At 64.4% G+C, this 57,671-nt stretch carries 50 protein-coding genes and 1 pseudogene (1 of these 51 running past the window's edge); 20 read left to right on the forward strand and 31 right to left on the reverse strand.

Annotated features, from left to right (window positions below):
• From JMY28_RS16690 to JMY28_RS16705, 4 genes are all read left to right on the forward strand, one after another.
• Positions 1-112: 4Fe-4S dicluster domain-containing protein (locus JMY28_RS16690; RefSeq protein ID WP_143134355.1), on the forward strand; the 112-nt coding region annotated here is incomplete at its 5' end.
• Between the two features lie 135 nt (positions 113-247).
• Entirely contained in the window at positions 248-1,402 is a 1,155-nt protein-coding gene (locus JMY28_RS16695) for a CaiB/BaiF CoA transferase family protein (RefSeq protein ID WP_201697038.1), read from the forward strand.
• Between the two features lie 67 nt (positions 1,403-1,469).
• Complete coding sequence (locus JMY28_RS16700) at positions 1,470-2,219, forward strand: electron transfer flavoprotein subunit beta/FixA family protein (RefSeq protein WP_201697039.1); 750 nt, start codon at positions 1,470-1,472, stop codon at positions 2,217-2,219.
• A 10-nt stretch (positions 2,220-2,229) separates the two neighbouring features.
• Positions 2,230-3,171 carry an electron transfer flavoprotein subunit alpha/FixB family protein gene (locus JMY28_RS16705; protein WP_201697040.1) on the forward strand — a complete coding sequence of 314 codons (942 nt, stop codon included), beginning with the start codon at positions 2,230-2,232 and terminating at the stop codon, positions 3,169-3,171.
• A 133-nt stretch (positions 3,172-3,304) separates the two neighbouring features.
• On the opposite strand, the gene JMY28_RS16710 is transcribed toward JMY28_RS16705, so the two are convergent.
• Complete coding sequence (locus tag JMY28_RS16710; protein ID WP_201697041.1) at positions 3,305-4,384, reverse strand: MBL fold metallo-hydrolase; 1,080 nt, start codon at positions 4,382-4,384, stop codon at positions 3,305-3,307.
• Between the two features lie 330 nt (positions 4,385-4,714).
• On the opposite strand from JMY28_RS16710, the gene JMY28_RS16715 reads away from it, so the two are divergent.
• Positions 4,715-4,939, forward strand: a complete 225-nt coding sequence (locus tag JMY28_RS16715) for a hypothetical protein (protein WP_201697042.1) — start codon at positions 4,715-4,717, stop codon at positions 4,937-4,939.
• Between the two features lie 602 nt (positions 4,940-5,541).
• Here JMY28_RS16715 and JMY28_RS16720 read toward each other — a convergent pair.
• Positions 5,542-5,838, reverse strand: a complete 297-nt coding sequence (locus JMY28_RS16720; protein ID WP_201697043.1) for a hypothetical protein — start codon at positions 5,836-5,838, stop codon at positions 5,542-5,544.
• A gap of 780 nt (positions 5,839-6,618) precedes the next feature.
• Here JMY28_RS16720 and JMY28_RS16725 point away from each other — a divergent pair.
• The 8 genes and pseudogenes from JMY28_RS16725 to JMY28_RS16760 form a co-directional block, all read left to right on the forward strand.
• Positions 6,619-7,161 (forward strand): annotated as a pseudogene (locus JMY28_RS16725) (class I SAM-dependent methyltransferase); the annotation flags it as partial.
• A 279-nt stretch (positions 7,162-7,440) separates the two neighbouring features.
• Entirely contained in the window at positions 7,441-8,787 is a 1,347-nt protein-coding gene (locus tag JMY28_RS16730) for a TolC family protein (protein ID WP_201697045.1), read from the forward strand.
• Between the two features lie 5 nt (positions 8,788-8,792).
• Positions 8,793-9,932 carry an efflux RND transporter periplasmic adaptor subunit gene (locus tag JMY28_RS16735; protein WP_201697046.1) on the forward strand — a complete coding sequence of 380 codons (1,140 nt, stop codon included), beginning with the start codon at positions 8,793-8,795 and terminating at the stop codon, positions 9,930-9,932.
• Positions 9,929-12,982: an efflux RND transporter permease subunit gene (locus JMY28_RS16740; protein WP_201697047.1), complete on the forward strand. Its 3,054-nt coding sequence runs from the start codon at positions 9,929-9,931 to the stop codon at positions 12,980-12,982. Before JMY28_RS16735 ends, JMY28_RS16740 begins: the two co-directional genes overlap by 4 nt.
• Before the next feature lie 436 nt (positions 12,983-13,418).
• Positions 13,419-13,961 (forward strand): hypothetical protein, encoded by a 543-nt coding sequence (locus JMY28_RS16745; protein ID WP_201697048.1) that lies wholly within the window; start codon positions 13,419-13,421, stop codon positions 13,959-13,961.
• Between the two features lie 87 nt (positions 13,962-14,048).
• Positions 14,049-15,140, forward strand: a complete 1,092-nt coding sequence (locus JMY28_RS16750) for a porin (RefSeq protein WP_201697049.1) — start codon at positions 14,049-14,051, stop codon at positions 15,138-15,140.
• Positions 15,141-15,173: 33 nt separating this feature from the next.
• Positions 15,174-15,416 carry a hypothetical protein gene (locus tag JMY28_RS16755; protein ID WP_201697050.1) on the forward strand — a complete coding sequence of 81 codons (243 nt, stop codon included), beginning with the start codon at positions 15,174-15,176 and terminating at the stop codon, positions 15,414-15,416.
• The gene (locus tag JMY28_RS16760; RefSeq protein ID WP_201697051.1) at positions 15,413-16,450 is read left to right on the forward strand and encodes a zinc-dependent alcohol dehydrogenase family protein; all 1,038 of its coding nucleotides are present in this window, start codon (positions 15,413-15,415) and stop codon (positions 16,448-16,450) included. The genes JMY28_RS16755 and JMY28_RS16760 overlap by 4 nt, the downstream gene beginning before the upstream one ends.
• A 169-nt stretch (positions 16,451-16,619) precedes the next feature.
• On the opposite strand, the gene JMY28_RS16765 is transcribed toward JMY28_RS16760, so the two are convergent.
• Positions 16,620-17,672: a DUF2092 domain-containing protein gene (locus JMY28_RS16765; protein ID WP_328809411.1), complete on the reverse strand. Its 1,053-nt coding sequence runs from the start codon at positions 17,670-17,672 to the stop codon at positions 16,620-16,622.
• A 143-nt stretch (positions 17,673-17,815) separates the two neighbouring features.
• Here JMY28_RS16765 and JMY28_RS16770 point away from each other — a divergent pair, with 143 nt between their 5' ends.
• The 3 genes from JMY28_RS16770 to JMY28_RS16780 are packed head-to-tail and all read left to right on the forward strand — an operon-like array spanning position 17,816 to position 21,307.
• Positions 17,816-19,240 carry an MFS transporter gene (locus JMY28_RS16770; protein ID WP_407945514.1) on the forward strand — a complete coding sequence of 475 codons (1,425 nt, stop codon included), beginning with the start codon at positions 17,816-17,818 and terminating at the stop codon, positions 19,238-19,240.
• Between the two features lie 21 nt (positions 19,241-19,261).
• Entirely contained in the window at positions 19,262-20,461 is a 1,200-nt protein-coding gene (locus tag JMY28_RS16775) for a CaiB/BaiF CoA transferase family protein (RefSeq protein WP_201697274.1), read from the forward strand.
• Between the two features lie 3 nt (positions 20,462-20,464).
• Positions 20,465-21,307 carry a citryl-CoA lyase gene (locus tag JMY28_RS16780; RefSeq protein WP_201697054.1) on the forward strand — a complete coding sequence of 281 codons (843 nt, stop codon included), beginning with the start codon at positions 20,465-20,467 and terminating at the stop codon, positions 21,305-21,307.
• 80 nt (positions 21,308-21,387) lie between these two features.
• On the opposite strand, the gene JMY28_RS16785 is transcribed toward JMY28_RS16780, so the two are convergent.
• The 20 genes from JMY28_RS16785 to JMY28_RS16880 form a co-directional block, all read right to left on the reverse strand.
• Positions 21,388-22,158, reverse strand: a complete 771-nt coding sequence (locus tag JMY28_RS16785) for an IclR family transcriptional regulator (protein WP_201697055.1) — start codon at positions 22,156-22,158, stop codon at positions 21,388-21,390.
• A 109-nt stretch (positions 22,159-22,267) separates the two neighbouring features.
• Entirely contained in the window at positions 22,268-23,275 is a 1,008-nt protein-coding gene (locus tag JMY28_RS16790) for a LacI family DNA-binding transcriptional regulator (protein WP_201697056.1), read from the reverse strand.
• Between the two features lie 35 nt (positions 23,276-23,310).
• A complete protein-coding gene (locus tag JMY28_RS16795; RefSeq protein ID WP_201697057.1) occupies positions 23,311-24,408 on the reverse strand; it encodes an ABC transporter ATP-binding protein in 1,098 nt (365 codons plus the stop codon).
• Between the two features lie 9 nt (positions 24,409-24,417).
• Positions 24,418-25,347 carry a carbohydrate ABC transporter permease gene (locus JMY28_RS16800; RefSeq protein ID WP_201697058.1) on the reverse strand — a complete coding sequence of 310 codons (930 nt, stop codon included), beginning with the start codon at positions 25,345-25,347 and terminating at the stop codon, positions 24,418-24,420.
• Positions 25,344-26,288 (reverse strand): carbohydrate ABC transporter permease, encoded by a 945-nt coding sequence (locus tag JMY28_RS16805; RefSeq protein WP_201697059.1) that lies wholly within the window; start codon positions 26,286-26,288, stop codon positions 25,344-25,346. Before JMY28_RS16805 ends, JMY28_RS16800 begins: the two co-directional genes overlap by 4 nt.
• Before the next feature lie 8 nt (positions 26,289-26,296).
• Positions 26,297-27,535 (reverse strand): ABC transporter substrate-binding protein, encoded by a 1,239-nt coding sequence (locus tag JMY28_RS16810; protein ID WP_201697060.1) that lies wholly within the window; start codon positions 27,533-27,535, stop codon positions 26,297-26,299.
• A gap of 217 nt (positions 27,536-27,752) precedes the next feature.
• Positions 27,753-29,156: a GH1 family beta-glucosidase gene (locus JMY28_RS16815; protein ID WP_201697061.1), complete on the reverse strand. Its 1,404-nt coding sequence runs from the start codon at positions 29,154-29,156 to the stop codon at positions 27,753-27,755.
• 208 nt (positions 29,157-29,364) lie between these two features.
• The gene (locus JMY28_RS16820; RefSeq protein WP_201697062.1) at positions 29,365-31,041 is read right to left on the reverse strand and encodes a SulP family inorganic anion transporter; all 1,677 of its coding nucleotides are present in this window, start codon (positions 31,039-31,041) and stop codon (positions 29,365-29,367) included.
• A gap of 195 nt (positions 31,042-31,236) precedes the next feature.
• A complete protein-coding gene (locus tag JMY28_RS16825; protein WP_201697063.1) occupies positions 31,237-32,961 on the reverse strand; it encodes a SpoVR family protein in 1,725 nt (574 codons plus the stop codon).
• Positions 32,958-34,226: a YeaH/YhbH family protein gene (locus tag JMY28_RS16830; RefSeq protein WP_201697064.1), complete on the reverse strand. Its 1,269-nt coding sequence runs from the start codon at positions 34,224-34,226 to the stop codon at positions 32,958-32,960. Before JMY28_RS16830 ends, JMY28_RS16825 begins: the two co-directional genes overlap by 4 nt.
• Positions 34,227-34,401: 175 nt before the next feature.
• Entirely contained in the window at positions 34,402-36,324 is a 1,923-nt protein-coding gene (locus tag JMY28_RS16835; RefSeq protein WP_201697065.1) for a PrkA family serine protein kinase, read from the reverse strand.
• 771 nt (positions 36,325-37,095) lie between these two features.
• The gene (locus tag JMY28_RS16840) at positions 37,096-37,857 is read right to left on the reverse strand and encodes a 2-keto-4-pentenoate hydratase (RefSeq protein WP_201697066.1); all 762 of its coding nucleotides are present in this window, start codon (positions 37,855-37,857) and stop codon (positions 37,096-37,098) included.
• Positions 37,858-38,239: 382 nt separating this feature from the next.
• Positions 38,240-39,991: a methyl-accepting chemotaxis protein gene (locus JMY28_RS16845; protein ID WP_201697067.1), complete on the reverse strand. Its 1,752-nt coding sequence runs from the start codon at positions 39,989-39,991 to the stop codon at positions 38,240-38,242.
• 193 nt (positions 39,992-40,184) lie between these two features.
• Positions 40,185-41,126, reverse strand: coding sequence for a ribokinase (gene rbsK / locus JMY28_RS16850; protein ID WP_268960643.1), 942 nt, complete (start codon positions 41,124-41,126; stop codon positions 40,185-40,187).
• A 49-nt stretch (positions 41,127-41,175) separates the two neighbouring features.
• The gene (locus JMY28_RS16855) at positions 41,176-42,213 is read right to left on the reverse strand and encodes a LacI family DNA-binding transcriptional regulator (protein ID WP_201697068.1); all 1,038 of its coding nucleotides are present in this window, start codon (positions 42,211-42,213) and stop codon (positions 41,176-41,178) included.
• Between the two features lie 138 nt (positions 42,214-42,351).
• Positions 42,352-43,440: an ABC transporter permease gene (locus JMY28_RS16860; RefSeq protein WP_236596900.1), complete on the reverse strand. Its 1,089-nt coding sequence runs from the start codon at positions 43,438-43,440 to the stop codon at positions 42,352-42,354.
• Positions 43,437-45,158, reverse strand: a complete 1,722-nt coding sequence (locus JMY28_RS16865) for a sugar ABC transporter ATP-binding protein (protein ID WP_201697069.1) — start codon at positions 45,156-45,158, stop codon at positions 43,437-43,439. Before JMY28_RS16865 ends, JMY28_RS16860 begins: the two co-directional genes overlap by 4 nt.
• Before the next feature lie 282 nt (positions 45,159-45,440).
• On the reverse strand, positions 45,441-46,403 hold the full coding sequence (locus JMY28_RS16870) for a sugar ABC transporter substrate-binding protein (protein ID WP_201697070.1): 963 nt from the start codon (positions 46,401-46,403) through the stop codon (positions 45,441-45,443).
• A gap of 181 nt (positions 46,404-46,584) precedes the next feature.
• Positions 46,585-47,562, reverse strand: a complete 978-nt coding sequence (gene corA / locus JMY28_RS16875; protein WP_201697071.1) for a magnesium/cobalt transporter CorA — start codon at positions 47,560-47,562, stop codon at positions 46,585-46,587.
• A 205-nt stretch (positions 47,563-47,767) separates the two neighbouring features.
• Positions 47,768-48,211, reverse strand: coding sequence for a hypothetical protein (locus JMY28_RS16880; protein ID WP_201697072.1), 444 nt, complete (start codon positions 48,209-48,211; stop codon positions 47,768-47,770).
• Between the two features lie 168 nt (positions 48,212-48,379).
• Between JMY28_RS16880 and cydX the strand changes: the two genes are divergently transcribed.
• Positions 48,380-48,559: a cytochrome bd-I oxidase subunit CydX gene (cydX, locus tag JMY28_RS16885; RefSeq protein ID WP_201697276.1), complete on the forward strand. Its 180-nt coding sequence runs from the start codon at positions 48,380-48,382 to the stop codon at positions 48,557-48,559.
• Positions 48,556-49,149 carry an AAA family ATPase gene (locus tag JMY28_RS16890; RefSeq protein ID WP_201697073.1) on the forward strand — a complete coding sequence of 198 codons (594 nt, stop codon included), beginning with the start codon at positions 48,556-48,558 and terminating at the stop codon, positions 49,147-49,149. Before cydX ends, JMY28_RS16890 begins: the two co-directional genes overlap by 4 nt.
• 4 nt (positions 49,150-49,153) lie before the next feature.
• Here JMY28_RS16890 and JMY28_RS16895 read toward each other — a convergent pair whose 3' ends face one another.
• Together JMY28_RS16895 and JMY28_RS16900 are read right to left on the reverse strand one after the other, a co-directional pair.
• Complete coding sequence (locus JMY28_RS16895; RefSeq protein ID WP_201697074.1) at positions 49,154-50,257, reverse strand: saccharopine dehydrogenase family protein; 1,104 nt, start codon at positions 50,255-50,257, stop codon at positions 49,154-49,156.
• A 221-nt stretch (positions 50,258-50,478) separates the two neighbouring features.
• On the reverse strand, positions 50,479-50,943 hold the full coding sequence (locus JMY28_RS16900) for an Lrp/AsnC family transcriptional regulator (protein ID WP_028207862.1): 465 nt from the start codon (positions 50,941-50,943) through the stop codon (positions 50,479-50,481).
• 226 nt (positions 50,944-51,169) lie between these two features.
• On the opposite strand from JMY28_RS16900, the gene JMY28_RS16905 reads away from it, so the two are divergent.
• Both JMY28_RS16905 and JMY28_RS16910 read left to right on the forward strand, forming a co-directional pair.
• Positions 51,170-51,715 carry a Spy/CpxP family protein refolding chaperone gene (locus tag JMY28_RS16905; RefSeq protein ID WP_201697075.1) on the forward strand — a complete coding sequence of 182 codons (546 nt, stop codon included), beginning with the start codon at positions 51,170-51,172 and terminating at the stop codon, positions 51,713-51,715.
• Between the two features lie 157 nt (positions 51,716-51,872).
• Entirely contained in the window at positions 51,873-52,307 is a 435-nt protein-coding gene (locus tag JMY28_RS16910; RefSeq protein WP_201697076.1) for a PGDYG domain-containing protein, read from the forward strand.
• A gap of 75 nt (positions 52,308-52,382) precedes the next feature.
• On the opposite strand, the gene JMY28_RS16915 is transcribed toward JMY28_RS16910, so the two are convergent.
• The 6 genes from JMY28_RS16915 to JMY28_RS16940 all read right to left on the reverse strand — a co-directional run.
• Positions 52,383-52,748 (reverse strand): DUF3022 domain-containing protein, encoded by a 366-nt coding sequence (locus tag JMY28_RS16915; protein WP_201697077.1) that lies wholly within the window; start codon positions 52,746-52,748, stop codon positions 52,383-52,385.
• A 33-nt stretch (positions 52,749-52,781) separates the two neighbouring features.
• Entirely contained in the window at positions 52,782-53,591 is an 810-nt protein-coding gene (locus JMY28_RS16920) for a YhfC family intramembrane metalloprotease (RefSeq protein ID WP_201697078.1), read from the reverse strand.
• 197 nt (positions 53,592-53,788) lie between these two features.
• Positions 53,789-54,886: a substrate-binding domain-containing protein gene (locus tag JMY28_RS16925; protein ID WP_201697079.1), complete on the reverse strand. Its 1,098-nt coding sequence runs from the start codon at positions 54,884-54,886 to the stop codon at positions 53,789-53,791.
• Positions 54,883-55,848 carry a 2-hydroxyacid dehydrogenase gene (locus tag JMY28_RS16930; RefSeq protein ID WP_201697080.1) on the reverse strand — a complete coding sequence of 322 codons (966 nt, stop codon included), beginning with the start codon at positions 55,846-55,848 and terminating at the stop codon, positions 54,883-54,885. The genes JMY28_RS16925 and JMY28_RS16930 overlap by 4 nt, the downstream gene beginning before the upstream one ends.
• Before the next feature lie 21 nt (positions 55,849-55,869).
• The gene (locus JMY28_RS16935; protein WP_201697081.1) at positions 55,870-57,153 is read right to left on the reverse strand and encodes an MFS transporter; all 1,284 of its coding nucleotides are present in this window, start codon (positions 57,151-57,153) and stop codon (positions 55,870-55,872) included.
• A gap of 141 nt (positions 57,154-57,294) precedes the next feature.
• Positions 57,295-57,671: the 3' portion of a sugar kinase gene (locus JMY28_RS16940; protein ID WP_201697082.1), read on the reverse strand. It continues 610 nt past the right edge of the window; 377 of the gene's 987 nt are visible here — the last part of the coding sequence; its start codon lies off the right edge, out of view; the stop codon is at positions 57,295-57,297.

Here is a 57,671-nt window from a genome sequence, read left to right on the forward strand (position 1 = left end):
CAACGCGCAGAACTGCGTGCACTGCAAGACGTGCGACATCAAGGACCCGACGCAGAACATCGTGTGGGTCACGCCGGAAGGTGGTGGCGGGCCGAACTATCCGAACATGTAAGCACGGGGCTGCACGTTCGCGCCCCTTGTCGACTCATTCCCTCGCGCCAGCCCCACCCACCGCTACCGGGTGGGTTCAACGGCGACGATTTGCCGTATGTTCATCGTTACGGCAACAAAGGAACGGAGACAAGGAATGGGCGTATTGAGCGGTTTTCGCGTACTGGAGTTCGAGGCAATCGGTCCGGCTCCCTTCGGCACGATGCTGCTGGCTGACATGGGGGCGGACATCATCCGCGTGAATCGGCCCGTCGCTCCTGACGATCTCGGGCCAAAGCGCGAGGGCGCGCAGGTGGATGTGACGGGCCGCGGCCGCCGCTCGATCACGCTCGACCTCAAGCGACCCGAAGCGGCACAGGTCGCACTGGACCTGATCGCCGAGACAGATGTCCTCATCGAGGGCTTTCGCCCCGGCGCGATGGAGCGGCTGGGCCTTGGCCCCGAAGCGGCGCTCGCGCGCAACCCGAAACTCGTCTACGGCCGCATGACCGGCTGGGGGCAGAGCGGGCCGCTCGCGCAGCGCGCCGGGCACGACCTCAACTACATCGCGCTTTCCGGCGTGCTTTCCGGCATCGGGCGCGCGGGAGAGGCGCCGGTGCCGCCGCTGAACCTCGTGGGCGACTATGGCGGCGGCGGCATGCTGCTCGCGCTCGGCGTGGTGGCAGCGCTGTGCAACGTGCAGCGCGGTGGCACGGGGCAGGTGGTGGACGCGGCGATGGTCGAGGGCGCGGCGCAACTCGGCTCGATCGTGTGGGGGCTCATGGCGTCCGGCAACTGGCGCGAAGCGCGAGAAAGCAATCTGCTCGACGGCGGCACGCCCTGGTACGACAGCTACCTCACGAAAGACGGCCACTACATGGCGGTGGGCGCGGTGGAATCGCGCTTCTATGCGCAGTTGCTCGACAAACTCGGGCTCGCCAATGCCGACCTGCCGAAGCAGCACGACCGCAAGGGTTGGCCCGTGCTGCGTCAGCATTTCGAGGCGGCGTTCCTTACGCGTACACGCGACGAATGGTGCGCCGTGTTCGAAGGTAGCGATGCCTGCGTCGCGCCCGTGCTGGGGTTTTCCGAAGCGCCGAGGCATCCGCACAACGTTGCGCGCGCAAGCTTTGTCGAGGCGCACGGCGTCGTGCAGCCGGCGCCCGCGCCGCGCTTCTCGGCCACGCCTTCGGCCATCGGCCGCAAGGCCCCGGCGAGAGGCGAGCACGGTCTGGCCGCGCTGTTCGACTGGGGCTTCGACGAAGGGACGGTTGCGCGCATGCGCGAGCATGGGCTCGGTTATCAGGAGTAAGTGACGTTGTGCGGCGCGGTTGAGCGTATCAAGCAGCGGCATTGAATGTATCGATCTGGAGGAAGACATGAAGGTGTTGGTAGCAATCAAACGCGTGGTGGACGCCAACGTGAAGGTTCGCGTCAAGGCGGACGGCTCGGGCGTCGATCTCGCGAACGTCAAGATGAGCATCAATCCGTTCGACGAGATCGCCGTGGAGGAGGCCGTGCGACTGAAGGAGCAGGGCGTGGCGAGCGAAGTGGTCGCCGTGTCGTGTGGTCCCGCCGCCTGCCAGGAGACGCTGCGCACGGCCATGGCGATCGGCGCCGACCGTGGCGTGCTAATCGAGACGGACGCCGTGCTCGAGCCGCTCGCGGTCGCCAAGCTGCTCAAGGCGCTGATCGACAAGGAAGCGCCGCAGCTCGTGATTCTCGGCAAACAGGCTATCGACGACGACTGCAACCAGACGGGCCAGATGCTGGCCGCGCTCACTGCGCGTCCGCAGGCGACGTTCGCGAGCAAGCTCGAGATTGCAGAGGGCAAAGCGTGTGTGACACGCGAGATCGACGGCGGCCTCGAGACCGTGCAACTCGCGCTGCCGGCCATCGTGACGACCGATCTGCGCCTGAACGAGCCGCGCTACGCGACGCTCCCCAACATCATGAAGGCCAAGAAAAAGCCGCTCGACACGACCACGCCCGCGCAACTCGGCGTGGACGTCGCGCCGCGCCTCACCACGCTCAAGACCGCGGAGCCCGCGGGCCGCGCGGCCGGCGTCAAGGTGCCCGACGTCGCGACGCTGGTCGCGAAGCTGAAGAACGAAGCGAAAGTTATCTGAAGGACTGCAAATGACTGCTGGTAAACCTGTTCTGGTCGTCGCCGAGCACGACCACGTCTCGATCAAGTCGGCCACCCTCAGCACCGTGACGGCCGCGCTCCAATGCGGCGATGAAGTGCACGTGATGGTGGCGGGTCACAACGCGGCAGGCGCAGCGGAGGCGGCGGCGCGCATTGCGGGCGTCGCGAAGGTGCTGCACGCCGATGACGCAGCACTCGCCGACGCGCTCGCCGAAAACGTCGCGGCGCAAGTGCTGGTCGTTGCCGCGAATTATGGGCACATCCTCTTTGCCGCCACGAGTGTCGGCAAGAACGTCGCGCCCCGTGTGGCGGCGCTGCTGGACGTCGCGCAGATCTCCGAAATCACGCGCGTGGTGAGCGCGGACACGTTCGAGCGGCCGATCTACGCGGGCAACGCGATTCAAACCGTGCAAAGCGCCGAAGCGGTGAAGGTCGTCACGGTGCGCATGACGGGCTTCGACGCGGCGGCGCAGGGCGGTGCGGCACAGGTCGAAGGCGTCGCAGCGGTCGCGGACAGCGGCCTGAGCGCGTTCGTCGAACGCGTCGTGACGAAGAGCGAGCGGCCCGAGCTTGCGGACGCACGCATTGTCGTGAGCGGCGGCCGGGCGCTTGGCAGCAGCGAGAAGTTCAACGCCGTGCTCACGCCGCTCGCCGACAAGCTCGGCGCTGCGCTTGGGGCGAGCCGCGCGGCTGTGGACGCAGGCTTCGCGCCGAACGACTGGCAAGTGGGGCAGACCGGCAAGATCGTCGCGCCCCAGGTGTACTTCGCATGCGGCATTTCCGGCGCGATCCAGCATCTCGCGGGCATGAAGGACTCGAAGGTGATCGTGGCGATCAATAAGGATGCCGAAGCACCGATCTTCAGCGTGGCCGATTTCGGCCTCGAAGCGGACCTGTTCGAGGCAGTGCCCGAACTGGTCGCGGCGCTCTAGGCGACGCAGCGCGGCCAGTGCCAGCGCACTGGCCGACCGAACGTTTTCTGGGTTTTCCAGTGCATGCCGTCGATGCGGCTTGTGGCAGGCAGGGCATGGTGCGCCTTCCCTGCCATTTTTTACGTCCGCGATTTTACGATCGCGAATACCAGTACATGCCGTCGTCGCGCAGTTCGCGTTTCACTTCGCCGCGATACGTCAAGTAGTTCAGGCACGCAAGGCTCTCGCCGGTCGCGAGGCTCATCTGCCCCAGATCGTCCTCGCCAATGCGCCGCGCGAACAGCGCACCGAACACATCCACGGCGCGACGCGGTTCGGCGAGCGTTGCGCGCAGACGCGCGAGGCTTTTGTCCTGCCCCTGGCGCAAACGCTCGATGCGCGCGTGCAGCCCGTAAAAGCAGTCGTTATGCGAGGGCAGCACGAGCACATCGTCGGGCACTTCGCGTTGCAGTTTGTCGAACGAGGCGTACCACTGGGCCATTGGGTCCGCTTCGGGCTCGATCGGATAGACCGAAACGTTCGAGGAAATGCGTGGGAGCACCTGGTCGCCGGAAATAAAGAGCTTCAACGCCGGGCAGTAGAAACAGGCGTGTTCCGGCGAATGCCCCATGCCGACGATCACGCGCCAGTCGTGCGCGCCGATGCGCACGACCTCGCCGTCCTGCAGGCGCCGGAAGCTTTCGGGCAGCGCGTGGATATGCTGTCCGAAGCGGCCAAAGCGGGCGCGGTAGACATCGATCGCCGACTCGCCCCAGCCCGCGCGGCGATAGAATTCGAGCGCGTCGGCGGGCGCTTCGCGGCCCGTGTCGGCAGCGGCCACGCGGCAGTTGAAGTACTCGGTGCGCGTCATCCAGAGCCGGCAGTCGAACGCGCGCGTGAGCCAGCCGGCCATGCCCACATGATCCGGGTGCATATGCGTGACCAGCACGCGCGTCACGCGGGACGCCGCTCGCGGCTCGCCGCCTTGCGCAAGGATCGTGCGCCACACAGCTGTGGCGGCGTCCGTGCGAGCGCCTGTATCGATCACGGCGCAACCTTCGCTCTCGTCGATCAGCCACACGTTGATGTGGTCGAGCGCCCACGGCAGCGGCATGCGCAGCCAGCGCACGCCCGGTGCGATCTCGATGGTCGAACCAGGCGCAGGCGGCTCTGCGTAGGGGTAGCGCAGCGCTGATCGCGTGCTGTTGGAGATGTCTTCGGTGCGTTCAGTCATGCGTCGTGGCACATAGGGAAATGGGGCGCGCAAACTTTCGCGCATCGCGCGCAGGATAGCGCGAACGCGGCGTGGCCGCACACCTTCGTTTGGGGGGCAGAATGCATGACGCACGACCCTGCGGCACGATTCTGCGCTGCGCGCACCTGCTTACTTTTGTTTCCGCTTGTTGCTTCTCGTTGCCGCCTGTTTCGTTTTGTTGCCGGATGACGACGCCGAATGGCGTAGGATCGCCCCTCAACGTCGATATTTATTGCGCCGCAACAAAATGATGCCTACACTGACCTGGTCTGCCGACTGCCTCGACGCTTTCGCAAAGGAGGGCGTGACATGACGACTCGATCAAACACATTGCATGCATCTCTGAAGCTGCACGTCTTCGAACAGGAAGGGGGGTGGCATTGGGGCATCACCATTCCTCGCAGCGCGGGTAGCGGCTTCAAGCTCATCGCGTACAGCGAAACAACTTTCAACGGCGAGAGCGAAGCGCTGCGCGATGGCAGCCGTGCGCTCGAAAATCTTCCGGAAGATGCGGCGCTCGCGTTCGCATCCTGAAACGGCGCGTCGGCGATAAGCGCGTTCACGAAGTCTCTTTGCGGCACATGCAGTCAATGAACTTCCGCGTGGCGCCGCCCGGCGTTTGATGCTCCTCGCGTTCCTGTTTCAGCATCAGCGCGGCGGCGTCACGCCCGCGGGCTTGAGCAACACCTTCACGAAATCCAGCGCGTCGTCTTCGACCGGGTAAGTTATCCCGTTTCGTCACGGAAATTCTTCGCCGCGAGGTGATCCTTCTGCGCAAGCGGATGATCGTTCGCGACGAGCGCGATCATCTGGAAACTAAACAGCGGATGAAAGTCGATTGCCGCCCGGCGTACACCCGAGGGGCGCTGATTTGCGCACGAAGAGCGCGCGACACGCTGCCGCTCTCGCGCAAGGCGATGAAACCCGAGCCGACGTGATCGCCGGTTGTCGCGCGTTTCTGGAGCAGCGAGTTTTTATATAAATCAGACACATTGTGATAAGAATAGTTATCTTATCAAAAGGGTTTGTCGGCGCGCATGGAGCGTGTCGCGCGGCCTTGGTGTAAAGCGTCAGGCTTGCACGTCGCGGCCTTCGCGCGACGTGCGTCAGATAGCGTCTATCACACGCTTCGTTCGTCACCCAACCTTATTGGCCTGCTCCTTCGCAAGCAGGCGTTGAGCCTGTCGATCTCCGCGGTTGGCTTCTTGCGCGGTCTGCACCGATGTTTCGGTGGCTTCGGCCAACGCGGTGCGTGCGGCGTTGCTGATCGTGACCGCATACGAAGCTGACGACGTCGAACCCTGTGTCGTCGTATTGGACTGTGGCTGCGTCTTGCTGGCCGGTTGCCCGGCAGCGGCCGCCTGCTGGTTCTGCGCGCCGGTATTCGCTACTGTCGCAGCGGCGGGTTGGCTAGAAACTACCTGGATTGTCATCAGAAGGGCTCCAAAAAAAATGAAAAAAAACCGTGAACAGCGCACGGTTTATCGGAGCACCTTCCAAATACTTAAGAAGTATTTATTTTCTGAAAGCGAATCAACTTAAGGATTGCATAAGCTACGGTTCGATTCGCATTAACGCCGTTCATAATGTCTCGGCGATTTTCCTTCCAAATCTGCTCGGGCCGGGACTCCTTATACTCACGCGCCTTGGCGCGTCTACCCATCGAAGTCATTGACGGTATCTGGAATGAAAGCGACTTTTATTCAGCTTGAATGCGAATAAAACTTTGTCCTCGCGAAAATAAGGATTCCACGTCGAGAATACATCTTCGATAAGGAGTTCATCAGAATGTGAAGCTACCATCCCGCAGATCTTTCAAGTTTCCCCTGGAAATCTATCTTGCTGCCGCTCACGAACAACGTCACTCACGATAACTGGTCCACATGGATCCTCCGGCAGCGTCATGGCGACGATCGCGCCCATGAGCACGACGTCCGTGCTGAGATCACGAGATACGCAGACCGTGTACTGGATTACGTTCGTCTTCGTCCTGGCATGACATTGGCCGACATCGGCACGGGTGATGGTCTTGTCGGGTTTCGCGCGATCGAACGGGCCGGCGCTTCGATCCGGGTGCTCATGAGCGATATTTCGACTCCGTTGCTGCGGCACACGGAAGAGACCGCCCGAAGTCTGGAGGTGAGCGGGCAGTGCACATTCATACGCGGCAGCGCCGAGAATCTGGAAGCCATTGCCAATGAACTGTCGATGCCGCCACGATGCGCGCGGTTCTGGCGTATGTGGAAGACAAGCCCGCTGCAATGCGAGAGATCTACCGCATACTCAAACCGGGCGGTCGCTTCGCCATCGCGGAGCCGATTCTGCGTGACGAAGCGCTTGAGGTTTGCATGCTAAAGCAATTGGTCGATAGCCGTGCATTCAATACGGAAGATCCGTTCTTTCCCCTGCTGCTCCGATGCCGGGCGGCGCAGTTCCCCGACACGGAGGAGAAAGCGCGCGCGTTGCCGATTACGAATTATGGCGAGCGCGACCTTGTCCGCTTCGCGATCGACGCGGGGTTCACAGACATTCATCTGGAATTGCACATCGAAGTGCGAACGGAAGACAGCCTCCCTTGGGAAACGTTTGTCCGTACCTCGCCTCACCCGTTGGCGCCGAGCCTGGAAGAGGTCTTCGAGAAGGAATTTACCCACGACGAGCGCATGTACCTGGAAGTGCGAATGCGCGCGATTTTCGAAAGCGGAGCGCAACTCGGCGCCGAGCGCATTGCGTACCTGACGGCGAAAAAGCCGTAGGTATCAGACGCGAAGGCCTGCTTAAGGATTGCATAAGCGTATACCCTGCAGAATGCGCCGCATGCCTGCCGCTACGCCACGAACGTGTGGCGTTTGCGTTCAGGTCTATGCTCGCGCATTCATGCTGCGCGGGATTGGCTCAAGGAGTGTATTTTGTCCAGCCCGCAGTCTCGCGCGACGTTGCCGCGCGTCTTTCGTCTCTCCATTCCTGCTAGCGCCCGTGCCACGCTCGTTGCCTTTACATCGGGCACCGCATTGCTTGCCGGATGCGCAAGCTACATGGCGCAGCCCTTGGTTACGGGGCCTTCGCTGATTACGCAGGATTCGCTCGTGCGGGTTCAGATCGATCCCGCGAAAATGCCGCTGCCTGAGCTTGCAGCTCATCGCTTCGATCCGTCGGACGGCTTCGACATCGAAGACGTCGCGATGCTGGCCGTTGCCAATAATCCCGACCTGAAACTTGCGCGTGACGATCTCGGCATTGCGCAAGCACAGGCATTTTCAGCAGGACTCCTGCCGGATCCACAGGTGAGCGTATCCAGCGACTATCCCGGCGCTGTGGGGCTCGCGCGCGCATTCAGCTATGGCTTGAGCATGGACGTGATGGCGATTGTCACGCGTGGCGCGAACACGAAGTCCGCCAACGCCACGGTTCGCAAGACCGACCTCGGTCTGCTCTGGCAGGAATGGCAGGTCGTGGCACAGGCGAAGCAACTGTACGTGAGAGCGCGCTTTCAGGACGAGGTGCTGCCGCTGCTCGGGCAGCAGAGGGCATTAGCCCGCACGCGTTACGAACGCATCGCGCGCGCGGCGAGCGAGCACAACGTAACGGCCGACAGCGTCACGGCGTCGCTCACCGCATACGAAGACGCTCGCAAGCAAAACAGCGATATGCAGCGCGCGCGCGAGCAGACGCGCCACGACCTCAACGCGCTGCTCGGCCTCGCGCCCGAGACGACGCTTGCGCTTACAGGCGACACAGCAGTCACGCCGATACCCGATGGCCCACTCGATGCAGCCGTTGCGATGCTGGCGCAGCGCCGTCCCGATCTGATCGCGCTCCGGGCAGGCTACGAAGCACAGGAGCAGAGGTACCGCGCCGCGATCCTCAGCCAGTTTCCGAGCCTCTCGGTGGGCTTTACGCGGCAGCGCGACACTTCGGAGATCTACACAAGTGGCTTCGCAATCAATCTCACATTGCCGGTCTTCAACCGCAATCGCGGCAATATCGCCATCGAGCAAGCAACACGACAGCGTCTAGCGGACGAATACCAGACGCGCCTGAACGCGGCTTACGCGGATATCGCCCACCTGCGTGCAGACAGCGCGATCGCCGCGCATCAGCTCGATCAGGACGACGCTGCGCTGCCGGGGTTTGAGCGTGCTGCCGCGCAGGCGCGCGACGCCTACGCGGCGCACAACATCGTGCTTGGGCAGTATGTCGACGCGCAAGGCGCAGCGCTCGCGCGTCGCATCGATGCCGCCACCGCGCGCGAAGCGCTAGCGGAGCAACGCATTGGTCTCCAGGCGCTGCTCGGCAGCGCGATTCCCGATCCTTATCAGATTCCGCCCGCGCGAGGCGCCACTTCTGAGAGCGCGTCCCCCACCAACATCGTTGCACGTTGATTTCCATGACTGACCACCGCTTCCTTTGCGGCACGCGCACGCGCGTCGCCGTTTGCGCACTCGGCGCTGCGGCCGCGCTAGCCACCAGCGCAGGGTTTTTGGCGCCGCATGCCGCGCGCGCAGACGACATCGGCACGGCGGGCAGCGCCCCTGCGCGATCTGCCGCCGTGCAGGTCGAGCACGTGATGCGCGAGCCGGTTTCTCAAACCGTTGTCGCGTATGGCTCGGTTGCGTCCGCCGCCTCGAACGCAACGACCATCAGCCTTCCGTATCTCGCGCGCGTGACGCGCGTGCTCGTACAGCCGGGACAGACCGTCGTGCGCGGCGCGCCACTCTTCGTCGTGCAAGCCGATCCGAACGCCGTGATCGCCTATACCCAGGCACAAAGCGCGGCGACGCTCGCACGTGGCGAACTCGCGCGCACCGGCTCACTCTCTCAAGACGGTCTCGCCACGCAGTCGCAGCTCGCAGCGGCGCAAAAGGCGCTTGACGACGCACAGCAGGCGCTCGCTGCGCAACGCGCGACGGGCATTGCAGCGGGTTCGAAAACTGTCACGGCGCCTGTAGCTGGCGTCATCGCGCAGCTTGCCGCGGTGCCGGGCGACCAGATCCAGGCGGGCACGGCGCTCGCCCAGCTCGTTGCCGCCAATGGTCCCGTAGGCAATGCCGCGAACATTTCGCTGAGCGTCGAAGCCGCCGATGCGCTCACGCTGCGCGCCGGCGATCGTGTCGTGCTGCGCCCGCTGTCGGCCTCGCTCGGTTCGCGGCGTGCACAAGGGCGTATCGTGCTTGTCGGCGCAGCGATAGACACGCAGAGTCAGCTCGTGAATGTGGGTGCGAACGTACCGCTCGCGGGTACTGTGTTCCTGCCAGGAACGCGCGTGCGGGCCGACATCGACACGCAGACCGGCACGTGGTGGAAGGTGCCGCGCGCCTCGGTGCTTCAGGACGCTAAGGGCAGCTATGTGTATCAAGTCGCGCCGAACAACAAGGCGCACCGCGTCGATGTGACCGTGAAAGTCGAGCATGGCGACGCGTACGGCGTGGATGGCGCGCTCGAAGCCTCGCGGCCGCTCGTCGTCGTCGGCAACTACGAACTCGAAGACGGCATGGCCGTGCGCGTGGCGCAAGGCGGCGCGCGATGACGTTTAGCCAGTGGATGCAGCGCCATCGGCGTTCGCTTCTGTTCGTGATCGCACTTGCAGCGCTTGCCGGTGCGCTCACCGCGCTGCGTCTGCCGATCTCGCTCTTTCCGAACGTGTCCTTTCCGCGTGCCGTGATTTCGCTCGACGCGGGCGATCGTCCCGCCGAACAGATGGCAACGCTCGTCACGATGCCGGTGGAAGAAGCGTTGCGTCGCGTGCCGAACGTACGCGACGTGGAATCTCGCACGAGCCGGGGCGCGGCCGAGATCTCGCTGAATTTCGACTGGGGCACGGACATGGCGCAAGCCACGTTGCAGGCGCAGTCGGCCATCGCCGAAATCCTCGCGACACTGCCGCCCGGCACCACGATGCAGGTCCGCCGTATGGACCCGACGGTGTTTCCAGTCATCGCGTACAGCCTGACGTCGTCGCGATTGTCACTCTCGCAACTCCACGATCTCGCGCAATTCCAGTTGCGTCCGCTGCTTTCCTCCGTTGCGGGCGTGGCGCGCGTCGACGTGACGGGCGGCGCGCAAGACGAGCTCGAGGTTGCCGTCGATCCCGCGCGCCTCGCGACGTACAAGCTTTCGGTCGCCGATGTCTCACGCGCGATCGGCGCGGGCAACGTGTTGATGGCCACCGGCCGCATCGAGGACCACGACAAGCTCTATCTCGTCGTGGCGAATTCGGCTTTCAGCGGGGTCGATACGCTGAAAAGCGTGGTCGTCTCGTCCGCGGGCGCGACGCAGATCCGCCTGAGTGATGTCGCCACCGTCACACAGGGGACCGTGCCGCAATGGATCCGTGTGACCGCCGATGGCGAGGACGCGGTGCTGCTCAACGTCTACCAGCAGCCGGGCGCGAATAGCGTGGCGATGGCGCAGGCGATTCGCGCGCGCATCAAAGACTTTGGCCCGCAGATGCCGCAAGGCGTGAAGCTCGAGAACTGGTACGACCAGAGCGACCTCGTGATCGCCTCGGCAACGAGCGTTCGCGATGCCATCATGATTGGCGTAGTGCTCGCCGCGCTCACGCTCTACGTGTTTCTGCGCAATACGAAGATCACGCTCATTGCCGTGGCGCTCGTGCCCGTCGTAATGGCCGCGACGATTCTGCTGCTCGACGTATTCGGCATGGGTTTCAACATCATGACGCTCGGCGGAATGGCGGCGGCGGTCGGCCTCGTGATCGACGATGCAATCGTGATGATCGAGCACATCGCGCGGCGCATGCGGGAAGCCGGCGCGCATGCGTTCCATGGCCGCGTGATGACCGCGGCGCTCGAATTCACGCGGCCGCTCGCGGGCTCTTCCGCGGCAACGCTGATCATCTTCGTGCCGCTGGCGTTTCTTTCGGGCGTAACGGGGGCATTCTTCAAGGCGCTTTCCGTCACGATGGCGAGCGCGCTCTTTATTTCGTTCCTTGTCACCTGGCTTGCCATTCCGATTCTCTGCGACCGCTGGCTCACGGCGAAAGATGCCGAGGAGCATCGCGAAACACGCTTCGCGACATGGCTTAACCGGACCTACGCTCGGCTCGTCTCACGCGTGAGCGCGCGGCCCATGTGGGTGCTCGCGCTCGTCGTTCCGCTCGCGCTCTTTTCGGCGCTCGCGTTCACGCGCGTGGGGAGCGGGTTCATGCCAACGATGGACGAGGGCGGCTTCGTACTCGACTATCACACGCTGCCGGGAACGTCGATCACGGAAACCGATCGGCTGATGCGACAAATCGAAGCGATCATTCGCGCGAATCCGAATGTGGCCACGTATTCACGGCGCACCGGCGCGGGACTTGGCGGCGACCTGAACGAGCCGAACAAGGGCGACTTCTTCGTGCGGCTAAAGTCGGGCAGCCGCGAGCCGATCGATACGGTGATGGAAGAAATCCGTTCGCAGATCGAAACAACGGTGCCTGGTGTGAGCGTCGAGCTTGCGCAGTTGATGGAAGACCTGATAGGCGATCTCACGGCGGTTCCACAGCCCGTGCAGATCAAGATCTACTCGGACGACCAGAGCGTGCTCGACACGACAGCGCAACGTGTGGCCGCACGCATCGGCAAAATTAGCGGCATCGTCGACGTGAACGACGGCATCAATCCTGCTGGCGACGCCATCGATCTGCGCATACGTCCCGACGCGGCGGCTGCCGAGGGCATGGATCCGCAGGCAATCGCGCAGCAGGTCTCGGATCTTCTGGACGGCAACGTCGCCACGCAGTTCCAGAACGGCCCGAAGACGGTCGGCGTGCGCGTGCGTGCGCAAGGCGCGCTGCAAATGACGGACACCGAACTCGCGCGCCTGCCTTTGCGCGCGCCTGACGGGCACGGGTTCGCGCTGACGCGCGTTGCCGATCCGGTGCACGTGAGCGGCCAGCCCGAGATCAGCCGCGACAACCTCAAGCGCATGGTGGCGGTGACGGCGCGCATCGATGGCCGGGACCTCGGCTCGACCATCGCCGACGTGCAGCGCGCGCTCGCCGATCCCGCGCTCCTGCCAAAGGGCGTCTACTACGAGCTTGGCGGCTTGTACCAGCAACAGCAGATCGCCTTCAAGGGATTGCTCGCGGTGTTCGGCGCGGCCGTCGCGCTGGTGTTCGGCCTGCTTCTATTCCTCTACGAGCGCTTTCGCGTGGCGCTCGCGGTGATGGCAATGCCGCTGCTCGCCACCGGCGCCGTTTTCATCGGACTGTGGGTGACGGGCATCGAACTCAACATCTCCGCGATGATGGGCATGACGATGATCGTCGGCATCGTGACGGAGGTCGCGATCTTCTATGTCTCCGAGTTTCAGGGACTCGTACGCGACGAAGGCATGCCACTCGAGGAGGCGTTGCAGGCCGCGGGCCGCAATCGCCTGCGGCCCATCGCGATGACGACCATCGCAGCCATTCTCGCGCTGCTGCCGCTTGCCTTCGCCATTGGCCGGGGTTCCGCGATGCAGCAACCGCTCGCCGTTGCGATCATCTCGGGTCTGATCGTGCAGATGCCGCTCGTGCTGTTGGTGCTGCCTGTGCTGCTGCGTCTCTTGCTGCGGCTGAAGGAGGGCAGGTGAGTGGCGGCAAAAGATGGCCATTCGCTAAGGCGGGTAGGGCAGGCGTACGCCTGCCCCTTGTCTACGGGGAATACGGCCTCAGTAACGCGTGCCCAGCCGATAACGGATACGCCGTTCCGCACTCCGGATGCAATGCGTTTGCAGACTTGGCGTTGCGAAGTCGTTTCCGGCGTATCGATTTCTCTTATCGGCGACCGGACCTGTGACCCGGTCTACCAGCCTCACGCATTGCACGGATAGTGCGCGCCGAGCCCTGTCCAGCTTGGCGCTGCGCTGTTTATCGTGAGCCACCGGCAGGTCTTGCGCGTGCATTCTTGCGCGAGATACGCCGTTCGCCTGCCGTTAACCCGATGTGGTTTTCCGTTTTCCCCCTTCTTATCGTGACAAAAAACGTGACGAAAAACGATTTCGTGCATCGACAACGGAGGAGACGGCTATGAGCGGAAATGCAAGCGCGGGTGAAGGTCGATATCAAGGGACGAGAACGGCAATCGACGGCAAGCCGACTTTCGGCGCAATCCTGCGCGCCGGCATCGCCGGCGGCTTGACGGGCGCGGTGATCATCTGGATTTACGAGGCGCTCATCTGGGTTGGCGCCCAGCATCTCATGCCGCTTGCGGGCATTCCCCGCAACGCCACCGGCCTCGTGTTCGGCAAGGGCGTGCAGGACTCGCTCGGCATCTGGGCGTATCTCCTCGGGACTGCCATCCATTTCTTCTTCGCCATTGCTTGGGGTGTGCTGTTCGCCGCGATCTGGCCGTATTTCCGCCGCCGCGGCTACGAGGCCACGTTCGTCGCGCTCTTTTACGCGATCCTTGCCTGGATCGTCATGCATGTGGCGATCAGTATCGCATCCGACAACCATCCCAATTACTACGACCCGGTCGTCATCATCGGCGGTTTCATGTCGCACTTTTGCTTCACCGTGCCGCTCGCACTCGTGGTCAAGCGCATGCTTGCGACAGAGCGCGCACGCTGACGCCTTAATAGCGGCACCGATCGATCAAGAAGTCAACAATAGGGGAACGTGACGATGTCGTTAAATAGAGGAATCCTAAAAGTATCGATGACCACTGCGGCAGTGATCGTCAGTGCGCCGGCAATGGCGCAATCGTCGGTGACGCTCTATGGCGTGCTGGACGTGTTCGCCGGCTATCAGAACACGAAAGTCGACGGCAAGACCACATCGCTCGCCGTGCTCGGCAATAACGGCTTGATGACGAGCCGGTGGGGCTTGCGTGGCACGGAGGACATAGGCGGCGGATACCGCGTGAACTTCGCGCTGGAGAGCGGCTTCGATCCGGGCACCGGCAAGTTGCAGAACAGCTATCGATTTTTCGATCGTCAGGCGTGGGTCGGTGTGAGCGGCGGGTTCGGCGAGGTGCGCTTCGGCCGGCAAAACACACCGATGTTCGCCTGGAGCGGCAATATGGACGCCTTTAGCGCGGCGACCTATGCCTCGGGCTACAACAACTTTGCGAACTGGCTGGCGCGCGTGGACAACGACATCGCGTGGATCTCGCCGAAGTTCGTGGGCACGCAGGTCGAGCTGCACTATTCAGTGGGCGGTCAGCCCGGCACGCTCGCGGGCAATGCTGTGTATCAGGCCGGCGTGCAGACCAACCAGGGCCCGGTCTATCTCGCGCTCGCCTATTTGAACGCGGCGAACGCCACGGCCTCCAACCGTGTGCAGGAATTCATGGCGGGCGGCAATCTCGACTACGGGTGGGGGCGCATCTACGTCGGCTATTTCCGCGCCAATGAGGTGGTTTCCGCGACCACCGGCAACGCGCTCAGCAACCCTGCGGGCAAATACGACCCGACGGTGGGGCCCGTTGGCAACACGGCAGGCGACTGGCACAGCACGTATTCGCTTTCGGCCGACTATCGGTTCTCGCCGTTCTTCAGCGTGGGCGCGGGCGCCGCCTACATCAAGGACAGCACGCATCTCGGCAACGACGCCCTGCAATATGGGGCGATCGTCAATTACGACGTCTCGAAGGGGACGCGGCTCTACGGCACGGTTTCCGAATTGAAGAATTACGGCACGGCGCAGTTCAAGATGGCGGGCGCCAGCATTACGACAGGGTCGTTCCTCACGCCGGGACCCGGACAGAGCGAATTCGGCGTGCAAGTCGGCATCCGGCATCTGTTCTAGTGTTCGAGTGCGCAAAGCGACCATGCGCAACGCATGAATGTTCACGCCATCACTTCGTGGCCATCGGACATTGGAAAGGGGTCCATCGATCGTAAGTACTACGATCATGATTGCAAGGGCGACGTCGTCGTTATTTCGATTCTGCGCACGGCGGCTCGCCGTGCATCAAAATATGCAAACCTTGCAGCGGAAGGCGGACTCGCCGGACGCGAGCGCACCGAAAGGAGGGCGCTTGCCGAGCCGGCGTATTTCCGGTTGTCGATGGAGGAACCATGAAAGCACTGGTCTACAGCGGTCCGGGCAAGTTCGAGCTCGAAACGCGGCCACAGCCCGCCTTGCAGGGACCCGGCGACGCCGTGGTTAAGATCTCGAAGACGACGATCTGCGGTACCGATCTCCACATTCTCAAGGGTGACGTGCCGAGCTGCGAGCCGGGCCGCATTCTCGGCCATGAAGGCGTGGGCGTCGTCCATGAAGTCGGCGAGGGCGTGTCGACGCTGCAAGCTGGCGATCGCGTGCTCGTCTCGTGCATCTCGAGTTGCGGACAGTGCGAATACTGTCGGCGCGCCATGTATTCGCACTGCAAGACGGGCGGCTGGATACTCGGTAACCGCATCGACGGCACGCAGGCGGAGTACGTGCGCATTCCGCATGCGCAAACGAGCCTGTACCGGATTCCCGACGGCCTCGACGAGGCGGCGCTCGTGATGCTCTCGGACATTCTGCCGACCGGCTTCGAATGCGGCGTGCTCAACGGCAGGGTCGAACCCGGCAGCACGGTCGCCATCGTCGGTTCGGGACCGATCGGGCTGGCCGCGCTCTTGACCGCGCAGTTTTATACGCCCGCGCAGATCATCATGATCGACATGGACGCCAACCGTCTGGAATGTGCGAAGCGATTCGGCGCGACGGCGTGCATCGATCCGCTCGCGGGCGACGCTGTGGAGGCTGTCATGAAGCTCACGGACGGCGTGGGCGTGGATTGCGCCATGGAGGCCGTCGGCGTGCCTGCGACGTTCGAACTGTGCCAGCAGATTGTGGCGCCGGGTGGCGTGATCGCGAACATCGGCGTGCATGGCGTGCCGGCATCGTTGTTCCTCGATAAGCTGTGGGACCGCAACGTGTCGATCACGACGCGTCTCGTCGATACCGTGAGCACGCCCATGCTGCTCAAGACTGTGCGCGCCGGGCGGATCGATCCGAACCGGCTGATCACGCATCGGTTTGCGTTCGACGACATGCCCAAGGCGTATGAGACGTTTTCGCAGGCGGCCAGCACGCAGGCGCTGAAGGTCATTGTCGAGATGTGATGCGCCGGATCTAGATGTTTACGAACATTTAAAAAGGTCGATAATTTATCTTATGTTAAATACGAAAAATACGCGGGCGTCACCCCTCGCCAAGTGTGCCCGCGCCGCGCCGACCCGGTCCCGATAAGCCCCGGTCATCGGTACCCGTCGTCGCTCGCGCTGCCTCGTGTCATTGCGCCTCCTCGAACGAAGGCCGCGCGGCAGCCGGCTTCAATTCGGTTTGCTTCGCACCGGCTTTCGGATGGAACACGAATGTCCACGCGACGAACGACGGCGCCAGATTCCAGTGATACGTCACTTCGTGACGCGGCCTCGAAGGCTCGGTCATGTCGGTGACGACCAGATGGCACGGTAGCGGTCGCCGTCCTTGCTCGATCCACATTTCCCAATTGACGCCCGGCTGCTGAAAGGCGTAATGCGTACACCAGCGCGTATCGACTTTCTCGACGCCGAGCACCCGCGCCGCCGTGATCGCCGCGCTGTCGTCCTTCCCGTTGCCCCAGTAGAAAAGCTCCGCGAGCGGTGCTTCGATACGCCAGGTATTCGCCAGTTCGCGCACGAGGCCGTCGAGCGTCGACGGCGCGTCGTTGCGCGTGAAATAGCCCTTCTTCTCGTTGAAGGTCGTGAATTCGTGGCCGTCATACACCAGTCCGCGCACGTTGCCGTTGCCCGTGATTTCGGCGCGCAACCGGTCAGGCCGCTTGACCTTGAGCACCGTATGACCCAGCAGCGCGGCGTTCTGGCCATTGTCGAGCACGATGTCGGTTGAGGTGTCCGCGCTCACCTCGAATTGGCGCAGCATGCGCAGATAAGCACCCATGGCATTGAGCGCGTCGATCGCCTGCTGATCGAGCGCGGGCCGCGCCGCGTTCGCGGCAGCGGCTCCCTCGCCGTTGTCGAGATCGGTAAGCGGCGACGGGACATTCGATTGCGCCTGTCTGTACCCACCGCCGCTCTCTGGATGCGCGCACCCGCCAGCGCGACGACGGCGCAGAGCGACAAGGCGAGCGTGGCAGGAACCATGTAGGGAAAAACTTTCTTCGTCACGACGTCTCCTGACTGAACATGCGCACAAACCGACCGGGTTGTAGCGAACGGCGTGCCCAACAAGCCACTCGCGGGCGGCGATCCACGCTGCATGGCAATACATGCCCGCTGGTCGAGCTTGCCAGGATGCGGCCCCATGTGGCGTCTGCGGGCCGCCCTCTCGCTGACACACCATGCGCCCACTCAGTAAAAGCCCTGGTCCGTTGGCTCGACGCCCCGCAGTATCATCGAGTCATTATTTTAGAACGACGTTCTGTTGTATAGAACGCGTAGACACGCAAACGAAGCGTTCAGGAGAGTCCGATGTCCAGCCTGCCAATCGGTGCGACGCGCGCGTCGCGTCGAGACGATGCCGCCGCGCCCGCCAGTGCGGCCGAGATCAACGCGCGCATTGATCGCCTGCCGGCCACGCGCGCCATCTGGACGCTCGTGCTCCTGCTTTCGATGGGCGGTTGGTTCGAGTTCTACGATCTGTTCTTTACGGCCTATGTCGGCCCGGGCCTCGTGAAAAGTGGTCTCTACTCGACCACCACGGCTTCGTTCTTCGGCTTCTCGGGGCTCGGCGCATTCGTGGCGGCGTCGTTCGCGGGGCTCTTCATCGGCACGTTCTGCCTGACCGGTCTTGCCGATCGCTATGGCCGCCGCACCCTGTTCACGGCCTCGCTGCTCTGGTACTCGGTTGCGACCTGCATCATGGCGCTGCAGACGAGCGCGCCCGGCATCAACCTGTGGCGGCTCATCGCCGGCATTGGGGTGGGCGTCGAACTCGTCACCATCGACACCTACGTGAGCGAACTCGTGCCCAAGCACATGCGCGGCCGCGCGTTCGCGTTCGTGCATCTCGTGCAGTACACGGCCGTGCCGGCCGTCGCGTTGCTCGCGTGGTGGTTCGTGCCGCGCGCGCCGCTCGGCTTCGACGGCTGGCGCTGGGTCGTGATGTTCGGCGCGTTCGGTGCGCTCATCGCCTGGGCGATCCGCCGCCGCGTGCCCGAGAGCGCACGCTGGCTCGCGCAGCGCGGCCGAACCGAGGAAGCCGCGCGCATTCTCGCCAGGCTCGAAGCGAAGATCGAGGCGCAGCATGGGCGCCTGCTGCCCGCGCCTGTTGTGGAATCGGCCGGCGCGCAAACCGTCACCCAAACGCGTTTCGCCGAGATCTGGCAACCGCCGTATCGCCGCCGCACCATCACGCTGCTCGTCTTCAACCTGTTTCAGGCGATCGGCTTCTATGGCTTTGCGTCGTGGGTGCCGACGCTGCTCGTTTCCAAAGGCGTCACGGTCACGCACAGCCTGCTCTACTCGTTCGTGATCGCCGCCTCGAATCCGTTCGGCCCGCTGCTCGGCATGGTCATTGCCGACCGCATCGAGCGCAAGACGCTCGTCGTGCTCTCCGCGCTCGCTATCGCCGTGTGCGGCACGCTGTTCGCCATGCAGACGTCCGCCGCCATGCTCATGTTCCTCGGCGTCCTGATCACGCTCGGCGGCACGCTGCTCTCCGTCGGCTATCACGCGTACCAGGTCGAGCTGTTCCCGACTCGCATGCGCGCCACGGCCGTTGGCTTCGTCTATTCGATGTCGCGTCTTTCCGCGATGTTCTCCGGTTTCATGATCGCGTTCGCGCTACGTCACTTCGGCGTGCCAGGCGTTTTCGCGCTGATCACCGGCGCGATGATCGTCGTGATGGCGGCTATCGGCATCTTTGGGCCGCGCACGAAGAATCGCGCGCTCGACGACATCTCTCACTAATCTTTTGAATACGAGGCTGCAATCATGCTCCCGTTAGCCGGCGTGCGCGTCCTGGATCTGTCGAATGTGCTCGCGGGTCCGTTCTGCGCCTATCAACTCGCGCTCTTCGGCGCCGAAGTCACCAAGGTCGAGCATCCTGAAGGCGGCGACCTTGCCCGGCGCCTGGGCGCCGACAAGGACGCCGCGGCGCGCAATATGGGCGCGTCGTTCGTGGCCGTGAACGCGGGCAAACGCTCGATCACGCTGAACCTGAAAGACCCGCGCGGCCAAGCCATTTTGCTGGATCTGGTGCGCAACGCCGACGTGCTCGTCGAAAATTTCCGGCCCGGCGTGATGGACCGCCTCGAACTCGGCTACGATCAGTTATCCAAAGTGAATCCGGCGCTGGTCTACTGTTCGATTTCTGGTTTTGGCGACGAAGGCGAGCTGTCGCGCCGCCCTGCTTACGACCAGATCATTCAGGGCATGTCCGGCGTGATGAGCGTGACGGGGGACGCGCAGAGCGCGCCGCTGCGCGTGGGCTATCCCGTTTCCGATACGGTGGGCGGCCTCACCGCTGCGTTCGGCATTTGCGCGGCGCTCGTCGACGCGCGCACGAGCGGCCGCGGGCGGCGGCTCGACGTTTCGATGCTCGAAGCCACGCTCGCGACCATGGGCTGGGTCGTGTCGAACTACCTGAACGCAGGCGTCGAGCCCGCGCCGATGGGTAACGAGAATTTCACGGCCGCGCCTTCGGGCACGTTCCGCACCGGCGCGGGCCTCCTCAATATCGCTGCGAACGAAACGCGCCAGTTCGAAAGCCTGTGTGAGGTGATCGGCCGCCCCGACCTGCCGCGCGACGACCGTTTTTGCGCGCGCCATACGCGCAAGCAGTACCGCGAAGCGCTCAAGGCCGAGATCGAAACCGCGCTCGCAGCCGACAGCGCGGCAAACTGGGAAACGCGCCTGCTCGAGCGCGGCGTTCCGGTGGGCCGGGTGCTCTCGGTGCCCGAAATCCTCGCGCATCCGCATCTGGCCGAACGGCGTTTCATACGCGAGTTCGAGGCGGCAGAGGGCGAAGCGGCACAGCGCGTGACACGCGCGGGCCTGCGCCTCGCCGATGCCGACGCCGCACCCGCCACCCCGGCACCGACGCTTGGCGCGCACACGCGCGAAACGCTTGCACAACTCGGCTACGAGGCCGCCCAAATCGACGCACTGCACCACGACGGAGTGATCTGAACCATGTCGACGACGAACACAACCACGCCCGATCTCGCCGCCCTGTGCGCCGACTACTGGAGCACCTCGATCACCGACATCCATCCGGGCTCGATCAAGGTGCGCGGCTATCCGATCCAGGAACTGATCGGCAACGTGAGTTTCCCGCAGATGATCTGGCTGATGCTGCGCGGCGAACTGCCCGGTGACGAAGAGGCCACGCTGCTCGAAGCCGCGCTCGTGGCCTCGGTCGATCACGGGCCACATGCGCCTTCGATCGCGATCTCGCGCATGGCCACGAGTTGTGGCCTTCCGATCAACGGCGCCATGGCGTCGGCGCTCAACGCGCTCGACGACGTGCACGGCGGCGCAGGCCAGCAGGCGGTCGAGCTCTATGCCGACATCGCCGCGCGCATCGTGGCGGGTAGTCCGTTCGAAGCAGCGGTCGAGGCAGGCGTGGACGAGTTCATCGCCGCTCATGGCAAATATCTGCCCGGGTTCGGCCATCGCTTTCATCCCGTCGATCCGCGCGCTGGGCGGCTGCTCGCGCTCGTCGATGCGCGCGTGGCGTCCGGCACGATCAAGGGCCGCTACGCGGCGATTGCGCGCGGCATCGAGGCTTTGCTGAAAAAACGCAAGGACCGGCCCGTGCCGATGAATATCGACGGCGTAACGGCGGTGATTTACGCGGAGCTGGGATTCGCGCCCGAACTGGCGCGCGGCGTATTCTGCCTCTCTCGCGCGGTGGGCATTCTCGCGCATGCGTGGGAGCAACGCGGACGCGGCGAGCGTAACAAGGGACCCATGCCGCGCCAGATTCCTTATGCCTACACCGGCGCGCCGGAGCGGCATCTGGAGCAGTCCTGATCAACATGCTGTGAAAGAGACCGCTTGTAGCTTGAAAACGGCGGTTACGCCCGCAGTGCTCCCACTAGCTGGGCGTTGACTCAGGCGTCCTCGCGTGCGCGCGCAGCGTGCACGCGTTGGGCGGCGCGCAGCGCGCGCGAGTCGCCGCCGAGCGCGTCGGTCGCGCGTACCGCGCAATCGAACAGTGCATCGAGGTGGCGCTCGACGAACGCCCCATCGATGCGCGAACTCGGTCCGGCGAGCGTGAGCACGCCACGCAACGCGTCGTGAACGCCGAACACAGGCATGGAAACGCCCGCGGTCTCGCGGTCGCGTTCACCAATCGATATGCAGTAGAAGTCGTGCCGAATGCTCTCGAACGGCTCGCCCGGCTCGCCGCTGAACGCGAGCAATGCGCGGCCGCCCGAGCCGCTTTCGAGCGGCAATACGTCGCCCTCGCGCACGTGGTGGCGTACCACATGGTGTGAGTCGACACGATGCAGGCACACGCGCACGGCGTTATCGCGCACGTAGAACGAAACGCTCTCCCCACTCGCGGCGGCCAGCTCACGCATGAGCGGCAACAGAATGTCGCCCATGTTGAGGCCGCGCTGATAGAGCGCGCCCAGCGCGAACGTGGCAGGGCCGAGCTGATAGCGTCCGTCGTCGAGGCGCAGCAGCAGGCGATGCTGAATCAGCGCGCCGGCTAGCCGCAGCAGCGTACTTTTATAAAGGCCTGTGCGCGCCGCGAGTTCGGCGAGCGTGAGCGCGCTATCTCCGGGTCGAAACGCGAACAGGATGGCACACGCGCGGTCGATGACGGCGACGCCTTCTTCTTTCTTGACCGTACCAGCCGGGTCTTGCGCGGGCATGAATGGAAAAGGTGGGGATGGGGAATGCGTTCGATTTTACGCGACTTGGCGCCGCCCCGGAGCGGCTCCCTACCCTCGCCCTCACCGCTCGTCGTTCCGCGCGCGGGCGTTACTTCGCCTGCGCCACCGAATCGCGCAACGTCACGCTTACCGGGAAGGTGCGCTCGATCGGCCACTGCGTGCCGTAGCACTGGTTGATGAGCCAGCGCACCGCGTTACGCGTGAGCTCGGCGGTGGGAATGTGCACCGAGGTCAGCGCCGGCGCCATGTAGGCCGCTGAATAATCGTCGTCGTAACCGATCACGGAGACGTCGTGGGGCACGCGCAACCCGGCCTGCTGCAGGCGCGCGAGCGCGCTCATGGCCATCGTGTCGTTCGCGCAGAAGAGCCCGGTGAAGCGATGTTTGCGCTCGAGGAGCGTGCCGACCGCCACGTAGCCACCTTCGGGCGAGAAGTCCGACACGATATGCGGCACGGTCCTGCGCTCGATGCCGTGGCGCGCCAGCTCCGCGAAAAAGCCATGCAAACGCGCCGCATTGTCCGACGACGTGGACGGGCCGCCGATTACCGCAAGCTCGCGATGGCCGTGTTCGATGAGCGTGCGGGCAGCCATCTCACCACCGTGAAAGTGATCGGCGCAGAACGATGCTTCGGGCAACTGATCGAATGCGCGGTTCAGGAAGGCCATGCGCGGGTGCATGGCGTGCAACATCTGCAGGTCGTCGTCGTACAGATCGTGGCTGATGACCACCACGCCGTCGCAGTCTCGCCCTATCAGGAAGCGCACGGCCTCGATGGCCTGCTCGCGTGGCGACGCCTCGCCGCAACCCGTGGCCACCACCACGTGGCGCCGCACGGCGCGCAACTGCGTGTCCGTTTCCTTGAGGATGGTTCCGTAGTACGAGCCGAAAAACGTTGGGACGAAAATGCCGATGATGCCGAGCGACTTCGTGGCCATTGCCCGGCCGATGGACGAAGGCCGGAAATTGAGCTGCTCGATCGCGGCCTGCACGCGCGCGGCCGCCTCCGCCGACACCGGACCGTTGCCCGATATCGCCCGCGAAGCCGTTGAAAGGCCCACGCCAGCCAGCGCCGCCACGTCTTTCAGGGTCGCCACGTTCCTGGTCTCTCTCTCTTTGCTAGTTACGTCCATCAAATCCGCGCGCCGGTTTCTTCGTCAAACAGCGAAACATGCGCACCGTCGATGGAGAACGGTACCGCCGCCCCGCTTGCGAGCGGCGTCTTGTCCTGATCGATCGACGCGATCTGCCCCCCCTGATGCTCGATCCACAGTACACGATGATTGCCCATGGGCTCCACGAGCGTCAAGCGCCCTTCCCACGCGACATCGTGCGGGCGCACGGCACCGGCCGCGCGCACGTCCTCCGGGCGCACGCCGAGCACGCACGCGCGCGTTGGATCGGGCGTGCCCTTGAACGGGTAAGCCGAAACATCCACGTCGAGGGCCGGCCCGCGAAAGCGCAGCCGGCCTTCGTCGGCTTCGAGCCTGCCATGCAGCAGGTTCATCGGGGGCGCGCCGAGAAAGGTCGCCACGAACAGGTTCTCGGGGCGCGCGTAGACTTCGGCCGGCGTGCCGAACTGCTGGATCGCCCCGCCCTTCATCACCGCCATGCGCGTGGCGAGCGTCATCGCCTCGACCTGGTCATGCGTCACGTAGATCATCGTCGCGCCGAGGTGCTGGTGCAACTGCTTCAGCTCGCGGCGCAACTCGGTGCGCAACTTGGCGTCGAGATTCGAGAGCGGCTCGTCGAACAGGAACACGTCTGCCTCGCGCACGAGCGCGCGCCCGATCGCCACGCGCTGGCGCTGGCCGCCCGAGAGCTGCGCGGGTTTGCGCGCAAGCAGCGGCCCGAGTTGCAGCATGTCGGCGGCGCGCTTCACGCGGCGCTCGATCTCCGCCTTCGGCGTGCCGTTGATACGGAGTGCGAACGAGAGATTGCGCTCCACGTTCATGGTCGGATAGAGCGCGTATGACTGGAACACGAGCGCCACGCCCCGATCCTTCGGGTCGGCCCATGTCATGTCCTCGCCGCCGATTTCGATGCTGCCGTCGGTCACATCGACGAGGCCCGCGATGCTGTGCAGCAAGGTGGACTTGCCGCAGCCCGACGGCCCGAGCAGCACGACGAACTCGCCTGCGCGCACGTCGAGATCGAGTTCGTCGATCACCGTGTTCGCCCCGAGGTCGATGCGCAGATTGCGTACGGAAACATTCGTGAGATTGCCCATGCCCTGCTCCTAGCCTTTCACCGCGCCTGAGGCGATGCCGCGCACGAACCAGCGCCCGGAAATGAAATAGATCGCGAGCGGCACGGCCGACGTGAGAATCGTCGCGGCCATGTTGACGTTGTAGACACGCTCGCCGGTCGTCGTGTTGATGATGTTGTTCAGTTGAACCGTCATCGGCAGATTCTTCGTGCCCGCGAACACGAGGCCGAGAATGTAGTCGTTCCAGATACCGGTGACCTGCATGATGATCGCCACGACGATGATGGGCACCGACATGGGCAGCATGAGCTGCAAGAAAATGCGCCAGAACCCGCCGCCGTCGATGCGCGCGGCCTTGAACAGCTCCTGCGGCAAAGACGCATAGTAGTTGCGGAACAAGAGCGTCATGACCGGCATGCCGAAGATCGTGTGAATCACCACGATGCCCGGCAGTGAGCTGAAGAGATGCATGAAGGCCAGCACACGCACGAGCGGGTACACCATCACCTGCACGGGAATGAAGGCGCCCGCGAGCAGGATGCCGAACAGCACGCCCGCGCCGCGCGGCCGCCAGAACGACAGTGCGTAGCCGTTCACCGCTCCCACGGCGATCGAGAACACCGTGCTCGGCACGACGATACGCACCGAATTCCAGAAGCCCACGCGAATGCCGTCGCAGTCGAGGCCCGTGCATGCCGAGGACCACGCATCGCGCCACGGCGCGAGTGTGAAATGCACCGGCAGTGCCAGCAGATGACCGAGGCGGATCTCGACCATCGGCTTCACCGAGGTCACGAGCATCACATAGAGCGGCAGCAGGAAGAACAGCGCCGCGGTGAACAGAAACGCATACACGCCGAGGCGCGCGGGCGTGAAGCGGCTGCGCGGCTTGCGCCGCTTTTGCGCCGCACGCGGTTGAGCCGGTGCGGGACGCAGCGAATCGGCCACAGGCGTGCTCATGCGCGGTCTCCTTTGAGCGCTGCGCGGCTGCGCGCGTAGAAGAACGGCGCAAGAATCGCGAGCACGGTGGCGAGCAGCACGATCGACGCGGCCGAAGCGAGGCCGATGTTCGCGCGATTGAACAGGTAATCCATGATGAATTTCGCGGGCACCTCGCTCGCGGTGCCGGGGCCGCCCTGGGTCATCGCGACCACGGCGTCGTAGAGCTTCACGACCATCACGAAGAGCAGCACGAACGCGGTGGAGAGCGAGGTTTTAAGCATCGGCACGACGATGCTCGCATACACGCGCCAGCGCGGAATGCCGTCGAGGCGCGCGGCCTTCCAGATCTCGTCGTCGATGCCGCGCAGCCCCGCGAGCAGGAGCGCCATCACGAGGCCCGAGGCCTGCCACACCGTGGCGATCACGAGCGTGTAGATCGCAAAGCGCTGCGTGACGATCCAGTCGAAGCGCGCATGCTCGAAGCCCATTTGCTGCAATACGGCCTGCACGCCGAGTTCAGGATTGAGGATCCACTGCCACACAAGACCCGTTGCGACGAACGACATCGCATAGGGATAGAGAAACACCGTGCGTAGCGCGCCTTCCGCCACGACGCGCTGGTCGATGAAGATCGCGAGCAGAAGCCCGATCACGAGGCACGCCGCGATGAAGCACGCGCCGTAGATCACGAGATTCTGCAGCGACAGGATCCAGCGGTCATTCTGGAAGAGCCGCACGTACTGCGTCACGCCCGCGAAGGTGTTGGTGGGCAGCGAGCGCGAGAAGCTGAGCGAGACGCGCGCTGTAAACAACATCGTGCCCAGATACGCGAACAGGACCGTCGCCGCCATGGGCGCGAGCGCGATCCAGGCGGCGAGCGAGATTCGCCGCCGCACGGGGCGAACGCTACGCGTTTGCCCCGCTTGACGTTTGGCAGGGTGCAGCTTGGCGGCGTACATGGTTGCGCTCAGCTCTTGATTGCCGTGGCGAAGGCCTTCTGCGCGTCTTCGGCCGACTGGTTCTTGTTCCAGAAGTTCGTGATGACATCCTGGAGCGCGCCCTGGACATCAGGCGGAATCAGCATTTCCGGATTCGGCAGTTGCCGCGACTTGTCCTTCATGATCGCCATGCCCTCCTTCGCGCAGATGTCGAAGCCCGAGGTGTCCACGTCCGGGCGAATCGGGATCGAGCCCTTGCGCTGGTTGAACGCGGCCTGCGGGCCCGGCGATGTCATCACCGTCGCCAGCAGTTGCTGTGCCTTGACCTGCTCGGGGTTGTCGGTCTTCGGGAACACGAACACGTCACCCGCGATCATGTACGGCGAATTCTTGAAACCGGGGAAGCATCCAAAGTCCTTGCCCGCCACCTGATTCGCCGCCGAGAACTCGCCCTTGGCCCAGTCGCCCATGATCTGCATGCCCGCCTTGCCGGAAATCACGAGCGCCGTGGCGTCGTTCCAGTTGCGGCCGGGCGAGCCCGGATCGACGTAATTATGCAACCGCTTGAAGGTCGTGAGCACATTGCGGAACGCGGGCGAATTCACGGCGTTCGCGTCGCGGTCGCGGTAAACCTTCATGTAAAGATCGCGGTCCATGTCGGCGAAAATGGCGTCGAAGGTGATCTTCTCCTGCCACGCCTGGCCGCCCAACGCGAGCGGAATCACGCCAGCCGCCTTGAGCTTGTCCAGATCGCCGAAAAGTTCGTCGAAATTCTGCGGTTCACCCTTGATGCCGGCCTTCGCAAAAGCGGGCTTCGAATAGAAGAACCAGTCCTGCATATGGATGTTCACGGGCGTCGCGTAGTAATGCCCGTTGATCCGGATCGCGTTGACGATCGACTCGGGGAAAATGGCGCCCCAGTTCTCCTTCGTCGCGACCGCATCGACATTGTTCAGGAGTCCCTGGTCGATGAGGTCGTGAAACTGCTTGGACGTGTTGAACTGCGCGGCGGTGGGCGGATCGCCGCCCACGATGCGGTTGATTGCCGTTGCGCGCGCCTGGTCCGCGCCGGCGATCGCATTGTCTATCCACTTGCCACCCGCCTGATCGTAGGCGAGCGCGAACTGCTTGATCGCGGCCGACTCGCCGCCCGACGTCCACCAGTGAATCACGTTGGCCTTCAGCGGCTCCGCGGCGTTGGCCGCGAGTGCGCCGGCCAGCGCGAGAGCGGCCACGATGCCGCGCAGAACGGGTGCGTTATGCTTCATTGCGTCTCCTGTCGAGCCGGAGTCGGCGCGCCGCGCTTAAACCGGTCGTCCCGCGCGGGGCTCCGGTCGCTCCGGGTTGGTCTGCAAAAGCTTATGGTTGGAAGTTTCGCGGCCACGGCGCGTCTTGCGGCATGCCCGAGCGTCGCATGCCATGCCGTGGTTGTCACGCTAGTTGTTGCCCTTGCCCGGGAACCCTGTGATGCGTCCTGAAACGCCCTCAAGCACCATCGAGCGCGCGCCGCTGCGCGATGAAATGCGCGATGAGTTCCGCACTGCGCTTGGGCGTGCGAACCTGCGTGTCGTAATCGACATGCACGACGCCAAAGCGCCGCTCATAGCCGAACGCCCATTCGAAGTTGTCGAGCAGCGACCACACGAAATAGCCGCGCACGTCCACGCCGGCCTTGATCGCGGCGTCCACGGCGGCCAGGTGGCGCTTGAGGAACGAGATACGCTGCGTGTCGTTCACCTCGCCGTCGCTCACGCGGTCGTCCGAGGCCATGCCGTTCTCGGTGATATAGATGGGCGGCAGGTTCTCATAGTTGCGCCCGAAACCAATCAGCAGGTCGCGCAGACCGTCGGGGTGAACCTCCCACCCCATCTGCGTGCGCTCGACGTCCTTCAGCGGCACTTCGACGAAGCCGTGCGCGCCATCGCTCTTCACGTTGGTGCGGAAGTAGTAGTTGATGCCGAGGAAATCGAGCGGCGCCGAGATGGTCTTCATGTCGCCTTCCAGCACGAGCGGCTCGGTGCCCGGCCACAACTCGAACAGCTCCTCTGGATACGCGCCCTTGAGCAGCGGATCGAGAATCCACGCGTTGTGCTGCACTTCGAAGCGGCGCGCGGCGCGCACATCTTCCGGCGACGAGGAATCGGCCGTGCCGCGCCCCACGTTCGCGACGATCCCCTTGGTCGAGGCCGGATCGTTCGCGCGCAGCACGTTAGTGGCGAGGCCATGGCCGAGCAGCAGATGATGCATGGCCTGCGTGGCGTAGCGGCCGTTCGCGAGGCCCGGCGCGTGATGGCCGTTGCCGTAGCCGAGGTACGCCGAGCACCAGGGCTCGTTGAGCGTCATCCATGCGTCGACGAGGCCGGATAGTTCGCGGCTCATGAGATCCGCGTAATCAGCGAAACGGTAAGCGGTGTCGCGGTTGAGCCAGCCGCCGCGATCCTCCAGATGCTGCGGCAGGTCCCAGTGGTAGAGCGTGGCGAACGTGCGCACGCCCTTCTGCTTCAGGCGCTCCAGCAAACGCTTGTAGAACGCGATGCCCTTGGCATTGGGGCGCCCCGCCTCGTCCATCACGCGCGGCCATGCAATCGAAAAGCGATACGCCTCGAAGTTGAGACTTTCGAGCAGGTCGAGATCGGCCTCCCAGCGGTGATAGTGATCGCAGGCCACGGCACCCGTGTCGCCCGCGAGCACCTTGCCCGGCGTGGCGCTGAAGGTGTCCCAGATCGACGGCAAGCGGCCGTCTTCGTGGATCGCGCCTTCGATCTGATACGAAGCCGTGGCCGCGCCAAGAAGGAAGTCGCTGCGCCACAGTGCGGAGCTGGCGGGCGGAGTGAACGGATCGTCGGCAACTGCGGCGGCGGAATGCGGCAATGCGGTGTCCTGATTCACGAAATCTCCTGCGCGGGAATCACCGGCGTATGCGTTCTGGGCAGCCGGATCGGGTTGGAGTGGAAGCGCTTCCACAGCGCTTGAAGCGCACAATAGCAGCGGCCAATTCCAACGGGCAATCGGGGTTTCTCTGGACGTTTGTATGTAGTTGTTTCACATGTTTTCCGCACTACAGGGCTTTTTGGCTTGTAGCATGGCTACACTGGCGTCATACATTCGAGCGCGACTCCAGATCGGGACGCACCGCCGCGAGTGCCTCGTGCAGCGTCGGGAAAATGTTCGCACGTCCCAGCACAGGGGTGATGCCGTGCCGATCCATGTCCGAAAGCAAGTAGCGGTTCACACGCCCGAACATGACCTTCACGCCGCGCTCCGCGAGCGCCGAGCAAAGATCGATCACGGCGCGGCCCGCGGAATAATCGAGATCGGTGATTGCACCCGCATCCACGACCACGCAATCTACCGGCGCCGGCGCCCGATCGATCAGCGCGCGCAGTTCGTCGACGAACAGGTGGTCGTTCGCATAGAACAGGTCCGCACCGAAGCGATAGACGATCAACCCAGGCGCCGTAAGCTGGCCGGCTTGCGCGGGCTCGGGCAGCCAGTGCCCCTCCTCGTTCGGCACGAGCACCATGGTGTGCGGCCGGTAGCTATGGCGCACGTGGCGCAGCAATGACAGGCCGATCGCGAGGAGGATGCCGTTTTCCACGCCGATCACGACAACGGCGAGCGCCGTGATCACTGCAAGCCGGAATTCGCCCGGACTTTCGCGGCGAATATCGATCAGTTGGCGAATGTTCACGAGCCCCACGGCAATCGTGAAGACGATCGCGGCCAGCACGCAGTGCGGCAGGTACTGCAGCAGGCGGCTGAAGAACAGCAACACGACGAGCACGACGCCTGCGAACACGAGTTGCGCGAACTGGCTGCGCGCGCCGGCCTGATCGGCCATCGCTGTCTGCGTGAGGCTGCCGTTCACGACGAAAGCGCCGCTCAGTGAAGCCGCCGCATTGGCCGCCGCGAGACCGAGGAGATTGGCGTCCTCGTCGGTGCGCTCTGCGTAGCGCTCGGCAAACGCGCGGCTCGTGGCGGCGCTTTGCGCGACGATGATGACGAAGCACGAAGCCGCCACCTGCAGCAGGTCGATCATCTGGAACCAGTCCACCGCAGGGAAGCTCACGCGCGGCAATCCGCCTTCCACCGGGCCGATCACCGAAATCCCATGGCCTGCGAAGTTCAACGCGGCGCTCGCGGCGATGCTCCCCGCCACGGCGACGAGCGGTACGGGCCAGCGCGGCCGCACCTTCTTGAAGATCAGAATGGCGGCCACGACGGCCACTGCGATGGCGAGCGTCGGCCAGTGGATAGCGGACAAATGCGTGGCGATCTGCTTGATCTGCAGGACCGTGCGGCGCGAATTCACGGTGATGCCCAGCATGTCGCCGAGCATCGCCACACCCACTTGCACGCCCACGCCCGTGAGAAAACCTGCGAGCACGGTGCGAGACAAAAAGTCCGCTAGAAAGCCGAGACGAAACACGCGTGCGATCAACAACATCACGGCCGTGAGCAAGGCGGTCATGCCCGCGAGCGCGACATATTCGGCGCTCGCGGGCGCAGCCATGGTCGTGAGGCGGCTCGCGAAAATGGTGGCCGTGGCGGAATCGGCGGCGACCACGAGGTGACGCGACGCGCCAAAGAGCGCGAACGCAACGAGCGGCAGAAAGCCCGTGTACAAACCGGTTACGGCAGGCATGCCCGCGATGCGCGCGTAGCCAAGCAGTTGCGGCACGTTCATCGAGGCAAGTTGCACACCGGCGAGCGCGTCGCGCAATGCAGACGCGCGAGAGAGCGGCCGCACGCCGCGAAACAGTTCAAACGCCATTACGCCTTCCTTTCGAAATCCGCCTCTACGTGCGGTGTTTTTTTGCTGCGGGTTCACTGGCGCAGTATGTTAGCGCGCGTGGGCGTTCCAGTACGTGTTCGATTGCAACGTCGTTGCACGCACATCAATGAAAGAGGCCAGCCCGCAGGCTGGCCTCATGACTTATACGCCCAAGCGCGTGACGCAGCGAGATGGCTATACCCGAATCGGCGGCGGCATATAACGGCATTCGTGGCGTTTTCGGACCGTGCCGTTCTCGTCCACACTTTCGAGGAACACGTCGAACTGCCAGAGGCGCGCCATGTGGCGCAGCACTTCTTCGGTGTCGCCCGAAAGATGACGGTTATCGCTCATGAAATGACGCAGCGTGAGGCTGCGATCGCCGCGCGTGTTGACCGACCACACCTGGATATTCGGCTCGCGGTGATGCATGTCGTACTGCCGCGAAAGCGCCTGGCGCACGTACTGGTAGCCGCTATCGTCGTGGATGGCCGAGACTTCGAGCGCATCGCGCATGTCGTCGTCGAGCACGGAAAAGAGCCGCATTTCGCGGATCAGATGCGGCGACAGATATTGCGCGATAAAACTCTCGTCCTTGAAGTTGCGCATCGCATAGTGCAGCGCCTTGAGCCATGGACTGCCTGCCAGTTCGGGGAACCACTTGCGGTCCTCCTCCGTGGGGTTCTCGCAGATGCGGCGAATGTCGCTCATCATCGAAAACCCGAGCGCATACGGATTGATGCCGCTGTAATACGGCTTCGTCACCGGCGGCTGATAGATCACATTGCTATGCGAATGCAGGAACTCCATCATGAAGCCGTCTTCGAGCTTGCCCTGCGTATAGAGCGTGTTGAGCAGCGTGTAATGCCAGAACGTGGCCCAGCCTTCGTTCATGACCTGGGTTTGCCGCTGCGGGTAGAAGTACTGCCCGATCTTGCGCACGATGCGGATGACTTCCCGCTCCCACGGTTCGAGCAGCGGCGAGTTCTTTTCGGCGAAGTACAGCAGGTTTTCCTGCGGCTCCGGCGGAAAGCGCTCGTCGATTTCCTCGGCCACGGGCATTTGCTGCTTGGGCAGCGTGCGCCACAGCTCATTGACCTGGGACTGCAGATAAGCTTCGCGTTCCCGGCGCAGGGCAGCCTCGCGTTCGAGAGAAAGCTTTTGTGGCCGTTTGTAGCGATCCACCCCGTAATTCATGAGCGCGTGGCACGAGTCGAGCAACTCTTCCACGCGGTCCAGACCAAAACGCTCCTCGCATTCGGCGATGTAATTCTTCGCGTAGACGAGGTAGTCGATGATGGCGTGCGCATCCGTCCACAACCGGAACAGATAGTTGCCCTTGAAGAACGAGTTGTGCCCATACGCGGCGTGCGCGATCACGAGCGCCTGCATCGTCATGGTGTTCTCTTCCATGAGATACGCAATGCAGGGATTGGAGTTGATGACGATCTCGTACGCGAGACCCATCTGGCCGCGGCGATAGCTCTTTTCGGTGGAGAGAAAATGCTTGCCGAACGACCAGTGGCGATAGTTCACCGGCATCCCGACGGACGCATAGGCGTCCATCATCTGCTCGGCGCTGATCAATTCGAGCTGGATTGGGTAGACGTCCAGTTCGTATTGCTCTGCAACATGCGAGATATGTGTGTCGTACTCCTCGATGAGTTCGAAGGTCCAGTCGGAGGGGCACGGCAACGGCCGTTTGTCGGCTACGTTCATTTGCACTTCCCTTTGCTGGGCGAGCCCATGCTCCTTGTGGCGAGCAGCCCCGGCGGCATGTCCGGGCGCTTCGGCGTCTTCGCGATGACCGGGCTTGCGCTCGTCACCGTGTTCGCCATGATGCCCTTTTTCGTGGCCGCTCGTCTTCCGGCGCTCCGGCTGGTAGCCGCGCGCCTCATTGTGCAGGTGGCGTGTCGTCATGAGTGTTCCACCTGCTTTTCGAAAAGCTCCCGGAACACCGGGTAGATGTCCGCCGCGGTGTCGACTTTTTTCATCGCCAGATGCGGTTCGGTGAGGGCGAGCTGCGCGTATTCAAGCCAGAGGTTCTGTTCCTCCGGCGTCACCTGAATATACGCAAAATAGCGCACCTGAGTCAGTATGTCATCTGCAAGAATCTTGCGGCATTTGGGTGAATCGTCAGTCCAATTGTCGCCGTCCGAAGCCTGCGCGCCATAGATGTTCCAGTCGCTTGGCGAATAACGGTCCTCGATCACTTTTTTCATCAACTCCAGCGCGCTCGAGACAACCGTGCCGCCGCTTTCTGTGGAATGAAAGAAGGTGTCCTCGTCCACTTCTTCGGCGCGCGTGTGGTGGCGAATGAAGACCACCTCGATTTTTTCGTAATTGCGCTTGAGGAACAGGTACAGCAGGATGAAGAAGCGCTTGGACAAGTCCTTGCGCTGCTCGTCCATCGAGCCCGACACGTCCATGAGGCAGAACATCACGGCCTGGCTCGACGGTTGCGGCTGCTTCACGCGATTCACGTAACGCAGATCGAACGGGTCGATGAACGGAATGCGCCAGATGCGCCCGCGCAGGTGGTGAATCTGCTCTTCGAGCACGGCGATTTCTTCGCGCCGGTCGGCCGGGTCGGCCTTGAGCGCTTCGAGTTGCTCTTCGAGTTCGTGCAGTTCGTTGACGAGCGGCGCACCGAGCGCGATGCGCCGGCCGAGCGCACTGCGCAGCGACCGTACGACGTCGATATTGTTCGGCGTGCCCTCGGCAGCCCAGCCTGCGCGGATGCTTTTCCACGTGGGCACGGCCATGAGATGGGTTTTGACGAGGCGAGGCAGTTCGAGGTCGTCGAAGAAGTACTGCATGAATTCTTCGCGCGAGAGTTCGAACACGAAGTCGTCCTGACCTTCGCCCTCGTTGCTCGCCTGGCTGCCGCCACCGCCCCCACCGCCCTGTGGCCGTGGAATGCGGTCGCCGCGAATGTAGTCCTCGTTGCCAGGGTGAACCATTTCGCGCTTGCCGCCGGGGCCGTGCCGGAACGACGGCTCCGCAATGTCTTTGCGCGGAATGGTGATGCTCTGGTTACTTTGTATGTCCTTGATGCTGCGGTCACGCACCGCTTCCGAAACGGCGTGACGAATATAGTTCTTCACGCGGCGCAAAAAGCGCTCGCGGTTAGCAATGCTCTTGTTCTTTCCGGCTAGCCTGCGGTCGATGATTTGATGAAGCACATCCAGTCTCCCGCTCCAGTTGCGAATGGGCGAGGTGCGCAGTGTTCATTGCCGCGTCTGCCACCGTGCGTGCCGCGTTCACCCGCTCATGGCCACGCCGCCTGCGCCCCGCCGGGGATCCTTTTGCGCCGCCGCAAAACCGCGGCGACGCGCTCGGACGGTAAAGCCTCCTCGTTCACGACGACTTGCGCACCCGCAGATACCAGTCGCAGAGCAACCGGACCTGCTTCGGCGTATAGCCCTTCGCCACCATGCGGTTGACGAAGTCCTCGTGCTTGCGCTGCTCTTCCGCCGATCCTTTCGCATTGAACGAGATGACCGGCAAAAGTTCTTCCGTGTTCGAAAACATTTTCTTTTCGATCACCACGCGCAGCTTTTCGTAGCTGATCCACGCCGGGTTCTTGCCGGCATTGGCTGCGCGCGCACGCAGCACGAAGTTCACGATCTCGTTGCGGAAGTCCTTCGGGTTGCTGATACCCGCGGGCTTCTCGATCTTCTCGAGCTCGGCGTTCAATGCCGAGCGGTCGAAGCTCTCTCCCGTGTCGTGATCGCGGAACTCCTGATCCTGAATCCAGAAGTCGGCGTACGTGACATAGCGGTCGAAGATGTTCTGCCCGTATTCAGAATACGACTCGAGGTAAGCGGTCTGAATCTCCTTGCCGATGAACTCCGCGTAACGCGAGGCCAGCACGTCCTTCACGAACGACAGGTACTTCTGCTCGGTTTCCGGCGGGAACTGCTCGCGCTCGATCTGCTGTTCGAGCACGTACATGAGGTGCACCGGATTCGCAGCCACTTCGGTCGAGTCGAAGTTGAACACGCGCGAGAGGATCTTGAACGCGAAGCGCGTGGAGACCCCGTTCATGCCTTCGTCGACGCCCGCGAAATCGCGGTACTCCTGGTACGACTTTGCTTTTGGATCGGTGTCCTTGAGGTTTTCGCCGTCGTACACCTGCATCTTCGAGAAGAGGCTGGAGTTCTCCGGCTCCTGCAAGCGCGTGAGCACCGACATTTGCGCCATCATCTTGAGCGTGCCCGGCGCGCACACGGCCTCGGCCAGCGACGAATTGCGCAGGAGCTTCTCGTAGATCTTCATCTCTTCCGAGTAGCGCAGGCAATACGGCACCTTCACCACGAAGATACGATCGAGCAGCGCCTCGTTGTTGCGGTTGTTGCGGAATGCCTTCCACTCCGACTCGTTCGAGTGCGCGAGGATGATGCCGTTGAACGGTATCGCGCCGAATCCTTCGGTTCCCTTGAAGTTGCCTTCCTGTGTGGCCGTGAGCAGCGGGTGCAGCACCTTGATCGGCGCCTTGAACATTTCGACGAATTCGAGCAAGCCCTGATTCGCGAGACACAGGCCACCGGAGTAGCTGTACGCGTCTGCATCGTCCTGTGCGTATTGCTCGAGCTTGCGGATGTCCACCTTGCCGACGAGCGACGAGATGTCCTGATTGTTCTCGTCACCAGGCTCGGTCTTCGCAATGCCGATCTGGCGCAGGATGGAGGGAAAGCGGCGCACCACGCGGAACTTGCGGATGTCACCGTTATATTCGTGCAGGCGCTTCACCGCCCATGGGCTCAAAATACTCCTCAGGTAACGGCGAGGTATGCCGTATTGCTCTTCGAGTATTGGACCGTCTTCGTCGTAGTCGAAAAGCCCTAGCGGAGATTCGTTCACGGGCGAGCCCTTGATCGAGTAGAACGGCACGCGCTCCATGAGCTGCTTCAGACGCTCGGCGATGGAGGACTTGCCGCCGCCCACCGGACCGAGCAGATAGAGAATCTGCTTCTTCTCTTCGAGTCCTTGCGCCGCATGGCGGAAGTACGCGACGACCTGCTCGATCACGTCTTCCATGCCATAGAACTCGCGGAATGCGGGATACACCTTGATGACCTTGTTCGCAAAGATGCGCGACAGACGCGGATCGTTGCGGGTGTCGATCTGTTCGGGTTCGCCGATTGCCGTCAGCATACGTTCGCCAGCCGTGGCGTACGCATTGGGATCTTCCTTGCAGAGCGCGAGATACTCCTCGAGCGAGAACTCCTCCTCTCGCGTTTTTTCGAAGCGGGTCGCGAAGCTGCTGTAGATATCCATGCTACCTCCTCGCCGAGATCTGCGACCGATGTCGTGCGCGGCGCGCTATTCGGAAACGACATCGCTCAAATTCATCCTAAACCCTTTTGAAATTTTTCGCACCGTTAAATCGCGCCTGATGTGTCCTTCAAAGCTAAGCATTTTTGAGCGCTTGGACGCCGCCAGACAACGACTTACAATGATCTTCCCCACTGGTGCAAATTTCAGACCGGGGTCACGCTCCCTCTCAAACGCTGTGCCCGCATGTTGCCCAAATCCCTCGGGCCGAGCAGTCGCAGCAATAATTCATTTACCTGATCTTCGACCGGTTTTCGTCTTGTCGTCCGGCCTGTCCGGCACTGCGGCATACGCAGCGCCTCTTCATCAAACGCACCAGTGCAGCGCCGGTGCACACCCACTCGTTACGATTTGTTCGCGCGCCCACATGGCGCGCTCGTATTGCGCACTGCCACGCAGTTGTTGTGAGCACGCGTCAATGCGATTTTTTCCCGTTTTACGCGTCGATTTCGCCAGCGTCGGTGACCTGCCGCGCATTCTCGCGCGTATGCGAGCCAGCGTTGACAGGCCCTGTTGTCAGTAGTGGCTTTCCGCTGCAATCGAACGACGCGCACACGTGCGATGAATATGACGCGCGTGACAGGTTGCCAGGTTTACACCCATGAGACGCGCAATGCGCACAAAAAAATAAAGCCGCTGCGCAATGCGCGCGGCGGCTGTTCGTTGGAGTAAATGTGACAGGTGCGATTGTTACATCGCGCGCATCTGCGTGGCCTAGACAAACTCGACTTCGACCTCCCCTAAACCGTCGATGTGGCCGTGCAGGAGGCCCGCTGTATCGATGCGGTGCGCACCAACATAGGTACCGGTCGTAATGGTCCATTCGGGCTCGATCGTGATGCCCATTGCGGCGCAATGATTGACAAACCAGACGAGCAGTTCGCGCGGATCACCAGCGGGGTTTCCTGGCGCCTCCGGCACGAGCGACGCGCCGTCGAACGTCAGTTCGAGCTCGGGGGCGACGAAATCGAGCACGCGGGCAAGCGAGGAGTACGGTAGCGCGTGGCCGGTCACGAGTGCGCCATTGTTCTGCGCATCGGCGAGCTGGGCGAGCGGCGCAACGTTGGGCCACTGCGCGAAACGGCTATCGACGATCTCGATGGCCGGGAGAATCTGGCCCACGCGTGCAAGCACCTCGTCACGCGCATAGGCTTCGGCGCGCGGGACGATCGGTTCCGAAAAACGAAACGCGATCTCCAGCTCCACGAGCACGCGGAAGAAGTGCCGACGCTCGAAGCGCGCCGGCGAGGCGTGCACGAGCGGCGCCGGGATCGGCGCGCCGGAAGCGGGGCCGCCCGGCGCGCGCGCGCCCACCTTCCAGCCGCCTGTCGTCGTTTCGAGCCCGGCGAGCACCGCCTGCTGGATCGCGTAGGCCGTAGCCGCGTCCGGCGGCACGCGCTCGGGCTCCAGGGTGTCGATCAGATGATGATGCCGGCGCGCATTTACGAGGCGTTTCGCGAGATCGTCATGCGTCATGTGTGGTTCCTTGTTTGTGCTGTCATGCGGCTCCGGCGCTCGATGCCGGCGCAATCCGTCCTGCCTGGCGCTGTGCGCCCTCCCTTGCCCTGCGGCGCGGGTACCTTGCCTTGCGGCGCCACCCCGTGCGGTCCGCGCGCGTGCCTGTGCGCGGGTTGAACCGTCCAGCGTAACGCGATGCCGCTCATGGACACCGCTGGGCGCCGCAGTGTAGCGCGCCGACCTGGCCGCGCAGATGACACGGCTGACAATGTACCGTAACGGCGCGCACGTGGCGCACGGCGGGGCCGCACATCGGGGTCAAAGGCGAAAAAAAAGCCGCTGCGACGCAGCGGCTGGCTCTCAAGCGCGGGGACGGCCCGCGTTCCTGATAAGAACAGCGTTAGAAGGTCTGCCAGTCGCCGTTCGAACCCGTGCCCGACGCCACCGCGCTCACGGGTGCGCTCGGGGCGGCAGCGGGAGTGCTACGCGGCGCGCGCTTTGCCGCGGCGGCAGAAGCCCCTGCGGCCGATGCCGGGCGCGAAACAGGACGGGAGACAGAAGCCGCCCTGGCGGCTGCCCGCGCCGTCTGCGCCGGCGCCGCCCCGAGCGCTGCGTCGTCGAGGCTGAACACCGCGACAGCCTCGCGCAGGCGTCCCGCCTGGTCCTCGAGCGACTGCGCCGCGGCCGCCGCCTCCTCGACGAGCGCCGCGTTCTGCTGGGTCACCTCGTCCATCTGCGTGACCGCGCGCGCGACCTGGTCGATGCCGCCCGACTGCTCCTGCGAGGCCGCCGCGATCTCACCCATGATGTCGGTCACGCGCTGCACCGCGGCGATGATCTCTGTCATCGTGCGCCCTGCCTCGTCGACGAGCGCCGACCCCGCCTGCACGCGCTCGACCGAGGTATCGATGAGCCCCTTGATCTCCTTGGCCGCCGCCGACGAGCGCTGCGCCAGGCTGCGCACCTCGCCCGCCACCACGGCGAAGCCGCGCCCCTCCTCGCCCGCGCGCGCCGCTTCGACGGCCGCATTGAGCGCGAGGATGTTGGTCTGGAACGCGATCCCCTCGATGATCGTGATGATGTCGGCGATCTTCGCGGAACTGTCGTTGATGTCGCCCATCGTGCCGACCACCTGATTGACGACCGAGCTGCCCTTGTTGGCGATTTCCGAGGCGTTCGCGGCAAGCGCGCTGGCCTGGCGAGCGTTGTCGGCGTTCTGCTTCACGGTGCCCGTGAGCTGTTCCATACTCGAGGCCGTCTCCTGGAGCGCCGAGGCCTGCTCTTCGGTGCGCGACGAGAGGTCGAGATTTCCCGCGGCAATCTCGCGCGTGGCCGTAGCGATCGATTCGGTGCCCGAGCGTACCGAGCGCACCGTTTCGGTGAGGCTGCGCTGCATCTGCGCGACACCGCCAAGGAGTTCGCCCATCTCGTCGTTGCGGCGCACGACCACGGGCCGGCGCAGATCGCCCGCGGCGATCGCATGGAAGGCGCCGAGCGCCTCGCCGAGCGGCTCGGCGATGGCGCGGCGCAGCGAGAAGAACGAATACGCAGCAGCGCCGATGCCCACCAGCAGCGCCGCGACGCACGCGATGCGCAGTTGCGAGAACGCGGCCTGCGCGTCGTCGAAGCCCTGCTGCGCTTGCGTCATCTGGAACTTGTCGAGCACGGCGTCGGCCTTCGAGAGCTCGTCGTAGGCTTCCTTGAGCGCTTTGGCGCCCGCCGTGACCTTCGCCTGGTCGCCCGACTGAACGGTTGTCGAGAACTGATCCGCAATCTGGTGCAGGGCGTCGCGCCGGGCAGCGACGTCCTGAGCGAGGCGCGCTTCCTGGTCGTCATGCGACAAGGCCATGTACTTCTTCCAGAAGTCGTCCGAGACGCCGCGCAACATGTGCGCACGCTCGATCGTCGCGGCCGCGTCGGGCGTACCTAGTTCGAAGGCGGCCCGGTCGAGCGCGAGACGCTCGCGCGCCGCATAGATCTCAGCCAGGTTGACCGCGTGCGAACTGGGCATCTGGTCGGTGAAGGTCTCGCGATACGCGTCGTTCGAACGCGTGAGACCGAGCAACCCGACCGCACTGATCGCGACAATCAGCGTCGCCAGAAAGCCCATTGTGATGCCGATGCGCGCCTTGATACTGATGCCCTTGCCCATGACTCCCCCAACGCTTGTAGTGTGGTCGGGCCCAGCGCCCGACATAGAGTTGCCGCTCTAATACGCGTTTACGGCACGGGCTTTCATGGTCTTGAAATTTGTATATGGTATGAAGTATTGACCGAAATCATCCATGAGCAGGACGAATAACCGGCGCTTCGGCCGGCTATGTCCGCAAGACGTGCAAATGCGCTCAGCCCGCGAGTTCGGCGAGCGTCGGAATGGAAGGTTGCGCGCCCGCGCGCGTGACGGAAACCGACGCCGCGTGCAGCGCGAACGCAATGGCTTCGAGCGCAGGCGCGCCGGCGGCAAGGCGCGCGGCCAATGCGCCGATGAAGGTGTCGCCGGCCGCCGTCGTGTCCACGGCATTCACGCGCGGCGCGGGCAGATGGGCTGGCGCGGCGCCGTCTAGCAGCGCGCATACGCCCTGCGCACCGAGCGTCACCAGCACGTTGCGCGCGCCCGCCTCGCGCAGCGCCAACGCCGCGCGCGCGGCCTCTTCGGGCGTGCTCGCGGGCAAGCCGGTGAGTGTCGCCGCCTCCAGCTCGTTCGGCACGAGGTAGTCGATGAGCGCCAGCCACTGCGCGGGCAGCGGCCCCGTAGCAGGCGCGGGATTGAGGATGGTGATCTTGCGCAGGCGCCGTGCGGCCGTGAGCGCGGCCGCCACGGCGTCCGTGGGTGTTTCGAGCTGGCAAACCACAACGTCGGCCTGCGCGAGCACGGCCTCGTGACGCGCGATCGTCTCTGGCGTGACTTCGCCGTTGCTGCCCGCCACGATGACGATGGCGTTCTGGCTCGCGTCGTCGACGATGATCAGCGCCACGCCGGTCGGCGCGGCCGCCGACGTTTCGAGCGCGTTGCAGTCGATCCCCTCTGTCACCAATCCCGCGCGCAATGTTTCACCGTTGCTGTCGGCGCCTACCCGGCCGACCATGGCCACCTGCGCACCCAGGCGCGCCGCGGCCACCGCCTGATTCCCGCCCTTGCCACCCGGCACCTGCGCAAACGCACTACCCGCAAGCGTCTCGCCGGGAGCAGGCAGGCGCGGCGCACGCGCGACGAGATCCATATTCAGGCTGCCGACCACGGCCACGCGAGCGCGCGCGTCGGTCGGCTTTGCTGCGTCAGTCGTCACGATGCCTCCTTGATGGTGGCTTGCGCGTCTCAGATGCGGCTGTCCTGCCTCAGGCCGCGAGCGGCGTGTATTCCTCCGCGCCGCCCAAGGGCCCCGTCGATTCGCGGGCAAAGAGCGTAGGCGGCATCACACGGCGCCTCGCCTTCGCGCCTTCCTCGCGCGTGTTCGCGATGCGCTCGATCAGCGTGAGCGCCGCCATGTCGCCGAGCGCGCGCGCCGGTTGCCCGACGGTCGAGAGCGCCGGCCACGTGAAGTTGCCAAGCTCGATATCGTCGAAGCCGATGATCGAACAGTCGCCGGGTACGCGCAACCCGCGCTCGGCGGCCGCGCGCAAGGCGCCGATGCCCATCATGTCGTTGCCGGCGAAGATCGCTGTCGGCCGCACGCTGTCGAACAGTTGCGCCGCCGCGCGGTAGCCGCCCGCACCGGAAAAGTCGCTTTCGACGATCGCACCCGGCGCGATCTCTACGCCGCGCTCCGACATGGCGCGCAGGAAGCCGTGCATGCGCATCGCGCTCACCGCGGTCGTGACCGGCCCGGTGATGCAGCCGATGCGCGAGTGGCCGAGCTCGAGCAAATGCCGCGTGGCGAGCCACGCGCCGCGCTCGTGGTCGATCTGCACGAGATCGGCGTCGAGCCCTTCGATGTTGCGGTCGATGACGACGATCGGCTCGCGGGTGTCGGCGAGCGTCGAAGCCAGCACGGCGTCGTCACCGGCCGAGGCGACGATGAGGCCGTCGATGCGCTTTTCCTGCAGCACGCGCAGATAGCTGCGCTGCTTGGCCGGGTCGTCGTCGGAGTTGCAGAAGATCACGCAGTAGCCCTTGCGCGCGCAGGCGTCCTCGACGCCGCGCGCAAGCTCCGCGAAATACGGGTTCGTGCCGTTCGGCACGAGCAGCCCCACGGTCGCCGTGGCGCGCGCCTTGAGCGAGCGCGCCACCGCCGACGGCACGTAGTTCAGGTCGCGGATAGCACGCTCGACCTTGGCCCGCACATCCGCCGACACCGGACGCGAATTGTTCACCACATGCGACACCGTCGTGAAAGACACCCCCGCCACGGCGGCCACATCTTTGATCGTCGCCATATTTATGTTGCTCCTGCTTTTTTGCTGCCTGTTGCTGCCGGCTCTCTGCGCGCCCGTTGTTGGTATGGTCTGGCGTCGCTTCCCCGGTCATTTCCGCCGGCCCGCGCTGCGTTGCGGACCGCGCCCTCGAAAAATTTGTTATGTCCTGTTGCCTCTACGACTTCGCCTGCTGCGGTACGTGTCGAGCACGACCGCCACGACGATCACCGCGCCGGTGATAATGCGTTTGGTGGGCTCGTTCGCGCCGATCTGCGCGAGCCCCGCGGCCAGCACCGAGATGATCAGCACGCCGAAGAACGTGCTGATGACCGAGCCGCGCCCGCCCATCAGGCTCGTGCCGCCGATCACCACGGCCGCGATCACCTGCAGTTCCAGCCCGACACCCGCGTTCGGATCGGCGGCTTCGAGGCGCGAGATCTGAAAGAGCGCCGCGAGCCCCGAAAGCGCGCCCATCAGCGCGAACACGATTACCTTGTACGGCCGCGGATCGACGCCCGCCAACCGCACCGCCTCCTCGTTGGTACCGATACCAATCAGATAGCGTCCGAATACCGTGCGCGTAAGCGTCAGCTGTGCGATCACCATCACTGCCACGGCGACCAGGAACGCCGGCGAAATGCCGAATGCGATCGGGTTCGAGAGAAAGTCGAACGCGTCGCCGATATACGCGGTGCGCGAATTCGTCATCTGGTACGCAAGCCCGCGCGCCGCCTCGAGCACGCCGAGCGAGACGATGAACGACGGGATGCGCCAACCCACCGTCACCGCGCCCGTGAGCGTGCCCGTGGCCGCCGCGGCGATAAGACCGAGCAGCGCCGCCGGCAGCGCGCCCCAACCCCACTTGAGCGCCGCCACGCTCACCACCGAAGCACCGAGCGCGAGCACCGAACCCACCGACAGGTCGATGCCCGCGATGATCAGCACGAAGGTCATGCCCACGGCCATCACCACGAGATCGGGAATCTGGTTCGCGATCGTGCTGAACGTATCGTACGTGAGGAAGTGCGAACTCAGCAGCGAGAACAACACGATCATCGCGATCAGCGCGAGCGCGAGGCCCAGGTAGTTCGACAAGCCAAAGCGCGTACCCACGGGTTTGCCGCTCGCCGGCACCCCATGCGGCGCCGACTCTGGCGCAGCGGTCGGCACGATTTTGGCCGAACTGGTTCGCCCAACATTTTCGTCACCCTGGGGCGACGGTTGCCCGCGCAACGGGTCGTTCGTCATGAAGCGCTCCCTCGTGGGTCGTCGTTTCGTTCCTGCAACTTGCGCGTTGTTACGTGTGCCGGCACATCACCCACATCGGGCAGATCGGCCGCGTCGGCAACGAGCGCATCCTCGGCGCGCAGTCCCGCGAACGCGGCGGCCAGCAGCTTGTCCTGGCTCCATTCATCGCGACCGTAGATCGCCGTCATCTTCCCCGCCGACATCACGCCGATGCGGTCGCAGATCAGCATCAGCTCTCGCAAGTCGCTCGACACCACCACGAGCGCCCGGCCTTCGCGCGCGAGTGCGCCCATCAGCGCGTAGATGTCGAACTTCGCGCCGACGTCGATCCCGCGCGTGGGCTCGTCGAACAGCACGACGCGCATTGGCTGCGTGATGTCGCGCGCGAGCCAGCGGCCGATCACGACCTTCTGCTGGTTGCCGCCCGAAAGCTCGCCCACCGGCTGTGCGGGCCCGGACGTGCGGATGTGCAGTGCGTCGATCTGCGTGCGCGCGAGCGTGTTCTCGCGCGCCACGTCCACGACGCCGTAGCGCGACACCGCGCCCACGTTGCCAAGCGTTACGTTCGCGGCGAGCGGCTGCGGCAACAGCAGCCCTTCGCCCTTGCGGTCTTCGGTGATGAGCGCGATGCCAAGGCGTACCGCGTCGGCGGGCGAGCCGATCTGCACTGGCTCCGGCGCCGCGCCCGGCGTGGGCGCCAGCGCCACCGTGCCGCGCTCCATGCGGTCTGCGCCGTAGATGAGCCGCATCAGCTCCGTCCTGCCTGCGCCGATCAGCCCCGAAACACCGAAAATCTCGCCCGCGCGCACCTCGAACGACACGTCGCGCACGGCCTTCGCGCGCGTGAGTCCTTCCACCTTCAAAAGCGTCGCAGCGATACGCCGCTGCCCTAGATCGATGCGCTCGCCAAGCTCGCGCCCCACCATCAGCGCGACGATACGCTCGGGCGTGAGGTTCGCCATGGCGTCCACGCGCACGAGCTTGCCGTCGCGCAGTACCGCGACGCGCTGCGCAATGCGCTCGAGTTCTTCGAGCCGGTGCGAGATGTAGACGAGCGCCACGCCGCGTGCCTTCAGGCGCGCGATCTGCTCGAACAGCAACTCGACCTCGCGAGCCGTGAGCATGGCGGTGGGCTCGTCGAGGATCAGCACGCGCATGTCGCTGCGATTCCGACCTTCGGGGCCGCCGGCACCATCGACGCTCCCGATCAGGTTGCGCGCGATCTCCACGAGCTGCTGATGCCCAATGCCAAGCTCCCCCACCGGCGTGTCGGGGTCGATCGCCTCGAGCCCGACCTGCGCCATCGCGGCCCGCGCGTTTTCACGCAGGCGCTTGCGATCGATCCAGCCGAACCGCAGCGGCCCCGACTGCGGCAGGCGGTCCAGAAAAAGATTCTCCGCGACACTCAGCGTGGGCAGCAGGTTCAGCTCCTGCATGACCATGCGCACGCCGAGCGCCTCGGCTTCGCGGCGGCTCGCCGGGGCGTAGGGGCGGCCCATCAGTGACATGCTGCCCGCGCTCCGTGCCGTCAGGCCGCTCACGATCTTCGAGAGCGTGCTCTTGCCCGCGCCGTTTTCCCCCGTGAGCGCAAGCACTTCGCCGGCGTGCAGCGCGAGGCTGACGTCGGCGAGCACCGGCTGCTCGTAGGTCTTCCCCACGCCCGTGACCGTAAGCACGGCGGGCGCAGGTGACGCTACGTCGGGGACATTTTCATCCATCACGATCCTGTAGTCGCGCGCCGCGCCGCCGGGTTCAACCGGTGAGGAGCGGCCCGGATACTGCGGGTCTGCGCCGCCGCGGCGCGCTCCGGTAGAGCGGCGTCGGACGGCGCGCCAGGCAGCGATTCCCCACCCGGCGGAAGACGGCCGCCCATGCGGCCATCCCGGTACAAATAACGGCCGCGCGGCGAGATTCTTGAGCGTTTATTGAGTTAAGTGAACAAATACCGCCGCGGCGGCGCGGGTCGGTGGCCCGGCCGGCCACGGCGGGCGTCGCGCCGCTTACTTCGTGACGAGCACCACGGGCGTTTCGACGATGCCCGACAGCTCCGACTGCTTCTTGTGCTCCTTGAGCGCCTTCAAGGCGGTGTCGATGCCGAACACGGCCTGCTTCGCCGCATACTGGTCGGCGGTGGCGAGCACGCGGCCGTCCTTGAGCATCGGCTTGATAGCGTCGATGTTGTCGTAGCCGACCACGTAGACCTTGCCCTGCTTGCCCGCCGCGCGCACAGCCGACACGGCGCCGATCGCCATGTTGTCGTTGCCGCACAGGAGCGCCTTGATGTCGGGGTATTCGTTGAGTATCGCGGCGGCGACGGCGTTGCCCTTGTCGATCTCCCATTCGCCCGACTGCGTCGAGACGATCTTCGCGCCCACGGCATCCATCGCGTCCTTGAAGCCCGCGGTGCGCTGCTGCGCGTTGGTCGTGGTGGAAACACCCTCGACAATGCCCACCGGGTCGCCCGACTTCAGGCGCTTGGCGAGGTAGTCGCCCACGAGGCGCGCGCCCTTGCGGTTGTCGGGGCCTACGAACGGGACGTTCAGGTCCTTGGACTTGAGCACATCGGCGTCGAGCTTGTTGTCGATGTTCACGACGATGATGCCCGCGTCCACGGCCTTCTTCACGACGGGCACGAGCGCCTTGGAGTCGGCGGGCGCGAGCACGATGGCGTCGACCTTGGAGACGATCATCTGCTCGACGATCTGGATTTGCGCAGCGGTGTCGGTCTCGTTCTTGATGCCGTTGGTGATGAGATCGAACTCGGAGGCGTTGTGCTTCTGGTAGTCCTTCGCGCCGGTCTCCATGGTGAGGAAGAACTCGTTGGCGAGCGACTTCATGACGAGCGCGACCTTCGGCTTGTGAGGCGCCTGCGCGCGGGCCGCGAGCGGCAAGGCGCCTGTCACGGCGGTTGTGGCGAGCGCGCTGGCGGCGAGGAGGATGCGGCGGCGAATGCGGGAGTTCATTTCTGGGAGTCTCCGGTTTGTCGGGCCCGGCTGGGCCCTGCTTTCTGGTTATGCGCAAACGTTTTCTGCCGGCCCATTCTCGGCGCAGGCGCTGAATGATGTCAACTCAGGCGCCAACTCGAGGTGCCAACTTCGGGTGCCGATGCGGCAGCGCAACAGCCCGAAACTCGGCCGCCCCACCTCAGAGCCAGTTGATACGGCGAAACAGGAAAAACAGGAAGATGTCGAGCAGGAGCATGGCGCCGAGACAGATCTGGTAGCCGAACCTGAAATGTAGCTCCGGAATATGCTCGAAGTTCATACCATAAATACCCGCAATCATCGTCGGCACGGCGAATAACGCAGCGAACGCGCCGAGCCGCTTGGTTACTTCGTTCTCCGCGAGGGAGATCATGCCGAGGTTCACCTGGACGGCGGTGACGATCATTTCGCGGCGCGCGTCGATCATGTTGGACACGCGCACGAGGTGGTCGTACACGTCGCGATAATACGCTTGCATGCCCACGCAGATTTGCGGGATGCGTCCGCCCACGAGCTTGCCGACGGCATCCACGAACGGTGTGACGTGATGCGCGAGGATCACGAGGCGGCGCTTGAGCGAATACAGATCTTCGATGATCGCCCGCGAGCCCGCGAGGTCGTGCTTGTCGAAGATGCGGTCCTCCAGTTCCTCGATTTCGGCAGAGAGCGTTTCGAGCACCGGCGCGTAGCGGTCGACCACGCTGTCCATGAGCGCGTAGAGCACGAAGCCCGAGCCTTCGCGCAGCAATTCGGGCTCGCGCTCGCAGCGCGCGCGCACGTCGGTGAAGCCCTGCTGCGCCCGGTGGCGCACCGAAAGCACGAAATTGGGGCCGGCGAATACGTTCACCTGCCCTGTGATGACTTCGCCGTCGTCGTCGAGTTCGAGCGTGTGGAGCACGCAAAAGAGCGTGTCGCCGTATTCCTCGATCTTCGGCCGCTGGTTGCCGTTCATTACGTCTTCGATGGCGAGCGCATGGAGGTCGAACTCCTCCTTCATCGCCGCCATTTCGCCGGCGTCGGGATCCTTGAGCGCGACCCACACGAAACACTCGGGCTTCGCCAGATAGTCGCTGATGGCCTCGACGGAGACGTCGGCCAGTTTCTTGCCGCCTTGATACGCGACGCAGTTGATTAGCATGTTCCTTTTCTTCCGGGCGACGGGTCGCGCCCGCGCCGCTTCGAGTTGCACCGGTTGCCAAGTGTAAGGTGTTCCGTTGACCCGCGACGCCTGGACGAGGTTCCCGAGCGGCTTGCGCCCGGCTCGCCGCGCCGAACTGGCGCCTGAGAGCACTACCCGTGCCCGCTGTGCAGCGGTGGCGGCGAACTGCTGTGCGGTTCCCGGCCTACTGAGCGACGCGGCGGATGCCGATGCGGTCATTCTTGTCGAATGTCACGCTCGCGCGGTTGGTGTAGCGCGGATCCACGAGGAAGCGCAGCTCGATCACGGGATCGAACTGCGTCGTCACGCCAATGCGGTGCACACCCGGTTTGAGGTAGAACGTGACGTGCTCGCCGTCCATGAGGTCGGTGACGGGCTCGCCGTCGATGTACACGGGCGCGTCGCGAAATTTGACGATGACGTTGCGGGTGCGCTCGCGGCGCACGTCCACGGCTACGAGCCCCTCGCCGGGCTGGGTATAGCCCGGCTTCAGGATGCGCTCGGCCGGCACGGCCTTGAAAGGCATGGGTGGCGCCTGCTCCTCGGCGCAGCCGCCGAGTGCGAACGCAATTACCACCGCGACGGCGGCGATGCTCGCAGTCGACCTGCGCGATGGCATGAGCGGCATGGGCGCTTTCCCCTCGTTTTATCCGGCCTGGCTTCGGTTCGGGCCCATCATATACGTACGGGCGCCAGATCGATCTATACGTACGGGCGCCAGATCGATCATCGATGTTATATGCTTCGGGGAATGCGCGGCAGCGCGCGCAACCTGCACAAAGAGGAGGCAACGGCCATGTGGTACTTCTCGTGGATCCTCGGCATCGGCGTTGCGCTCGGCTTTGGCATCATCAACGTGATGTGGCTCGACGCTACCGGCAAATTCCTGAACGGACACGGTCCCGAACAGGCCGGCCCGCAAAGCGCGCCGCCGGGAGACGCCGACACACCACGCGGCGAGGCACGCCGCCCGTGACAAGACTGGTGTTCTTCTGCGGCCACGCCGGTGCCGGCAAGACATCGCTCGCCAAACAGCTGTTCGCCCCGCTCGCCCGCGAGACTGGCGAGCCCTTCTGCCTGCTGGACAAGGACACGCTCTACGGCGGCTATAGCGCAGCCGCGATGGGCGCGCTCACGCACGACCCGAACGATCGCGACAGCCCGCTCTTCCTGCAGCATTTGCGCGACCCCGAGTACCGGGGACTCATCGACACCGCCCGCGAAAACCTCGAACTTGGCGTGAGTGCGCTCGTGATCGGCCCGCTGTCGCGCGAAGTGCGCGAACGCAAGCTGTTCGACCGCGCCTGGCTTGGCATCGGTCTGGATGTGGGGCTTACCGTGGTGTGGGTGCATACGAGCGAGGAAACGGCGCACGCGCGCATCGTCGCGCGTGCTCATCCCGTCGACGCCTACAAGCTCGCTCACTGGGACGAATACCGGCAGCGGTGTTTCATGCCGTCGGGCGCGCAACGCGACGACCTTCTCCTCTTCGACAACACCGCGCCCGCCGCGGCCGACTACGACGCGTTGTTACAACGCATCGTATCGGCAACGGCATCGACGTGAGACTTCAGGCCGCCACCTTCGCGCGGCTGTCGAGCGTGGCGCCTTCGTACACCTGGCCAAAGCGGTTCGCGAGGAACTGCTGAAGCGACACCTGCTCCTGGCGCACGAACCCGGCTTGCGGCAGACGCTTTTCGCGGAACAAATCGAGCACCGCGCACATGGCGCCGGCCGTGGTGATCTGAATTGCGCTCATGGGCACGCCGCACACCGTCTTCGCGAAGATCTTGCGCGTGAACACTTCCTGTACGAGCTTGCCGTCGCGCATGCCGGTAACGGTCATGAAGATGAGCACGACGTCCTGCTCCGTGGCGGGGACCGAGCGCCGCATGATCGACTTGAGCGTATCGCGGTCGCTGGAAAGGCGCAGGTCTTCGAGCAGGAATTGCATGAGCGCGCGATGACCCGGATAGCGCACCGACTTGTAGTCGAGCGACTCGACTTTGCCCGAAAGCGTCTCGCAGAGCGTGCCCAAACCGCCCGAGGTATTGAAGGCTTCGTATTCCACGCCGTCGAGCGAGAAGTGCTCGAGGCCTTCGAGCGGCTGCACCCACTGCGTGCGGCCTTCGCGGATCGCTTCGCACGGCTGGCAATACTCGTTGATGAGCCCGTCCACGCTCCACGTGAGGTTGTACTTGAGCGCGTTGGTGGGGAACTGCGGCAGCGCGCCCACGCGCATCTTGACGTCGCGGATCTCGGTGAAGCGGCTCGCGAGCGCATGCGCCGCAATGCCGATGAAGCCGGGCGCGAGACCGCATTGCGGCATGAACACATGATCTGCGCCCTCGGCCAGGGCGCGGATCGCGTGCGTCGCGCGCACGTCCTCGGTCAGGTCGAAGTAATGGACGCCCGCGCCCTTCGCCGCCGATGCGACGTTCACCGCCAGGTAGTACGGCAGCGCGTTGATGAGCACGTCGTAGCCTTCGAGCGCGCCGCGCAGCGCGGCAGCGTCGCCGGAATCGACACGCGCGGTGGGGATGCCCTGCGCTGCGAGCGGTTCGAGCGCCTTCGCATCGCGGTCGAAAGCAGCCACTTCGTAGTCGCCGCTCTCGCGCAGCATGTGGGCAATGGTGTGGCCGATCAGGCCGGCGCCTGCAATCGCAACTTTCATGTGTCATCTCCTTTGGTTTTCTATGCTTGGGGATGGGCAGCGCCCGCTCAAACACAGTCTAGGGAGAGACAAAAACGGTTCATAGACGCAAAACGATGCGTTTCGACCGTGATTTTCGTCATTATGACGATTGATTTCGTCGAAATGACGAAAACGATCAATTTCGATGGAGAATGCCCCGTCGTCCAGCCTGCAGTTCAACCTGTAAATCGGCCCGCAGTTCAGCCAGTCACCGAGCCGCGATCGACTTTGCGCGCGAGCACGATCGAGGTGGTCGTACGCTCCACGCCCGGCATGCCACCGATCTGGTCGAGCAGGTCATTGAGGCGGTCGGGCGAATCGGCGCGCAGCCACGCCACGTAGTCGTACTCGCCGCTCACGGCGCACAGCAACTGCACTTCGGGCATCTTGCCGAGGCGCTTTTGCACATCGGGCCCGTGGCGCGGCGCGATGATGAGCCCGACCCACGCCTGCAAGCTCGCGTCGAGCACGTCCTGGCCGAGGCGCACGCCGTAGCCCGCAATCACCTGCGTGCGCTCCAGGCGCTCGATGCGCGCAAGCACCGTGGTGCGCGCGACACCCAGGCGCCGCGCGAGGTTCGCGACGCTTTCGCGCGCGTTTTCCTGCAGCAGCGCGACGAGGCTGCGGTCGAGGTCGTCGAGTTGATCGAGGCGCGGAGGTCTCATCGGGCGGCGGTCTCTTTGAGAAGTCTGAACGGCGTCATTATCGCGCGTGGCTGGGCGCGCCGGGCGGCGGACACGGCGTGCAAGCCATGCGCGACGGGTATTTCCACGCGTTTCGTTTGTAAGCAAGTGTCGCAGCCGGGGCGTCGTGAAGCGAGAACGTGGTACTAATATCGGCTGCAGGCATTCTGGCCGTGCTACCCGCTACGAAATGATTCAAGGAGTCACAATGAAGAAAGCTTTCGTCATCCTTGCCGCCTCGCTCTCGATGAGCGGCGCATTCGCGCAAAGCGCCGCGCCGGCCGCCGCGGCCTCGGCTGCATCGAGCGCCGACGTGCGTGCCGCGCAGCATCAGCAGCGTGTCGAGGAGCGCATCACGTGGCTGCATACGCAGCTCAAGATCACGCCCGAGCAAGAGCCGCAATGGAAGACATTCGCCGACGTCATGCGCAGCAACGGCCAGACCATGGCCGGCCTCTACAAACAGCGCATGGAAGGCGAGAGCACGCGTAACGCGCTCGACGACATGAAGCAATACGCGCAAATCTCGCAGGCGCACGCCGAAGACATGCAGAAGCTCGTCACGGCGTTCGAGCCGCTCTATACGAGCCTCTCGCCTGAGCAAAAGAAGCTCGCCGACCAGACCTTCCGCCACGGCAGCGAGCATGGCCCGTCGGGCAAGCCGATGAAGCCGAAGCACAAGGGTAAGATGAAGCCGTCCGCAGACGCAGCACCAAGCGAGGGCGAAGCGGCCAGCACGCCGGCCGCGCAGTAAGAAGGAGTAAGGCGCACCCGCCATCGGGCCACGCTCCCATGCGTGCGCGGTGGCCCGATCCAGGGTACCCTTGCGGACCGCGCGACGGCCGGGCAGTTTCGCCCGGCCGTCGCTTCTTTGGAACCCGATTCCTGGAAGCAGGTCCGCTGCTCACGCCATGATTGAACTGACCCAACTCGACCTGCGCGTCGACCCTGCCGCCCAGCGCGTAGTCAAGGACGAAACTGTGAGCGTCGAGTTCGCAGCCGTTGCCGGCGAGCTGATCAGCCTGGAAGGCCCGAACCGTTATGCGCCTGGCGACGCGATCATCACCGGTTCGACCGGCGATCGCTGGGTCGTATCTCGCGATCGATTCGATGCGAAGTACCTGCCGGCGAGCGACGCCCTCGCCCACGGGGAAGCCGGCGCGTATCGCAACCGCCAGGTCGTCGTGCTCGCAAGGCGTATGGACGAGCCTTTCACGCTTGTGCGTTCGGCCGGCGGCGACCGACTGAGCGGCGTGGCCGGCGACTGGGTCATGCAGTACGCGCCCGGCGACTATGGCGTCGTGCAGGCCGCGCGTTTCGCCAAGGTCTACAAGCTCGCCAGCTGAGCTTCAGGGCAACGCTGACCGGGCGCGATGCGCCCAGCCCTTCGTCGCTTTACGCAAACCGCTTTACGCAGACCTTCACGCAAACTCTTCGTCCAGCGCGATCGTTACCTCGCGCGACACGTCTTCGCCCTTCGCGTGCTGTTCCTCGAGCGATTCGATCGTTGCCTCCACATAGGCTCGCAACACCGCGAAACTGCGACCGCGCAGCCGCGGCGGCAACGCGCGATAGCGCGCGAGCGCGGCGGGCGCGAGTGCGATCGTGAGCGCCATGCGGCGCGCCTTCGAGCCGAAGCGCATCGCCACCCAGTGCACGACCAGTTGCGGCACGCCGTTCTCGTTCGGCTCTTCGGCAAAGCGCGTCTGCTCGGGAAAGATGTCGGCGATCACGCGGGCGAGCTCGTCGAAATCGGGGCTCGCGCATTCAAACAGATAGTCTTCCATTGACGCCAGAAAAAAGTAGTGAGACGCGCAGACTCACGCCGCGCGCGCGACGCGCCGCTCCGGGCGGCACGTCCTGAATAGCACGACGGCGACCGCCAGGGCCGCGACCGTATACAAACCATCCACGACGACGAGTGGCGCGAGACGCGCCTGGTACATCGCCGCAGGCACGTCGATGAGCGCATGCACCAGGATCGCGAGCGGCAAAATCCCCTTCCATCCCGCGCGCACGCCGCGCCACATCAGCACCGACAACCCGATCTGGAACACGAATGCGGCCGTCCGCTCGAGCGCGAACACTCCCGCGAAAAGCGGCGAGAGGCTCCCGAGAATCATATGCACGCGCAGAACCGAGTCCATCGTGAGGTTGGAGAGATGCTCGTCGAGATCGCCACGATTCGCGAGCACCGCGAACACGATCCACTGCAGTTGCACGAGCACGCCGACGAACCACGCTTCGGCGCCCGCATGGCCGATGCCGTAGCCGAACGCCACGCTGTCTGCGGGGGTATTGGCCTTGCGCGCGGCGCGGCGCGCGATGATCCGCATGGCGATATAGCGGCCGACCTCCTCGCACACGCCCGCGGCGAGCGCGCCGTACAGCACGAAGAACGCGGGATTCGAGAGCACCTGTGCAGTGGCGGCGTTCCCGTGCAGCATGTAGTCGTTGATGGCGCGTTCGATCACGGTTGCGAAGAACGCGAAGATGGCCACGCCCGCGATCGTATCGCGCCAGTCGAGCGCGAATGGCGCGCGCAGCCGGCGATAGAGCGATACGGGCAAGGCGGCGACGAACAGCGTCGCGAGCGAGAGGCAGACGAGCGTGATCGGGGCTACAGACATGAGCTTCCTTATGACGTTCGGCACGCACCCACGCGCGCCGCAGCCCGAATGATCGCAGATATTCACGCCTGCGCGCAGGCCCGGCTGCGCGCGGGCTTTGGATGCGTGGCGTTGGAGCGCTCAGTCAGCCACTCAGTCAGCCCGCTCAGTCAGCTCGCTCAGTCAGCCCGAAAGACGTGCTTTGGATCGCACCGTAGTCACCCCAGCGTCGAAGCCCTCACCACCAGTTCGCCCTCGAACGCCGCCGCGCGTGCCTTGGGCGCCGCCCCTTCGATGCGTTCGTGCAGAAACTCCACCGCGCGATAGCCGATCTCGCGCGTGGGCTGGCGGATCGTGGTGATGCCGGCAAGTTCGGCCCACTCCGGATCGTCGATGGCAACGAGCGCCACGCGCTGCTGCCACTGCGCGCCGAGCGCGGCCTTCAGATGCAACGCGATGCGCAGCGCCACCGGCGCGTTGGCCGCGAACAGCGCGCAGCGCGCATCGCGCGCGAGCGCCTGGGCCACGTGGGCGTCCAGCGCCGCGAGCGCGGCTTGCACGGCCGCTTCATCGTGGAGATCGAGCACGTGCGTGAGGCCACGCGCCGCGCCCTTCGTCGCCTGCATCGACTCGCGAAACGCCGCTTCGCGCTCGCGCCGTGAACTCACCTGCTCGAACGGCTGCACGACGAACACGATGTCGTCATAGCCGCGCGCAAGCAGATGCTCCGTGCCGAGGCGCACGGCCGCCGCATTGTCGAGGCCAACCATGTCCGCATCCAGGCCGTCGACGGTACGGTCGATCAGCACGGCCGGAATGCCGCCGCTGCCCACGGGCTTCAACATCGATTCACGCACGCCGAGTGCATTGACGATCACGCCTTCCACCCGATACGTGGTGAGCAGTTGCAGATAGCGCCGCTCCATGTCGATTTCGTTCGCTGCGTGGCAGATGAGCGGCATGTAGCCGAGCGCGTGACACGCCTCCTCCACGCCCTGCAGGATCTCCACCGAATACGGATTGGCGAGATCGGCGAGCAACAGGCCGAGCAGACGGTTGCGGCCGCGCTTGAGGCCGCGCGCCATCTGGTTGGGGCGATAGTCGAGCCGCTCGATCGCCGCTTCGATGCGTGTGCGCAGGTCGGGCGAAAGCACGCTCAACTCGCCGTTCAGATAGCGCGAGATGCTGGTCTTGCCGGTGCCGGCTTCACGCGCCACGTCGCTGATGGTCGCGCGGCGCGGCGCTGTGGCCGCGGCGCCCTTTTCCGCGTTATCGACGTTGTGCGCACTCTGCGCGCCGCCCGCAGCCCTACTCATCGCGCGAGCACTTCGCGGTTGACGACGTTCACGTCGAGCGTGCCGGCGAGCGCCGCGACCAGGTTCTCCGCCGCGCAGCGCGCCATCGCGTGGCGCGTCTCGTGTGTGCCCGAGCCGATGTGCGGCAGCGCCACCACGTTCGGCATACGCAGGAGAGGCGACGCGGGATCGATCGGCTCGCGCTCGAACACGTCGAGGCCCGCGCCGTGAATCGTGCCCGCTTCGAGCGCCGCGATCAGCGCTGGCTCGTCCACCGTCGCGCCGCGCGAAGCGTTAATGAGAATCGCGCTCTTCTTCATCTTCTTCAGTTGCTCTGCGCCTATCAGATGTCGCGTGGCGTCGGTGAGCGGCACCTGGAGGCAAACGAAGTCAGAACTTGCGAGCAGTTCGTCGAGTTCGACACGGCGCGCGCCATAGTCGCGTTCGGCCGCTTCGTTCGGACTGCGGTTCGTGTAGAGCACTTTCATGTTGAAGCCGAGCGCCGCGCGCCGCGCAACGGCGCCGCCAATGCGCCCGAGCCCGACGATGCCGAGCGTTTTGCCCTGCACGTCCACGCCGAATTGCGCCGGGCCGATGCTGCCCTTCCAGTGGGCCGCCTTCACCCAGTCGGCCAGTTCGACCACGCGGCGCGCGCTCGCGAGGATGAGCGAGAACACGGTATCGGCCGTCGATTCGGTCAGCACGTCGGGCGTATGGGCCAGCACGATGCCGCGCTTCGTGAGATCGGACACGTCGAACTGGTCGTAGCCCACGGAGATCGTGGAGAGCGCCCTCACACGCGAGCTGTCCAGCATCGCCGGGGTGATCTTCACGCTCGCGCCGATCGCGCCGTCCGCGTCTTTTAGCGCGGCGGCGAGCGCACCGGGCTGGTCCGCATCGACGTCGATCAGTTCGGCGTGCTCGCGCAGGTAGTCGGCGACATCGGCGGGCAAGGCTTTATAGACAACGATTTTCGGCTTCATAAATGCGCTAGAAAAGAGAGGTTATTTTCCGTGAGCCGGCGATGCATAACCACGGGCGGCGTCGCGCTGCGGCTTGACGGCGAGCGTGAGGCCCACCGAAACGAGCAGCGCTACGCTCATGAACGCATAGGATGCCGCAGGCGAGCCCGTCGCGCCATTCAGATAGCCGACCACATAGGAGCCGACGAACGAGCCGAGCGCGCCCATGCTGTTGATGAGCGCCATCGCGCCGCCGGCCACGTTCTTCGGCAGCAGTTCCGGCACGATCGCGAAGAACGGGCCATATGGCGCGTACATTGCCGCGCCGGCAACGACGAGCAGCGCGTAGGAGATCCAGAAGTGCGTCGAGCCAAGCGCGTAGGAGGCCGCAAAAGCCAGCGCGCCGACCAGCAGGAACGGCCACACGAACGCGCGGCGATTGTCGAGCTTGTCCGAGGCCCACGAGGCGGCGAGCATCGCGATCGTCGCCGCGAGGTACGGCACAGCGGAGAGCCAACCCGTTTCGACCATGCCGAGCGCCGAGCCATTCTTCACGATCGAGGGCAGCCACAGCACGAAGCCATACACGCCGATGCTCCAGCAGAAGTACTGCGCGGAAAGCAGCATCACGGCGCGCGTGCGGAACGCCTCGGCGTAGTTGCGCACCGGCTTGATGGCGGCCTGCTCGGCGCGCATCGCGGCGTCGAGCGCGCGCTTTTCATCGTCGGAAAGCCAGCTCACCTGCGCGGGCTTGTCGCGCACGAGGAACCACCAGCAAACGGCCCACACGACAGCCGGCACGCCTTCCGCGATGAACATGTGACGCCAGCCGAACGCATGCACGAGATAGCCCGAGACGACCGACATCCACAGCACCGTGACCGGATTGCCGAGAATGAGGAACGTGTTGGCGCGCGAGCGCTCCTTCTTCGTGAACCAGTTGCTGATGAAGATGAGCATGGCGGGCATCACGGCCGCTTCGACCACGCCGAGCACGAAGCGGATCGCCATGAGCGACGGGATGTTCGTGACGACGCCCGTGAGCGCGGCACAGCCGCCCCACAGCACGAGGCTCACGAACACGAGCGTGCGCACGCTGCGCCGCTCGGCATACATGGCGCCCGGCAACTGGAAGAAGAAGTAGCCGAGGAAGAACAGCGCACCGATCAGCGACGAGAGCCCCGGGCTGATGCCGAGATCGCGGTTGATGCCCGCCGCCGAGGCAAAGCCGTAGTTGGCGCGGTCGAGGTAGGCCAGGCTGTACGTGATGAACACGATCGGCATGATTGCCCACCAGCGGCGCGGTGCGAGCGAGGTTGAGGTCATCGGTGTCTCCAGTTGAACCGGGGCTTGGTACCTGCCTGGTACCTCGTATTGCCGCCCTCTGGTCCCGTGTCATTTGGCGCGTCGCTTGCGCATTCGCTTTGCGGGCGCCGCTTGGTCCGTGCTTGTGCCGCGCTGATTCCGCTAGACAGCCGCAGGGGCAGCGGCGCCCGCCTGCTGTTGCGGACCTTCGAGTGCGTCGAGCTGCGCGCGCGTCGGCAACCCTTCCGAGTCGCCGATCACCTGCACGGCCAGCGCGCCGATGCGGTTGCCGCGAGCGACCGCCGCCGCAAGCGCACGCCCTTCGAGCAACGCGCTCACCACGCCCACGGCGAAGCCGTCGCCCGCGCCCACGGTATCGACCACGCGCGCGACGCGCTGCGCCGCGACGCGGCCCTGCTCGCCAACGGCTGTGGCGTAGTACGCGCCCTCTGCGCCGAGCTTCACGATCACGCCGCGCGCGCCGCGCGAAAGATAAAACTGCGCGATGGCTTCAGGATCGTCCGAGCCCGTCAGCACGC

The sequence above is a fragment of the Paraburkholderia hiiakae genome (assembly GCF_904848665.1).
In the GTDB taxonomy this organism is placed as follows: domain Bacteria; phylum Pseudomonadota; class Gammaproteobacteria; order Burkholderiales; family Burkholderiaceae; genus Paraburkholderia; species Paraburkholderia hiiakae.

What these genes read in the sequence shown, in the direction of transcription:
- JMY28_RS16695 (WP_201697038.1), top strand. Translation starts at nt 248, where the DNA reads ATGGGCGTATTGAGCGGTTTTCGCGTACTGGAGTTCGAGGCAATCGGT.
- JMY28_RS16700 (WP_201697039.1), top strand. Translation starts at nt 1,470, where the DNA reads ATGAAGGTGTTGGTAGCAATCAAACGCGTGGTGGACGCCAACGTGAAG.
- JMY28_RS16705 (WP_201697040.1), top strand. Translation starts at nt 2,230, where the DNA reads ATGACTGCTGGTAAACCTGTTCTGGTCGTCGCCGAGCACGACCACGTC.
- JMY28_RS16710 (WP_201697041.1), bottom strand. Translation starts at nt 4,384, where the DNA reads ATGACTGAACGCACCGAAGACATCTCCAACAGCACGCGATCAGCGCTG.
- JMY28_RS16715 (WP_201697042.1), top strand. Translation starts at nt 4,715, where the DNA reads ATGACGACTCGATCAAACACATTGCATGCATCTCTGAAGCTGCACGTC.
- JMY28_RS16720 (WP_201697043.1), bottom strand. Translation starts at nt 5,838, where the DNA reads ATGACAATCCAGGTAGTTTCTAGCCAACCCGCCGCTGCGACAGTAGCG.
- JMY28_RS16730 (WP_201697045.1), top strand. Translation starts at nt 7,441, where the DNA reads ATGGCGCAGCCCTTGGTTACGGGGCCTTCGCTGATTACGCAGGATTCG.
- JMY28_RS16735 (WP_201697046.1), top strand. Translation starts at nt 8,793, where the DNA reads ATGACTGACCACCGCTTCCTTTGCGGCACGCGCACGCGCGTCGCCGTT.
- JMY28_RS16740 (WP_201697047.1), top strand. Translation starts at nt 9,929, where the DNA reads ATGACGTTTAGCCAGTGGATGCAGCGCCATCGGCGTTCGCTTCTGTTC.
- JMY28_RS16745 (WP_201697048.1), top strand. Translation starts at nt 13,419, where the DNA reads ATGAGCGGAAATGCAAGCGCGGGTGAAGGTCGATATCAAGGGACGAGA.
- JMY28_RS16750 (WP_201697049.1), top strand. Translation starts at nt 14,049, where the DNA reads ATGACCACTGCGGCAGTGATCGTCAGTGCGCCGGCAATGGCGCAATCG.
- JMY28_RS16755 (WP_201697050.1), top strand. Translation starts at nt 15,174, where the DNA reads ATGAATGTTCACGCCATCACTTCGTGGCCATCGGACATTGGAAAGGGG.
- JMY28_RS16760 (WP_201697051.1), top strand. Translation starts at nt 15,413, where the DNA reads ATGAAAGCACTGGTCTACAGCGGTCCGGGCAAGTTCGAGCTCGAAACG.
- JMY28_RS16765 (WP_328809411.1), bottom strand. Translation starts at nt 17,672, where the DNA reads ATGGTGTGTCAGCGAGAGGGCGGCCCGCAGACGCCACATGGGGCCGCA.
- JMY28_RS16780 (WP_201697054.1), top strand. Translation starts at nt 20,465, where the DNA reads ATGTCGACGACGAACACAACCACGCCCGATCTCGCCGCCCTGTGCGCC.
- JMY28_RS16785 (WP_201697055.1), bottom strand. Translation starts at nt 22,158, where the DNA reads ATGCCCGCGCAAGACCCGGCTGGTACGGTCAAGAAAGAAGAAGGCGTC.
- JMY28_RS16795 (WP_201697057.1), bottom strand. Translation starts at nt 24,408, where the DNA reads ATGGGCAATCTCACGAATGTTTCCGTACGCAATCTGCGCATCGACCTC.
- JMY28_RS16800 (WP_201697058.1), bottom strand. Translation starts at nt 25,347, where the DNA reads ATGAGCACGCCTGTGGCCGATTCGCTGCGTCCCGCACCGGCTCAACCG.
- JMY28_RS16805 (WP_201697059.1), bottom strand. Translation starts at nt 26,288, where the DNA reads ATGTACGCCGCCAAGCTGCACCCTGCCAAACGTCAAGCGGGGCAAACG.
- JMY28_RS16810 (WP_201697060.1), bottom strand. Translation starts at nt 27,535, where the DNA reads ATGAAGCATAACGCACCCGTTCTGCGCGGCATCGTGGCCGCTCTCGCG.
- JMY28_RS16820 (WP_201697062.1), bottom strand. Translation starts at nt 31,041, where the DNA reads ATGGCGTTTGAACTGTTTCGCGGCGTGCGGCCGCTCTCTCGCGCGTCT.
- JMY28_RS16825 (WP_201697063.1), bottom strand. Translation starts at nt 32,961, where the DNA reads ATGACGACACGCCACCTGCACAATGAGGCGCGCGGCTACCAGCCGGAG.
- JMY28_RS16835 (WP_201697065.1), bottom strand. Translation starts at nt 36,324, where the DNA reads ATGGATATCTACAGCAGCTTCGCGACCCGCTTCGAAAAAACGCGAGAG.
- JMY28_RS16840 (WP_201697066.1), bottom strand. Translation starts at nt 37,857, where the DNA reads ATGACGCATGACGATCTCGCGAAACGCCTCGTAAATGCGCGCCGGCAT.
- JMY28_RS16845 (WP_201697067.1), bottom strand. Translation starts at nt 39,991, where the DNA reads ATGGGCAAGGGCATCAGTATCAAGGCGCGCATCGGCATCACAATGGGC.
- JMY28_RS16855 (WP_201697068.1), bottom strand. Translation starts at nt 42,213, where the DNA reads ATGGCGACGATCAAAGATGTGGCCGCCGTGGCGGGGGTGTCTTTCACG.
- JMY28_RS16860 (WP_236596900.1), bottom strand. Translation starts at nt 43,440, where the DNA reads ATGACGAACGACCCGTTGCGCGGGCAACCGTCGCCCCAGGGTGACGAA.
- JMY28_RS16865 (WP_201697069.1), bottom strand. Translation starts at nt 45,158, where the DNA reads ATGGATGAAAATGTCCCCGACGTAGCGTCACCTGCGCCCGCCGTGCTT.
- JMY28_RS16870 (WP_201697070.1), bottom strand. Translation starts at nt 46,403, where the DNA reads ATGAACTCCCGCATTCGCCGCCGCATCCTCCTCGCCGCCAGCGCGCTC.
- corA (WP_201697071.1), bottom strand. Translation starts at nt 47,562, where the DNA reads ATGCTAATCAACTGCGTCGCGTATCAAGGCGGCAAGAAACTGGCCGAC.
- JMY28_RS16880 (WP_201697072.1), bottom strand. Translation starts at nt 48,211, where the DNA reads ATGCCGCTCATGCCATCGCGCAGGTCGACTGCGAGCATCGCCGCCGTC.
- cydX (WP_201697276.1), top strand. Translation starts at nt 48,380, where the DNA reads ATGTGGTACTTCTCGTGGATCCTCGGCATCGGCGTTGCGCTCGGCTTT.
- JMY28_RS16895 (WP_201697074.1), bottom strand. Translation starts at nt 50,257, where the DNA reads ATGAAAGTTGCGATTGCAGGCGCCGGCCTGATCGGCCACACCATTGCC.
- JMY28_RS16900 (WP_028207862.1), bottom strand. Translation starts at nt 50,943, where the DNA reads ATGAGACCTCCGCGCCTCGATCAACTCGACGACCTCGACCGCAGCCTC.
- JMY28_RS16905 (WP_201697075.1), top strand. Translation starts at nt 51,170, where the DNA reads ATGAAGAAAGCTTTCGTCATCCTTGCCGCCTCGCTCTCGATGAGCGGC.
- JMY28_RS16910 (WP_201697076.1), top strand. Translation starts at nt 51,873, where the DNA reads ATGATTGAACTGACCCAACTCGACCTGCGCGTCGACCCTGCCGCCCAG.
- JMY28_RS16915 (WP_201697077.1), bottom strand. Translation starts at nt 52,748, where the DNA reads ATGGAAGACTATCTGTTTGAATGCGCGAGCCCCGATTTCGACGAGCTC.
- JMY28_RS16920 (WP_201697078.1), bottom strand. Translation starts at nt 53,591, where the DNA reads ATGTCTGTAGCCCCGATCACGCTCGTCTGCCTCTCGCTCGCGACGCTG.
- JMY28_RS16925 (WP_201697079.1), bottom strand. Translation starts at nt 54,886, where the DNA reads ATGAGTAGGGCTGCGGGCGGCGCGCAGAGTGCGCACAACGTCGATAAC.
- JMY28_RS16930 (WP_201697080.1), bottom strand. Translation starts at nt 55,848, where the DNA reads ATGAAGCCGAAAATCGTTGTCTATAAAGCCTTGCCCGCCGATGTCGCC.
- JMY28_RS16935 (WP_201697081.1), bottom strand. Translation starts at nt 57,153, where the DNA reads ATGACCTCAACCTCGCTCGCACCGCGCCGCTGGTGGGCAATCATGCCG.